Here is a 57,171-nt window from a genome sequence, read left to right as displayed (position 1 = left end):
CGGGATGATGTAGTTCGGGTTCAGCTCGTCCTCCGTGACCACGTCGGCGAGGGCCTTCGCGGCCGCGAGCATCATGTCCGTGTTCACCGTACGGGACTGGGCGTCCAGGAGCCCTCGGAAAACACCCGGGAAGACCAGCACGTTGTTGATCTGGTTCGGGAAGTCGGAGCGGCCGGTGGCCACCACGGCGGCCGTCTGACGGGCGATCGCCGGGTCGACCTCGGGGTCCGGGTTCGCGAGTGCGAACACGATCGCGCCGTCGGCCATGGCGGCCACGTCGTCGCCGTCGAGGACGTTCGGGGCGGAGACGCCGATGAAGACGTCGGCGCCGCGCACGGCCTCCTTGAGGGTTCCGGTGAGGTTCTCGGGGTTGGTGTTGTCGGCGATCCAGCGCAGCGGAGAGTCGGCGGGGGCGCCCACCAGGTCCTCGCGGGCGGTGTGCACGACCCCGCGGATGTCGGCGACGACGGCGTTCTTCACGCCGGCCGCGAGCAGCAGCTTGAGGATGGCCGTACCGGCCGCGCCGGCGCCGGACATGACGACCCTGATGTTCTCAATTGCCTTGCCGGTGCAGCGAAGTGCGTTCGTGAGGGCGGCGAGGACGACGATCGCGGTGCCGTGCTGGTCGTCGTGGAAGACGGGGATGTCCAGGGCCTCGCGGAGACGGGCCTCGATCTCGAAGCAGCGGGGGGCCGAGATGTCCTCCAGGTTGATGCCGGCGAACCCGGGGGCGATCGCCTTGACGATCTCGACGATCGCGTCGGTGTCCTGGGTGTCGAGGCACAGCGGCCAGGCGTCGATGCCGGCGAACCGCTTGAAGAGGGCCGCCTTGCCCTCCATGACCGGCAGGGCGGCCTTCGGGCCGATGTTGCCCAGGCCCAGGACCGCCGAGCCGTCCGTCACGACCGCAACGGAGTTGCGCTTGATGGTGAGGCGGCGCGCGTCCTCGGGGTTCTCCGCGATCGCCATGCACACGCGGGCCACGCCCGGGGTGTAGATCATGGAGAGGTCGTCACGGTTGCGGATGGGGTGCTTGGACTGCATCTCGATCTTGCCGCCGAGGTGCATGAGGAACGTACGGTCCGAGACCTTGCCGAGGGTGACGCCCTCGATGCCGCGCAGCTGCTGCACGATCTGGTCGGCGTGCGCGGTCGAGCTGGCGGCGATGGTGACGTCGATGCGGAGCTTCTCGTGGCCGGACGCCGTGACGTCGAGGCCGGTCACCGAGCCTCCGGAGGACTCCACGGCGGTGGTGAGCTGCGAGACGGCGGTTCCGCTCGCGGGCACCTCCAGCCGGATGGTCATCGAGTAGGAGACGCTGGGCGCCGTTGCCATGGCCGACTTCCTTCGTTGTGTCACCGTGTCGCTGGTTTTGCCGTCCGATCGTCGCACCTACCGCCGGGTAGGCGTTAGCCGGGCCTGATTGCGTACGTATTGTTCGCGCAAAAAAGAGGCCCACGTCACAGGGGACGTGGGCCTCTTCCTACGTTCATGACACCGACCCGCCATGCTCGCCTCGCGGCAAGTGGTCGCTCGTAGCGACGAAGGTTGGGCCCGGGGGCTTGGATCGGGCCGGTGTCACGACAAGGCTAACAAACAGATCCCGCGCGGCCATTCCCGTCCGCGGACTTCACAGGAAAACCCCGGCGGAACCAGCCGAACGGGCCTGCCACGGACCGTGGCAACCGGCCCCGCCGTCAGTCCCTGAGCAGGTCCGGCACCCCCGCCGCGTCCGGCACGTCCCGCTCCCCGGAGACCACCGTCAGCTGCTGCGTCGCCCGGGTGAGGGCCACGTAGAGCACGCGCAGCCCGGCCGGGGACTCGTCGGCGATCTCCGCGGGCGAGACGACGACCGTGGCGTCGTACTCCAGGCCCTTGGCCTCCAGGCTGCCGAGGGCCACCACCCGGTCGCCGAGCCCGGCCAGCCAGCGGGCGGCCTCGGCGCGCCGGTCCATGGCGACGACCACGCCGACCGTGCCGTCGACCAGGTCGAGCAGCCGCTCGGCCTCGGCCCGCACGGTCTTCTCGAGCGAGTCGCGAGCGACGCTGAAGCGGGGCTCGACGCCGGTGGAGCGGACCGCCGAGGGGGCCTTGGAGCCGGGCATGGCGAGGGCCAGGACCTTGGCCGCGAGTTCGGCGATCTCGGACGGGTTGCGGTAGTTCACCGTGAGCTCGAAGCGGCGGCGCGGGCGGGTGCCCAGGGCCTCGTCACGGGCCTCGGCCGCCTCGTCGGGGTCGGACCAGGAGGACTGGGCCGGGTCGCCGACGACCGTCCAGGTGGCGTGCCGGCCCCGGCGGCCGACCATCCGCCACTGCATCGGGGTGAGGTCCTGCGCCTCGTCGACGATGACGTGGGCGTACTCGACCCGTTCCTGGGCGAGCCGCTCGGCGCGCTCGCGCTGCGACTCCTCGCGCACCGGCATCAGCTCCTCCAGGCCGGTGAGCTGGTCCAGCGGGTCCAGGTCGCGCTTCTTCCGGGGGCGGGCCGGGGTGCCGAGGATGGCCTGGAGCTCGTCGAGCATGGCGATGTCGTGGACGGTGCGGCCGTCCCGCTTCAGGGAGCGGGCCACCCGGCGGACCTCGCCGGGGTTGAGGATGCGGCGGGCCCAGCGGCCCAGGCGTCTCTCGTCGGCCATGGCCGCGAGGACGGTCTGCGGGGTGAGCTCGGGCCACCAGGCGTCGAGGAACTCGACGAAGGGGTCCTCGGTGAGGATGTCCTCGTCGAAGGAGGAGCGCAGTTCGGCGGCGAGCTCCGGGTCGGTGTGCCGGCCGGCCGCGCCGGAGCGGGCCCACAGGGCGTCCAGGAGGAGCTTGCGGGCGCGGGGGCGGAGCAGGTTGACCGGGGCGGTGCCGCCCAGCGCGTTGTGCCGGATGCGGTCGAGTTCCTCGGCCTCCAGCTCCAGGCGGCGGTTGAAGGCGACGACCCTGAGCCGGGTCGGTGAACCGTTCAGCTCCAGGGCGCCGCGGGCGGCCTTGCGCAGCACCCGGAGCATCCGGGAGGAGCCCTTGGCGCGGGCGGTGGCCGGGGTGTCGTACAGGGTGGCCTCGGCGCCGTCGACCAGGGAGCCGATGGCGCGGATGGCGACCTGGCCCTCCTCACCGAGGGACGGGAGGACGCCCTCGGTGTAGGCGACGAGGAGCGGGGTCGGGGAGACGATCAGGATGCCGCCCGCGTACCGGCGCCGGTCCTGGTAGAGCAGGTAGGCGGCGCGGTGCAGGGCGACGGCGGTCTTGCCGGTCCCGGGGCCGCCCTCGACGTAGGTGACGGAGGCGGCGGGGGCGCGGATGACCAGGTCCTGCTCGGCCTGGATGGAGGCGACGATGTCCCGCATGGTGTGGCTGCGGGCCTGGCCGAGGGCGGCCATCAGCGCGCCGTCGCCGATGACGGGCAGCGTGTCGCCGTCGAGGAAGGCGGTCAGCTCGGGGCGCATCAGGTCGTCCTCGACCCCGAGGACCCGTCGGCCCTTGGAACGGATCACCCGGCGTCGTACGACACGCCCGGGATCGACCGGGGTGGACCGGTAGAAGGGCGCGGCGGCCGGGGCCCGCCAGTCGATGACCAGCGGGGCGTAGTCCTCGTCGAGGACGCCGATGCGGCCGATGTGCAGGGTCTCGGCGATGTCGGCGGTGTTGTCGTCGCGGACCGCGCCCTCGGCGGGTTCCACGGCGGTGTAGGCGCCGTCGGGGCCCTTCTTGCCGTCCTTGCCGAGGAGCAGGTCGATGCGTCCGAAGAGGAAGTCCTCGAACTCGTTGTTGAGCCGGTTCAGGTGGATGCCCGCCCGGAAGACCTGCGCGTCGCGTTCGGCGAGCGCGCCGGGGGTGCCTACCTGACCGCGTTTGGCCGCGTCCTCCATCAGGAACTCCGCCTCGTGGATCTTCTCCTCGAGACGGCGGTACACCCGGTCGAGGTGTACCTGTTCGACGCTGATCTCACGGTCTCGGACGGAATCCTGGACCGCGTCCCGGAGCGAGTCCTGGACGGAGTCCTGTGCGGAATCCCGATCCGAGCCGTGAGAGCCGACCGCGGATTGCTGAGCCTGAGCGGCCACCGGGCCCCCTTCTGACGTGCTGGGCAGCCGTCAACCGTACGCGAAGGGGGCCCGTCGAAGCTACGCGCTGACCGAGACGAGCTTCTTCCCGTCGAAGGTCATGACCTCGAAGTGGTCGATCTGGTTGGGGCTGAAGGCGGCCCCGCCGTGCACGTAGAGGGGATCCTTGGCCTTCGCCGACTTGGCGTCGGTGATGCCGTATCCCCAGGTCGGGACGGACCAGGAGGTCACCGTCTCGCGCTCGCCGTTCTTGCCCACGGCGATCAGCGAGCACTTCTTCGGGCCGGTGACGTTCTTGAGCTGGAGGACCGCGTGGGTGCCCCAGTCCTTCTTCTCCAGAGCGACGGTCGCGGTGACGTGGGTCGTCGGGTCCGTGGCCGTCTTCTTGTCGGTCATGGTCTGGAAGGCCGCCTGCGCGGGTCCCGTGGCCATGTCCGCGGTGCCGCTGTCCGAGGAGCCGCTCAGCGCCACGCCGGCCGCCGTGCCGCCGGCGATCAGCACGACCGAGGCGGCCAGTGCGAAGATGTTCCGCCTGCTGCGGACCTTGCGCTTCTCGGAGACCTCCACGACGAGTTTCTCGACCATCCGCGGGCTGGGCTTCGCGGACAGCGACTCACCGATGGACGGATTGCTTCCGGAGCCCGGCAGATCCGCCAGGGCCGCGAGCATGGGCTCCATTCCGGCCAGCTCGTCGAGCTGCTGGGCGCACCATTCGCACCCGGCCAGATGGGCCTCGAAAGCGGTTGCCTCGGCGTCGTCGAGAATCCCGAGCGCATACGCGCCGACAGTCTCGTGCTCATTGGGCACCGGAGATTCCTGCATAGCACCAGACATACCCGAACCACCTGTGCCGAACCCGCCGTGCCCCCCGTACACACTCATCACGCCGTCACCCCCCGCTCCTCCAGTGCCAGCTTCATCGACCTGAGGGCATAGAACACCCGCGAACGGACGGTGCCGCTGGGTATACCCAGCGTTTCGGCCGCCTCGTTGACGGTACGCCCCTTGAAGTACGTCTCGACGAGCACCTCCCGGTGGGCCGGGGTCAGGTCGTCGAGCGCGTCCGACAGCGTCATCAGCCACAGCGCCTTGTCGATCTCGTCCTCCGCGGGGATGACCTCCAGCGGCGACGGATCGACCTCCTGCGGCCGGGCCTGCCGGCTGCGGTGACCGTCGATGACGATGCGGCGAGCGACCGTCACCAGCCAGGGGCGTACAGATCCGGTCGCCCGATTGAGCTGGCCGGCGTTCTTCCAGGCACGGATGAGTGTCTCTTGCACGACGTCCTCGGCGCGTTGCCGGTCACCGGCGACCAGCCGAAGGACATACGCAAGGAGAGGTCCGGCGTGCTCCCGGTAGAGAGCACGCATCAGCTCCTCATCAGGCTCCGAGGGCTGGGACATGCGATGTCGGGCCCTCGATCCACGTTCATTGGCCACGGCCGCATCCTTGCGCACGCCCACCTCCGGTGTCCGGGGGTTCCCCCAGTCGGTCGCTCCCCCACCGGTACGGAAGTGACTCGCGGCGTGTTCAACAAGACCCCACATTTTTCCGCGAGGTGCCATGACGAGCGGGACATGACCCCACATTCCCACCGCGTGATCTTTACATTTCCGACACAACGTCCAAGGCGGCCGGGTTGCCCGTACTCACCCGTCACCAAACGGAGTGTTGTCGAAATCACTTTCGCGGAGCTTCGATGAAGGTCCGGCAGAAGCCGCGAATGGGACGGGAGTTGGCATGTGGAGTGACGGCGGTCACGCGCGCGGACAGGTGCTCGCGCACGGACCGGGGAACGGTTCACGTGCGGACTGAGGAGTGGTCCACACGCGGACGAGGAGTGGTTCACCCACGGACTGAGGAGTGGTTCACCCACGGACGAGGAGTGGTTCACCCATGGACTGAGGAGTGGTTCACCCGCGGACGAGGGGTGGTTCACGCGCGGAGGAGGAGTGGTCCACTCACGGACGAGGAGTGGTCCACTCACGGACGAGGAGTGGTTCACGCGCGGGCGAGGGCGGCGCGGCGCCGGTGCCGGGCCACCCGCTCGCGGTTCCCGCAGACCTCGCTGGAGCACCAGCGGCGCCGGCGTCCCCGGGAGGTGTCCAGGTACACCAGCGGGCAGTTGTCGCCCTCGCACTCCCTGACCGCCGCCCGCGCGACGGGGTCGGTGAGCAGCTCCACCGCGTCCCGGGCGACGGCGGCGAGCAGCGCCGCGCAGCCCGGCGGCCCGGCCAACTCCCGGACCAGGTACCCGTCCTCGCCGGGCACTGCGCGCGGAGCCGGGGGCGCGGCTGCGCGGGCGACGTCGTTGACGCGGGCGAGCGCGAGGCCGTACGACCGGACCCCAGGGGTGTTCGTGCCGCGCACCAACTGCCCGACACACCCCCGCAGTTCCCGGAAACCGACCAGCCAGCCGGCGTCGGCGTGGGCCAGCGGGGTGTCCGGCGGGACGAGTCCGGATCCGGTGATCCAGGCCCGTAGCGGTTCGACCCCGTCGAGCCGTTCGCCGGGATGCGTGGTCGCGAGCAGATCGAGACAGATCCGCCCGGCGTCGAAGCGCAGCTCGTACGCGGACGCGGTCGCGGCCGTACCCAGTGCCATGTGCCTGTCACCGCCTAGGACAGGGGAACCGTTCTGTTCACAGTGCCCGGTGCGACGGGCGGCCGGAAGTCCTCGGGCCGGTGTTCCGCCGTAGGCCCTCCGCAGGTGTCCCGCCGTCCCACCGTTCCGCGGAGTTCCCGGGCGGCCCCGCTCCGGGCGGGGACGCCGGTGCCCGGCGCGCGGGCCGTCCCCGTTCGGCCCGGATACCCCGGCAGACCTCGCCGTCCCCGGCCGCGGGCCCCGACTCTGTGTCCTGCGAACGCACAGCGAGCCGCCCCAGGGGGATCCGCGAGGGACGGCGGTTCAGAAGGGACACGTTCATGAGCATGCGCATCCGGGTCGTCGCGACGGCGACGGCCGTACTGCTGGGCGCCGGCGGCCTGGCCCTGGCACCGGCCGCGGGCGCCGCCGCGCCGTACCACGGCATCGACGGCGGCGGCGCGGTCACCGACGACTGGCAGGACGAGGAGAACCTCGGCGTCGACGACTACGCCACGAGCAACGCGACGGCCCTGTGGGAGACCGTCCTGTGGGCCGACGGTGCCCAGTACCAGGACGACGACGGCGACTCGCACCCGTTCGAGAAGAGCAAGATCGACGGCTCGTTCGGCCCGGAGACCGAATCGGCCACCCAGTGGTGGCAGGAGCACTTCGGCCTGTCGGACAACGACGGCGTGGTCACCGAGCAGAGCTGGACCTTCGCCCAGCAGCGGCTCACCGGCCCGGCCGCGGGCAGCGCCGTCACCTTCCACGGCACCGCGCACAACGCCACGTTCAAGCGGATCAGCGGGAAGTACCGGGTGCGGATCAAGGGCACGGGTTCCTGGAAGATCGCGTACTACGACCAGCGCGGCTGAGCGCACCGTGGGGGCGGGCGACGACGGTGTCGCCCGCCCTGCGGGGCAGCGCCCACAGCAGCCCGGCGGCCAGCACCACGGCGAGCACGGACGCGGCGACGGCGGCGATCCGCCATCGCCCTCGGCCTGTGGGGACCCCGAGCGGCCCGGCTGACTCCGGCGGCCGGGCCACCAGGGTCGCCACCGGCTCCGGCGCGCCCTGCGGCCACGCCTGCTCGGCCAGCTCCCACAGCGCCAGGACCCGCGCCTGGTCCCCGCCGGCCAGCCGGCACAGCACCTGCGCGGCGGCCCGCGGCGGCATCCGGTCGCCGCTCAGATAGCGCTGCCAGGACGACTTGCTGTACGCGGTGCGCCGGGCCAGTCCGGCGAGGCTGAGCCCGGTACGGCCCTTCAGGACCCGCAGTTGCTCGACCAGGTGCCGGGCCTCGCGCGGCAGCGTGGCCGGCAAGGGCTGCCAGCGTGTCATGTTCCGTCCCCGTCCCCGTCCCCGTTCCTGTCCCCCGTGTGCCGAGGTCCGGCGCCAGCGTGCCGCCCGCCGGCCCGGATCCGGCAGAGCGCACACCTGCGGAGCGGGGCACGGCCCGTCGCACGCGCGCGGCCGCACGGGACGGCCCGGCGCGCCCGGGAGGGGACGGACCGGAGTGACGGGCCACGGGCCGCCCGCTACGGCCCGCTGCCGCCGGGCGGTCCCCAGAACGTCGTACGCCGGTCAGCCCGTCCGCTCATCGCCCGTGGCGAAGAACCGCCGCACGTACTCCCCCGGCGGCAGCCCGCTCTCCCGCATGAGGGAGAACACCTCGGCCCCCTCGCCCGGCGTCCCGTCGATGCGGAACGACTCGGCGAAGCCGGTGTACTCGACCTCGTCGAGCACGTCGCAGTACGCGATCGCCTCGGCCTCCGCACGGCCGATCGCCTCGTCCGGCGAACGGGCGGTCCACAACGTGACCCGCTCCTCGTACACGCCGAGGACGCGATGCCGGAACACGCACCGCACTCCGTACCAGGCCGAGCCCGCTTCTCCGGACATCGCTGTCCCCCATCTGCCGGCAACGACCACACAGATCACGGTGATACCAGTCCGGGTGCCCGGTCGCGACAGGCGCCCCCGTCCAGGACGGTGGACCGGGACGCCTGTCGTGAGCGTCAGCTGACCGTCTTCGTGAGCGTCAGCCGACCGCCTGGGCGGGCGTCAGCTGACCGCCTTGGCGGCGTCCGTGATGAGGCCGGCGACGGTCCTGGGGTGACTGATCATCGCGACGTGCGAGGAATCCGGGACTTCGACGACCTTGCGCGCGTTCGCACGGCTGTACATCCAGCGCTCGCAGGCCGCCGGGATCGCCTTGTCCTGTCCGGCGACTAGCCCCCAGACCGGGATCGTCTTCCAGGCCGCGGCCGTGGTCGGGTAGGTGAAGGAATCGGCGTCGAACGGCCGCTGCGTGGCCTGCAGCACCCGGAAGTCGGCGGCGGAGATGTCGGCGGCGAAGGCGGCCTGGCCGTCCTTGCTCAGGTACAGGTCGGTTCCGGTGGTGCCGTCGGCCTTCGTGTACGGCACCGGCACGCTCACCGGCAGGACCTCGCTGCCGGGGAACTTGCCGATGAGGTCCGCCTGCGTCTCGCCCACGTCGGGCACGAACGCCGCGATGTAGACCAGCGCCTTGACGTTGCTCTTCCCGGCGGCGGCGTTCGTGATGACCGTTCCGCCCATGGAGTGCGCGACCAGCACGACCGGTCCGCTGATGGAGTCCAGCAGGCTCGCGATGTACGGGGCGTCGGTCGGAATGCCTCTCAGCGGGTTCGAGCCGCAGACCGTGGTGTAGCCCTTGGCCTGCAACTCCCCGATGGTGGCGTTCCAGCAGGACGAGTCGGCGTAGCCGCCGTGCACCAGCACGATCGTGGGCTTCGCCTTCGGCCTCTCCGCACCGGTACCGGCCGGGGCCGCCGCGGCGGCCGTTCCTTCCGAGCCGGCCGTCACCGCCGCCGCCCCGGCCATCGCCGCTCCGGCGGCCAATATCTTGCGGCGGGAAACCTCGGTACTCATGGAACTCCTCACACATCGGGGTCGACACCTCAACGGACATACCGTCAGGAGTTCAGCGTGGACGGCCGATTCGGCTGCCGACGGCTGAATTCGTTCGGTGTGGCACGCCTTGGACCCTACGAAGAGCACTTTTACGGCGGCACCCGTCATATGACGTAGATCCCGGCGCCGGCTGCCCTGCGGGTGCGGCGCCGTCCCCTCCATGCCCCATCGGCCGTGGCCCGTGGCCCGCGGCCGGCCGCGCCGGGACCCGCCGGCGGACAGCGGCCAGGGGGCCGTCGGCTCGGACGCCTGACGTCAGGCGTCAGGCATCAGGCGTCAGACGTCCGCGTACTTCGCGTCCGCCGCCGGGTCCAGCGCCAGCCGGTACCCGCGCTTGACGACGGTCTGGATCAGCTTCGGCGCGCCGAGGGCCGTACGCAGGCGGGCCATCGCCGTCTCCACCGCGTGTTCGTCGCGCCCCGCACCCGGCAGGGCCCGGAGCAGCTCGGCGCGGGCCACCACCCAGCCCGGCCGCCGCGACAGCACCCGCAGCAGGGACATCCCGGCCGGCGGCACCGGCTTCAGCTCGCCGTCGACGAGGACTGCGTGCCCCCGGATCTCGAGGCGGTGGCCGGCGATGGGCAACGCCCGGGCCCGCGAAGGCAGTTCCTGGCAGAGGAGCTGTACGAGGGGGCCGAGCCGGAAGCGCTCCGGCTGGACGGTGTCGACGCCGAGGGCCTGCAGCGGCAGGGCTGTCACCGGTCCGACGCAGGCGGGGACGACGTCGTGGCCGAGGGCGGCGAGCAGGTCGCCGAGGAGTCCGCGGTGCTCGGCGCGGGAGACGAGGGAGGCCGCGGCGGGCGCGCTGGTGAAGGTGATCGCGTCGACCGAGCGGGAGACGACGGCATCCAGGAGCCGGTCCACAGGGCCCAGGTCCTCCGGCGGCATCCACCGGTACACCGGCACCGGCACCACCTCCGCGCCGGCCGCCCGCAGCGACTCCACGAACCCCGGCAACGGCTCCCCGTGCAGCTGTACGGCGATCCGGCGGCCATCCACGCCCTCCTCCAGGAGCCGGTCGAGCACCTCGGCCATGGACTCGGAGGACGGCGACCACTCCTCGGTCAGCCCGGCGGCCCGGATCGCCCCCTTGACCTTGGGCCCGCGGGCGAGGAGCTGCACGTCCCGCAGCCTTTGCAGTAGTTCCTCTCCGAAACCCCAGCCGTCCGCGGCCTCGACCCACCCCCGGAACCCGATCGCGGTGGTCGCCACGACGATGTCCGGCGCCTGGTCGATGATCTCCTTCGTGGCGGCGAGCAGTTCGCCGTCGTCGGCGAGCGGCACGATGCGCAGGGCGGGGGCGTGCAGCACGACGGCGCCGCGCCGCTGCAGCAGCGCTCCGAGCTCGTCGGCGCGGCGCGCGGCCGTGACCCCCACGGTGAACCCCGCGAGAGGGCCGGGCCGGCCGGGGTCCGGCCGCTGCTGCTGTTCCTCGTCCATGGCTGCTCTCCTAGCTGACCCGCATGCCGAACGAGCCTGTCAACGGCGCGTGACAGGCTCGGTTCGGGTTCATGTCACCGGTGTTACGTCACACCTCGGCGTAGCTGAGCTGCGCCTTTGCCTCGGTGGCGGCCGTGGCCCGGTCCCGCACGGCCGGCCGGCGAAGGTATACGGCCCAGGTCACCGCGAAGCACAGGCCGTAGAAGACCAGGAAGGCGACGAAGGCGCCGGTGCCGGAGCCGTAGGAGAGGAACGACTGCCGGAAGGCGAGGTTGATGCCGACGCCGCCGAGCGCGCCGACCGCGCCGATGAGCCCCATGGAAGCACCCGAGAGCCGACGACCGTACGTGACCGCCTCCTCACCTTCCAGCCCCTCGGCGAGCGCCTTGGTGTGGAAGATGCCGGGGATCATCTTGAACGTCGAGCCGTTGCCGAGGCCGGCGAGCGCGAACAGGACGACGAACGCGACGACGAACAGGGGCAGCGACTTCTGCATGCCGGCGGCGACCAGGACGGCGGTGGCGGCGGCCATGCCGACGTAGTTGTACAGAGTGATCTTCGAGCCGCCGTACTTGTCGGCGAGCCAGCCGCCCACGGGACGGATCAGGGAGCCGAGGAGGGGACCCATGAAGGTGAGGTAGGTGGCCTGGAGCGGCGTACGGCCGAACTGGTTCGTGAGCACCTGCCCGAAGGCGAAGCTGTAGCCGATGAACGACCCGAACGTCCCGATGTAGAGGAAGGACATGATCCAGGTGTGGGGGTCCTTCGCGGCGTCCACGGCGGCGCCGGTGTCGTTCTTGACGTTCTCGATGTTGTCCATGAACAGGGCGGCGCAGACGGCGGCGACGACGATCAGCGGGATGTAGATCCCGAGCAGCACGCGCGGGCCGCCGTTCGCTCCGATGACCGCGAGGGCCACGAGCTGGATCGCGGCGACACCGACGTTGCCGCCGCCGGCGTTCAGTCCGAGGGCCCACCCCTTCTTCCTCAGCGGGAAGAAGGCGTTGATGTTGGTCATGGAGGAGGCGAAGTTGCCGCCGCCGATGCCCGCGAGGAGCCCGATCCACAGGAACGTGTCGAACGAGGTCCCCGGCTTCATCACCGCGAACGCGGCGACGGTCGGGACGAGGAGGAGGCCGGCCGAGATGATCGTCCAGTTACGGCCACCGAAGATCGCCACGGCGAAGGTGTACGGGACGCGGACGACGGCACCGACCAGCGTGACCATCGACGTCAGCAGGAACTTGTCCGCCGGGGTGAGCCCGTACTCCGGGCCCATGAAGAGCACCAGCACGGACCACAGAGTCCAGATCGAGAACCCGATGTGCTCGGAGAGCACGGAGAAGTACAGGTTGCGCCGCGCGACCTTCTCCCCGGTGTTCTTCCAGAAGGTCTCGTCCTCGGGATCCCACTCCTGGATCCAGCGACTACGTGAGGTAGGGGCCGGGGCTGTCATGACGCCTCCACGGTGCTCCGCGTGCTCGGTCTGCTACGAGTGACTAGGCCACGAAGGTAGGGAGGCGTCGTTTCCGCGCTGTGGCTGTGGGTGACCGGAAGGGAACGTTGCTCTCACCCCGGGGAGGGGGCGGGTGAGAGGTCCGGGGCGGGGGCCGGGTCAGCGGGGCGGATACGGAGGCTGCTGGGGCTGCTGGTGGTAGGGGCCGGGGGCGTACGGGCCGGCGGGCGGCTGGGGAGGGGTGTAGGGGCCGGGGGCGTAGGGCGCGGGTGGCTGCTGACCGTAACCGGGGGCGGGGGCCGGCGCGGCGGGGCCGACGGGGGGCTGGCCGCCGTAGGGGCCCTGGCCGCCGCCGTACGGGCCGTAGGGACCGGCCTGCTGCGGAGGCTGCGGGGGCTGGTACTGGGGCTGCTGCATCGGGCCCTGTTGCATGGGCACGGGCACGGGTGTGCCGGGCGGCAGATACCGCACCCGCCCGCCCTCACCCGTCACCGGCACGAACCCGGCGGCCCGGAGCCGCTGCGCGAACTTGGCGTTGCGCCCGCGTGTGACGAAGAACCCGAGCCCCATGACCGCCACGAGGAGAACCCATACGACCCCGGAGACGACGAAGGCGCCCGCACCGCCGCCGGCGCGCGCCGCGGCCAGCACCAGCCCGAGGGTGATGCCGCCGGCCCCGAGCAGCATGCGCTTATCGGCGTTCTTCCCGGTGAGGTCGAACTGGATCCGGGCCTTGAGGAGTTCGACCGCGTCGGGCACGAGGGGCGGCAGCGAGACACCGTCGGCGGCGTTCGGGTACTGCGCCCAGTTCTGCGCGGCGCGCGCCCGGCCCTGCGGGCTGTGATCCGGCACGATCATGAGTTCGAGCACGTTGCCGCGGGAGCCGGTGTGGCGGGCGTCGGCGTACTCGTACCCGAACTGCTGGGCGACGAAGGCAAGCCGGGCGAGCTTCTTCACGGAGCCCCAGGCGTTGGTGAGTTCGACGGGCTGCCCACTTGCCATCAACTGGAACATCTTCCGTACCTGCCGCGCGCTCATCGCATCCGCTCCCCGTCGACCGAGCCACTCTTTTCACTTCTGCAACCCAGGAAGTGTTCCATGCGGCGTGCACCGAGAGCATGGCCACCGGATGGATTGACCGGAGCTTGACTTGCCGTCAGGGCTCGCGGACCTCGAACCACAGCAGCTTCCCGGCACCACGGTCGAGCGGACCGCCGTCTCCGACCGACAGGCCGCCCCACGAGTCCGCGTACTCCTGCACGAGTCGCAGGCCGCGCCCCTGCTCGGATTCCGCCGGGACGTACGACACGCGGTCCCAGGGAGGCTCCCCGAAGGGGGCGGGGATACACGGGTGACTGTCCCAGACTCCGACCCGGAGCCGCCCGTCCGCGAGAGCGGTGAGCCGGAGGGAGGCGGGGCCATGTGTGTGCCGGTAGGCGTTGGTGACCAGCTCCGAGGCCAGCAACTCGACGGCATCGAGGGCCCCGCCCCTGCCGTGGCCACTGAGCACCGCTCGTACGGTCATACGTGCGACGCGTGCCGCGCGGGGATCACGGGGCAGGCGAAGGACGTACGTCCAGGTGTCGGGCAGGAATACGGTGTCCACGAGGACCTCCGACGAGAGACGGGACTCGGGTTCGCTCAACGACCGCGCCAGGCGGTGGCTCTGCCAGGGGAGGTGCGCTTCCGGCTTACGGGCGGGGAGTTGGGCGACGCGGAACCACCATAGAACGCCACGATGTAATAATTGACATCACCTAGAGGAAATGCTTGACGATTACCTCCTGTGGGTGACTCATGGGTAACGCAATGACGAGAGAGGGCTCAGTGCCGCCCAGCACCATCCCCACCTTGCGCCAGCAACGTCTCGGCGCCGAGTTGCGCAAGCTCAGGGAGCGCTCCGGGCTCACGTCCACCGCCGCCTCAGGGCTGCTCGGCCTCAAGCAGGCGCAGGTCAGCAACATCGAGTCAGGCCGCTACGCCGTGAGCGCCGACCGCGTACGCAGCATGGCCCGTACGTACAGTTGCGCCGACACCGCACTGGTCGAAGCCCTCGCCGCGATGACCGGCGGGCGCAAACGCGGCTGGTGGGACGAGTACCGGGATCATCTGCCCGCCGGGTTGATCGACCTGGCCGAACTGGAGCACCATGCGACCGAGTTGCGCGTAGCCCTGGTCATCCACGTCCCCGCGCTGCTGCAGACGACGGACCACGCCCGCGCGCTCTTCCGCGCGGTTCACCCGCCGCTCCAGCAGTACGAGATCGAACACCGCCTCACCCACCGCATCAAGCGCCAGGGCATCCTCCACGGAGACGATCCCACCCCATACAAGGCCGCCATTCACGAGGCAGCACTCAGAATGGGATTCGGTGGCCGAGACGTAGCCACCGCACAGCTCAAGCACCTGGTCGCCATGAGCGAACTGCCGCACATCACTGTCCGGGTCCTCCCTTTCGGCAAAGCGAGCTTCCACGGCACAGGCCAAGGCATCGACTACGTCGCGGGGGCGGTACCCCAACTCGACACGGTGCAGTTGGACACCCACCACGGCTGCGAATTCCTGGACGGCGAAGCACAGTTGCGCAAGTACCAATCGGTGGTCGACCACATGGAAGCGTGCGCACTCACCCCTCAAGCGTCCCGAGACCTTATCCACCGCATCGCCCAGGAACTCTGAGGAACCCCGCCATGCCCGAACTCATCTGGCAGAAGTCCACCCACAGCGGCGACGCTTCCAACTGCGTCGAGATAGCAACCGCCTCCTCGACCATCCACATCCGCGACTCGAAACACACCGCCGGCCCCCGCCTCACCGTCACGCCCTCCACCTGGGCCCACTTCGTATCCTGCCTGGCACGGCCTCGGCCCCAGTGACCGCATGGGAACGGACATCCACGGCTGGACAGAGTGCCGTACCTGGCGGGAGGGCCTGCCCTACGACGAGACGGCGTGGGCCCCGGCCATCAGCCTCCCGATGCTGGGGATGCCGAGGGACTACGACGGCTTCGCCTGCCTCTTCGGCGTACGCGACTTCGACGCCACATGGCACCCACGACTGGAGCAGAGGCTTTGCCCGAGCGAGCGGCATCAACACGCTGACGACGTCCCCGGCCGACCTGGCCGCCCTCTGCCCCGAGGGCACGGAATGGCCCACCGCCACCACGCTCTACCGAGCCGAACGAGCCCGCCGCCGCGACGTGGTCCCGGAGGACGGCCGGCCCGTGGGCGCCAGTGTGGACGGTGATGGAGACCTTTGCGGCGGTCCATGGGGAGGGGAACGTACGGTTGGTGGCGTGGGTCGATGAATGACTGTCGCCTGAACGCCGGGCACCGCACCGCTCAGCAGTCACGCCACCGGCTACGGCGATGTCACTTCCAGTGAAGCGACTTGGCAACCGCCTCGAACAGCTCGACCATGGCGTCGGCGAACATGTCCAGGGGAGTCGAGAAGGTGAGCAGGAGGATGGCTTCGGTGCCCGGGACACCGACGGCGTAGTCGACCACTGTCACCGGCAGTTGACTGCCGGAGGAGTCATCGGCCTCCGGCACCGTACGGGTGCGACGCATGGTCGCCGGGCCGGCGAAGGGAAGTTCGACGGCCGTGATCTGTTGAGAACGGCCTTGGGCGTCCAGGCGGAAACCCTGGTCCGGAGGGACGACGGTGACCAGGAGTGAGGAGGACAGGGGCACCGGCCCGATGGAGGTCGTGGAGATGTAGAGCTCCACACCACCATTCTCGTAGCCCTCTTCGGCACGGGCGAGAAGTGCTTTGCTGAATTCCCGTTTGAGCAGTACCGCATCATCCTGACCATCGAAGGCCCGTTCGGCCAGTGCTTTGATCGGCCCTTTCCAGCCGTCGGGCTCAAGCGGAATCCGGAACCAGCCGTCCGGAACAACGAGGCCGTAGTCGGTGGGCGGTACGAGCCCGCCATCGGTGGGCCCGTGAGCGACGGCGTCCGGCATTCTTCAGTCTTCCTTGACTTCAGCAAGTTCCAGCGACTCGGCCAGCGTCTGAGCCAGTTCCAGCAACGCTTCACCGAAGACGAGATTGGTCCACGACATGCGGAACACAAGGACGTTGTCGACCTGCGGCGGAATCACCGCGTAAGTGACCGTCTCCATCATCGTCTTCTTCTTGAAGAGCGAGCCGGTCTCGACGGAGAGAAGTTCCTGGACCCGTACCCCGTGGCCGGCAGGCAGATTGACCTCTGTCACGCTGCGCCGCTCAGGAGAAGTGGGCAGAACATCGTTCAGGAGGTCGGAGAGTCGGTCCAGGGACCGGTAGCCGTCCCCGTCGTAGTCATGGACCTCGTAGACGGCGGTCAGTGCTTTGGCCGCGTCGATCACATAGGCATAGGCGAAGGTGGGGTCACCCAGATCGGCCGTCTCCGCCACACGTGCCAGCGTCGACGCCAGTTCGCGGAGCTCGCCGCGCGGAGCCTCCGCGCCCAGGTGGTCCCTGGCGGCCCGCTTCGCCCACTCGCCGAACTCAGCGTTCTCACCCACCGGAAGCCTGATACAGCCCTCCGGCTCGGAGATCAGACACTGCCACACCACGTCATCGCTCACCCGGAAATCGTCCTCGCGGTCAGGAGCCCACTGTCCAAGCGGACTTCCACTTGTTGTACGCGTTGTTCCACTCCGTGAGGCCATGGAGCTTGTCATTCCCGTCGATGACTGTCGCCGCGACAGTGTAACCGAGCCACCTCTGTCCAGCAGATCGCACATAGTCGGTGAACTTCACACCGCCCATGCTTTCGAACTTGCCCAGAATCGGGACCTCTTTCAGTGCCTTGCTGGACTCGACCCACTCCGGGTTACCAAAAGGCCTGGCTCCCTGCCAAGCGTCCCTGCCGAAGAGTTTCCCCACGTCCTTGAAGTCCTTGAGGCCCTTCACGGCGTCCGCCGTGTCCCGGTAGATCACCTTGGGATTCAGGACGTGTTTGAACTCCCTGAGTTTCCCGAAGGCTCCCGGCAAGTCGCCCGCGAGTCTCCGCGACGCCTCCTCGGCGGCCTGGTTCGCAGCTTTGGCGGCCTTGCCCTTCAGCGTGTTGGCCGCCTTCGCCGATCTGCCGGACAACGAGTTGGCGGCGAGAAAGTCCGCCCGGGCGGAACGACTCGCGGTCTGCACCCCCCGTACACCGGCGGCGGCCGCCTTGCCCGCGCTCAGCGCGGCGCGTCCCAGCCCGAGCGTGAGCAGGGCCACGCCGTCCAGAACCAGGTCGGCGATGCTCGCGTCGCCCGAGAAGACGAGCACCAAGTGACAGGCGAGGGACACCACGGTCGCGAGCAGAGCAATCGCGTCCAGGACACCCGCCAGCGCCCAGCCGATCACCGGGATCCAGCCCACCAGCAGCGAGGCGAGGGCACAGGCTGTCGCCACCCAGCCGGCTATGTCCGCGATGCTCTTGAGCGCTCCCTTGATGTTCTCCCAGGTGGAGTCCTTCAGTTTGTCGTGGTTGATGAGTGCCTCAAGAGCCCGAGCCGCCTTCTCCCCGGCCCGGTTGCGGGCGTTCTTGGCGTCGTGCACCCGCTTGATGGCGTCCTGGACACGACCGTCGACCTCGTCCCGTTTCGTGGTCAGGTCGTGCTTCTGCTGCTCGTAGTCGCTCGCGGACTTGTCCAGGGCGTCGAGCGACTTGTCGAGACAGTCCCGCTCCGCACGGTCGCGCTCGGCGTCGTTACGCGCCTTGTCGGCGGCCTGCTGGGACGACGCCAGGACGGAGGCGTACTTCTCGTCCGGCCGGTCCGTCTGCTCACCCAGGAGGTCGGCAGCCGTCTCGAAGCGATCCAGGACCTTCTTCAGTCGTCCGGCAGTCCCCTCGGCCGTCTTGCGGAACTCGTTCGCGGCATCACTCTGCCAGCCGTCCACACCGCAGAGGGCTTCGATGTTGCCCGTCTGCCTCCTGATGGCATCGGCCACCGAGCGGAATCGCCGCCCCAGCTTCGCCACAGCCTCGGGATCCCCGGACACCGGGTCGGAATCCAGCTCGACCGGTGACCAGTCTTTCGGACGGGACATCGTCCCCCTCACCTCTGGGGCTTCTTCTCCTGCTTGCGGACTGCGTTGGCGAGGTCGGTGTCTATCTGCTCGTAGGCCTGGGCAGCGGCCTTCGTGATGGCCGCGAGCTTGGCCAACTCCCCTTCGAGCTTCCCCCGCTTGTAGTCCCAGTTGTCAGCGAAGTCGTCGAGCCGGTCCGTGAGCTCCTCGTGCCCGACGACCTCCCGGCTCCAGCCGTACTTGCTCTTGTCGTCGAGCCCTTGCAGCTCCTCGACGATCTTCTCGATACCCGTCGAAACACCCTTGAGCACGTCGAGATCGTCGATCCTGGTCCGATCGCCCACGACGCCTCCTACGGCCGGAAGGCTCCGGCCGACTCATCGCTCACCTGTTGACGGACTGGATCTCCTGCACGATGACATCCTGCGACCTGCCGAAGGCACCGTCGGGAAGGTCGTCACCGTTGCCGTCGCTTCCGGTCCAATGGATCTTCCAGGTCACCGTCGCCTTGAGCTGGTACGAGCCGTTGCCGGACGAGCGGAGGTATTTCACCCCACAGGGTGGCGTCTTGCCTGCGTCGCCGGCTGCGTACTCTTCGCCGACACTGCCGTTGTTGAACTCGCAGACGCCGGAGGCGGGGTAGGTGACCGCGTCGGAGGTACCTGGGTCGATCCGGAGGGAGACGGGTTCGGCGGTGGTCGTCGCCGACAGGCCGAGCACCGGGACGCTGGCAGTGACCGACACCGGCTTGAACGTCGCCTTGTCCAGCCAGGCCCAGGTGGCGAGGTTGACCTTGGTCGTACCGGCGGGCTTCAGGCTCACCTCGGTGGTGGGGACGCGGATCTCGTTGTACGCGAGCTCACCGAGGATCTTGGTGGAGATGGTGTTCGGGATGTTGGCGGGAGGGGCGTCGCCCGTGTCCACCCAGAAGTAGGGCTCGTCGCACTTGTCCCAGCCGGGCGGGAAGGACTTGTTGACGTACGAGTCCCACCAGTAGCCCTTGCCGGCCTTGTCCTTGTTGAAGTCCTTGTAGGGATGACCGTTGACGTAGCGGTCACGCTGTTCGGCATCCCACTCGTACCCCGTCGAGTCCGCCGCCCAGATCGGTTCCACGTAGGCCTGGAATGCGGCCGGGCTGTACTTGGGCGCGTACCAGCAGGCCGGCGGTGTCCAGGAGGTGGTGGCGGTGACAGGGCCCACGGAGGCGCCGGAGCCGTTCTTGGAACGGTCGTACACGACGGCGCCGACGGACGAGTTGATGGTGTCGCCGTCCGCTCCGCCGGAGGTGTTGGTGTCAGATCCAGACCCGCCGCCGACCGATCCGCCGCCTCCGGGACGGTCGGCCATGGCCGGCGCGGCCGACAGCACGCAGACGGACGCGGCCAGCACGATCGCTGCGATTCCTCGACGGAATCTGATCACGGCTGGCACTTGTCGGCCCCTCGAGTAGACGCAATCTTCACGAGTTCCCAGACTCCCTTTGCGTTCTTCTCAACCTGGACGCCGTACACGACGTAACTGTTCTTGGTGGCCTTCGTCTTCTTGACGACACCGGTCTTGATGACCTTGTTGTAGCCCTTGCTCTCGTCACCGCAGTAGGTCAGGGAAGCCTTGGTCTTGGACTCCACGGTGACCTGTCGGTCGTAGTAGCGGACGGTTCCCGTGACCGTCAGCCCTCCATCCACGAAGGACTGGACCCATTGCTGAGCAGCAGCGGCACCCTCGCCCTCGGTGTAGTACTCCAAAGCGGGAAGCCGCGGGTTCTGAGCGCCGATGGCCGCGTCCAGCGCTCGGACGAACTCGGCGTTGTCCTTGAGGATCGCGTCCTTCACGGGGTCGGAGTCCTCTTCAGGAGTGAAAGTGAGGGTGTCTCCGGCGGGCAGCGTGACCTTCGGACGGCCAGCAGCCTCCGAAGCCGAAGCACTCGGCGAAGCCGACGTCGAACTCCCCGTGTTCGCCCCCGCGATCTTGCTGTTCGAGTCGGACTTGTCTCCGTCACCTCCACCGCAACCGGCAAGCAGCAAGGCGGCCGTCACACCGGCAGTGGCTGTCGTGAGCAGGCGGGAACGGCGGGTCACGGTGGGCTCCTGGTGGGGCGGTTGGGGTCTGCGAAGCAGCGAATACGGTATCGGGGTCCATCCGGAATGCACCAGAGCGATTTGCTGCACGCCAGCCGCACGAACCGCACACGGCACACCATAGCCGGGCAACTCAACGCCCCCACCACGGCTTTGGTGCCGTCCCGTGACATCGCCGCGACCCTCGGTTGGCCTCCGCAAAGGGCTGCCGGCAGGGCAGGCCCCCGGAACACGGGATGACCCGCAGGTCCAGACAGGGGCACCGATCCGAGCCGCAGTCACAGAGCGGCCTTCACCCCGTACGGGCGACCCCTGTAACTTCACGTGTGCACAGGTTTGTTGATGAGGCGTACGCGACGGGGGTTGCGGGGACATGGCGGGGTATCGACCGGCGGACTGGCATCCACTCGATCTCGACCGGGACCCGACCCCCGGCGACCCGCAGCGCGTCCGCACCCTCGCCACCCAGCTGCACGCCTTCGCCGACGACGTCTCCGACGCGCTGCGTCTGGTCAAGGGCATGGCCGGCGAGGACACCCTCCTGCAGTGGGCCGGCAAGTCGGCCGAGGTGTTCAAGGAGCAGTTCAAGGACGTTCCGAAGAACCTGAAGAAGCTGAAGAAGTCCTACGAGCTGTGCGGGGACGCCCTCGCGGACTACTGGCCGAAGCTGGAGCGGGCGCAGGCCCTGGCGGACAAGGCCCTCGCCAAGGCGAAGGAGGCCCAGTCGGACCTGTCCTCCGCCAAGTCCCGGCTCTCCTCCGCCGATTCCTGGGTCACCCGGGCCACGAAGGAAGCCGACAAGTACAAGGACGACCCCACCGGCAGCAAATCGGACGCCGACAAGCCCGACGAGGGCAAGGTGCGGGCCGCCGCCCGGGATGTGCAGAGCGCCAAGTCCGCGCACACCCAGGCCCAGTCGGACGTCACCAGCGCGCAGAGTGCGCTGGACGCCGCGAAGAAGATGGCCGAGGACGCGCGGAAGATGCGCGACGACGCGGCCGGTGAGGCGAAGCGGAAGATCGACGAGGCCTCCGACGCCGGTATCCCGAACCGGCACTGGTGGCAGGACGTCGGGCACTGGTTCGAGGACAACTGGGACACCATCGTCACCGTCTGCAAGGTCGTCGTCGCCGTCGTCGGGATCATCGCGATGATCATCGGCGGACCCATCCTCGGCGCGATCGTCCTCGTCGCCGCCCTCGTCGTCCTCGCCGACACCCTCTACAAATACTCCAAGGGGCAAGCGTCCCTGTGGGACGTGGCGTTCGCCGCGCTCGACTGCATACCCGGCGGCAAGGGGATCACCAGCCTCGGCAAGCTCGCCAAGGGATTGAAGACCTTGGGCAAGGGCGGCCTGAAAGGCATGGCGCTGGCCCTGAAGGGGATGGGGCCAAGGCTCAAGGGCCTGGGCCGGGAGATGAAGGGTCTCTTCACCTGCGGCGACCCCATCGACATGGCCACCGGGCAGATGGTCATGTCGATCGCGGATCTGTCCCTGCCCGGTGTCCTGCCGGTCGTCGTGGAGCGCAGCCACCGCACCGGCGTTCAGGCCGGCGGCTGGTTCGGACCGAGTTGGACCTCGACGCTTGATCAACGGCTGATCTTCGACGACGACTCCATCCGGTTCGTCGCGTCCGACGGCACTGTCCTGTACTACGCGATCCCGGAGCCGGGCGAAACTACGGGGCCGGTACTCGGCCCCCACTGGCCGCTCACGCGGGGCGGTTTGCCCGACGCGGACTTCGTACTGCGGCAGCCGGAGACGGACACGACGTTGCGGTTCCGCCTCGTACCGGGCGCTCCAGCGAATGAACTCCCCCTGGTCGGTGTGCAGGACCGCCACGGCAACACACTCACCCTGCACCACGCCGAGGACGGCTCCCCGTCGGAACTGATCCATCACGGGGGGTACCGCGTCAGCATCAGCGCGGCGAACGGCAGGGTGACGGCCCTGGCCCTCCTCAGCGCGCCCGGCGAGCCCACACTCCTGCGATACGGATACGACGCGGACGGCCGTCTCACGGACGTTGTCGACTCCTCTTCCGTACCTCAGCGCTACAGCTACGACGAGCGGCTGCGCGTCACGGGCTGGCAGAGCAGAAAAGGCGACTGGTACCGCTACGAGTACGACGGCGAAGACCGCTGCGTCCGCACGGGCGGCGACGACGGCGTACTCGCCTACCGCTACAGCTACGACACCACCACCCGCACCACGATCGCCACGGATTCCCTGGGCCACTCGATCACCTACGTGTTCGACGAGAACCACCGTCCCCTGCGCGAGACCGACCCACTGGGGCACAGCACCCTGCGCGACTGGGACGATCTCGGCCGGCTTGTGGCACAGACTGACCCGCTCGGTCACACCACGCGCCACGGCTACGACGCTGCTGGAAACCTGACCCGGACGGTACGCCCGGACGGCGCCGTGGTGTCGTTGGAGTACGACGACTTCGGCCACGTCACCAAGGTGACGCAGCCCGACGGCAGCGTGTGGGAGTCGGTCTACGACGAGTGGGGCAACCGGGTGGCGGTCATCGACCCCCTGGGCGCCACGACGGCCTTCACCTTCGACGAACAAGGCGGCCTCACCGGCATCGTCGACGCACTCGGCGAGCGCCAGCAGACGCTCGTCAACGATGCCGCGGGTCTGGTCGTCGGCGTCACCGACGTCCTGGGGGCGACCGAGAGACTCGTTCGGGACGCCTTCGGCCGTATCGCCGAACTCACTGACAGTTTCGGCGCGGTGACGCGAGTGGGCTGGACCCTGGAAGGGCAGCTCGCCTGGCGCCACCTCCCGAACGGGAGCACCGAGCAGTGGACATACGACGCCGAGGGCAACCCGCTGGAGTACCGCTCCTCGAACGGCAGGTACACCAGGTACGAGAACACCCACTTCGACCTCTGCACCTTGCGGGAGGACGAGGACGGGAGCGTCGAACGCTTCGCGTACGACAGCGAGCTCAGACTCTGCAGCGTAACCAACGGCGCTGGGATGACCTGGAGTTACGAGTACGACGGAGTCGGCAGGCTGATCGCCGAGACGGACTTCAACGGCCGAACCCTCACCTACGGCTACGACGCGGCGGGGCGGCTCGTCCAACGGACCAACGGGGCGGGTGAGATCACGCGTCTGCGCCACGACGTCCTGGGAAACGTCGTCGCCATGGACGCCGACGGCGCCACCACCACGTACGAGTACGACCTGCGCGGCAGACTCGTCGGTGCCCGGAACACCGAGATCGAGCTGCGCCGGGAGCTCGACGCGGCGGGCCGTCTGCTCGCCGAGTCGTGGAACGGCCGGGAGGTCCGCTCCGAGTACGACGCCGCGGGCCGCCGGGTACTGCGCAGGACGCCGAGCGGCGCGGTCACCCGATGGGCCTACCGGCTCGGGAGGCGAGAGGTCATCCAGCGGATCGGGGAACACGATCTCACCTTCCGATACGACGTCGCGGGGCGCGAGATCGAGCGGGTGATGGGGGAGGCCGCCCGCTTGACACAGGACTGGGACGGCGAGGGGCTGCGTACCATCCAGCGAGTACTCACCGCAGCCGGTGACACCCGGCAGCGGATCTTCCAACACCGTTCCGACGGCGCGCTCACCGAGATCCACGACTCCCGCCATGGCTCGCGGACCTTCACCTTCGACCGCTCCGGAAGGGTGACAGCAGTACACGCCGGCGTCGGCCGGGATGAGACGTACCAATACGACGAGGTCGGTAACCTCACCGCCTTCGACACGTCCGCAGCCGTCCGGGACGAGGAGACGGGGCCCGGCGACCGCAGCTACTCGGGCACCCTCATCAAGCAAGCCGGCCGAACCCGCTACCACCATGACGATCAGGGGCGAGTCGTCCGCAGAGTCACCGGCCTCATATCCGGCGGCAGGCGCGAGTGGCGTTACGCGTGGAACGCCGAGGACCAGCTCACGGACGTACTGACACCGGACGGCCGTCGCTGGCACTACGTCTACGACCCCGTCGGCAGGCGAGTGGCGAAACAGATGCTCGACGCCGACGGGACCGTCCTCGACGAGACGCGGTTCTACTGGGACGAGGACGATCTCGCCGAGCAGGCCGCCGGGACTGTCAGTACGGTCTGGGACTGGGCCGGTGGCCCGGCGCCGGTGGGGCAGCGCGTGCGTGAGGCGCGTCCGCTCGGCCCTGGGATGTCCCAGGAGGAGATCGACGAGTGCTTCTACGCCATCGTCACGGATCTTCTGGGCACTCCGACGGACATGGTGGACACCGAGGGCGGTGTCGTATGGACGCAGTCGTTCACGCTATGGGGGGTCCCCGTCGTCTCGACGGCAGCCCCGCAGGTCGACTGCCCGCTGCGCTTTCCCGGGCAGTACGTCGACGCGGAGACGGGGCTCCACTACAACCACCACCGCTACTACGAGCCCGGCACCGCCCGTTACCTCAGCCCTGATCCGCTGGGGCGGACCCCGGCCCCGAACCCTCACGCCTATGTGAAGAACCCGCTCCAGTGGAAGGACCCGCTGGGGCTCAAGGCTCCGTGTCTCGTCGATCTCTACCATGGGACGCTCGGCCAGCACGCGGACAGCATCATGGCCAACGGGATCGACATGACAGCCTCGGCCCGCAAGATGGACTTCGGGAAGGGCGGCTTCTACGTCACGAACGATCCCCGGCAGGCCCTGGACTGGGCGAAGAAGCTGGCGGACGGCAGGGGCGGGGTGCCGGCCGTCATCCATTTCAAGGTGCCCAAGGCCCAGCTGGAGGGGTTGCGGAGCAAGATCTTCAGCGGGCCGGGGGACGACGTGGCCGAGTTCATCCGGCATAACCGCAACGGTGGCGCCATGCACAACTACGAGCTGGTTGAGGGGCCCATGCTGCGTAACCTCAAGGGATTCCTGAGGGAAGGGAAGCCCCCCGTCCTGAACGGGCACCAGATCGCAATCTTCGGTGACAGGGCCGCCGAGCTCTTCACTGGCTCCATTTTCCGACGAGTAGGACCTCCGACACCATGACAACGGAATTCTTGATGGATCTCGACGAGGGAATGGTCGAGTACTTCCGCGACATCGCGAACGAGATGATCTCCCGGTTCGGTATTTCTCGGGCGGAAGCGGTGGCCAGGATCAACGAGCGGTATCACGACGCGGAGATCTCTGCGTACCCCGATCTCATGTGCCACGAGTTCCCGGAGTTCTGGTCGTACGGCCTGTACTACTACCCGAACGAGTCCGGACGCCTGCCGACCGGTGACGAGGACGACGACGAGGGCTTCGACATGTCCGCCCTGCGCGTCCGCCCCGCGCCTCCGACGGACTCGCCCTACTGGACGCTCGGGGCCTGACCGCCCTGCCTCAAGACGCACACGAAAGGCAACCGATCGAGTGGCATGCGGCCCGACGGTCCGGACGGCCCGTAACCGACCCCGGACACCGCGGAAGGAACCATGGATCTCCAGTCCACTGTCACCGCGTTCCCGCGGGCCACGCCGGTCGACGGCCTCGACCGCGCCTGGACGTGGCGTCTGAACCCGGTGCTGAACTTCGCGGGGGCGCTGACCGGCGACGGCACCCGGCTTCTCCAGATGAACCAGGTGCGCCGGCACAACGAGGCGCTGGCGCGTGCGGTCCTGGCCTTCGCCCACGCGCACGAGCCGGAGCTGACCGGCGAGGGGCGCTTCCTGACCTGCGTCGGCGGCTTCGAGGCGCCCGGATACTCCTTCGACGCCGTCGCGGCCGTCGTACCCGGGGTGCACGGCCACCACCGGGTCCAGAACCCCGACCTCACTCCCCTGACCACCATCGTCTTCCCCGCCTACCGGTGCGAGTTCTCAGGGCGGGAGACGCTGGAGGAGGCGGAGGCCAGGTATCACAAGATGCTGGCGACCGCGGACATCGGCCGCGGGCCCATGCCGTTCCTGAAGATGCGCTTCGACAACCCCCGTACCGACGCAGGCAGCAACAGCCCGGGGCGTGCCCTGGCCCGGCCCGAGGTCCTGCTGGCCGAGATCCCGGAGCTGAGGAACGCTCCCGGCGGGTTCGTGGAGTACGAGAACCACGCCGGTGACGTACGGCGTGTGGAATGGGAGCAGAACGGCACGTGGGTGCTCTCGGACGCCTCCGGGAGGCGTGAGTTGAGGCTCGACGAGCTGCTGCCCCTGGTGGCGGAGAGCCTGCGCTGACCGTTCCCGGCGTGCGGACGGTGGTGTGGACATGGGGTACGACCCGACCTGGTCCCCGGAGACCGGCGGTGTGCTGCGCCGGGCGGGCTGGTGGCCCGACCGTGCGGTGCCGACGGACACCTGGGAGTGGATCCTGCGGGAACGCGGTTCCTTCGTGCCCCACGAGGCGGCGAGGCGGTTCCTGCGCGCTTTCGGAGGCTTGGTGACGTACGGCTGGCCGACCGACCCGGTCGTGACCCACCCAGCCATCAGGTTCGATCCTCTCCGGGCCGAGTGAGAGGACGGGACGTACAGGTGGATGAGCCGACAGGCCAGGACTTCCCTGTACCCGGTGGGCAGGGCCGGCGAAGGGAGTGGCCCACACGTTCAGACGGACGCGCTTCCGAGCCGGAGTCACAGAGCGGCCTTCACCTCATACAGGTGGGGCCTGTAACTTGACGTGTGCACAGGTTTGTTGATGAGGCGTACGCGACGGGGGTTGCGGGGACATGGCGGGGTACCGCCCGGCGGACTGGCATCCACTCGACCTCGACAGGGACCCGACCCCCGGTGACCCGAAGCGCGTCCGCACTCTCGCCACGCAGCTGCACGGCTTCGCCGACGACGTCTCCGACGCGCTGCGTCTGGTCAAGGGTATGGCCGGCGAGGACACCCTCCCGCAGTGGGCGGGTAAGTCCGCGGAGGTGTTCAAGGAGCAGTTCGAGGACGTCCCGAAGAACCCGTCGACGAGGGCGATCTGACCAAGCTGAAGAGGGCGGGCATGATCAACAACACCAACAAGCAGCGGGTCCTTCCGCCCAAGTGCGACGGGTGAAGGCGCGGGGATGAGGAGGGAAGGGGACATGGCATCCGGATGGGATTGGGCGGGCGGCGAAGGCCTGCTCGGTCTCGACGATCCCGCGGAATGGGACGCCGCGTTCGCACGTGGAGAGGACCGCCTCGGGACGGCGGTGATCGGACTGGCACTCAACTGCCCGTTGGCAGAGGCTTCCCCCCGGATCGTGCGGGCGATGCGGATGCCGGATCCGATCCAGCGGGGGTTCGCGTTCACTGCGGCGGGCGACACGGCCCGGATCAACGGCGCACTCACGCCGGAGTTGTACGAAGCACTGCGCGCGGAGGGGCCGCATGGCTTCGCCACCCACGCCATCAGGGACACGCTGACCTTCGTACCGTTCCGGGATCTGCCGCCGTGGTTCAAACGCCGGTGGGTGTATGTCACCGTATGCAACAAGCTGGAGTACTGGTGGCATCGCATCCAGGACGCGATCGGCGATGCCTGGCGGGCCCTGCGGCGCCACCGCGGCTGAGCCGACCGGCAGCGGAGCAGTGCAGGGCCCTGGGAACGTGCGCCGACTGCTCGGAGAGTTGCGGGCCCCGGAGGGAGTCGAGCCGGTCGCCGCGCTGGTCCGGGAACGGAAGTCGACCGACGGTCCTTACTTCACCTTCTGTGTCAAGGCCCTCCAGTCTCTGGGTGAGATCGGCACCTCCGAAGCCGTCGGCTTCCTGCGCGGCATCGCCACCGGAGATCCCGCAGTCTGGCCCGACCCACTGCGCTGGCATGCCGCGGAGGAACTGGGCATCGAGGACGAGCTGGGCTTCGACGAAGACCGGATGCTGGGCGGATCGTGAGCGAAGAGCATGCGCCGGGTGGCGAGGGCGACGCACCGGTCCCCGACCTCGACGAGATCGAGGAGATGTGCGCCGTGGCCACGCCCGGGCCCTGGTTCGTCAGAGACCTGGACGACAGCCATGCCATGAACCTGCGCGCGGTCAGCACGGTGGCGGACACCGGACGCCAAGAACGGTGGCCCGGCTTCGACCACGGGGAGCTGATCGCGGCGACGCTGGTGCAGGAGCCACGTTATGTGGACTGCGCCGACGAACGCTGGGACGAGAACGCGGCCTTCATCGCGATGGCGCGGGAGGCGGTGCCCCGGCTCGTGAAGGAGGTGAGGCGTCTTCGGCGACTCCTCGCGGCTGCTGTGCCCGGAGACGGACCTGCAACGGAGGCCAGCACCTTCGCGTACCGCTTCCGCAGCCCGCTCGGCGGGTTCGCCGCCGATCTGACGGCGGGGTGCGTGGCCCCGGGCGCGGAGGACGGCCTCTCCCGAGCGCCGTGCACACGGGGCCAAGCGCTTCGCGAGAGGCCGGCTCCCGCTGCTGCCCGAGGACGACGCGGGGCGAGAGGATCTGGAGAAGTCCCTGAACGAGTTCGGTAACTTCGTGGCACAGCTACGTCGAGGGGAACGCCAGTGAGCAGCAGCAGTGCCCCCGGCCCCTGGGTGGTTCTTGTTCCGGAGGAGTCCGTCGACGTCCGGCGGCAGTTGTCGGAGCTGGCAGAAGACGGTGGGCGAGTCCACCACTTCGACGCCCGCGATCTGATGACCGCGCAGGGTGTCTTCCGCGCCTTCGCGGAAACCCTGCGCTTTCCCGGTTACTTCGGGTGGAACTGGGATGCCCTGGTCGACTGCCTGGGCGACCCGTGCGGCGAGGTCACGGGAGGGGGAGCGGGGATCGCGGGCGTGGTGCACGGCGCGGATCTCCTGGTGGAGGAGGAACACTTCCCGTTGTTCGTATCGGTTCTCTGCCAGGGCGCCGACCGCGCGAACTCGGCGGTGGACCTCGACGGCGACCCCCTGGACCGGCCCGCCGTCGCCGAACGCTTCGTCCTCGGATTCCGTGACTTCGACCGCGAGAGGATCGCGGCCCGTGTCGAGCAACCCGACCTGATCCTCACCCTGGGGGACGGATTCGTGGGAGCCGCGCTCGATCCCGAGGAATGGCACTGAGGGAGCCCTGAGTCTCCGGCTGCTCAGCGCGCCCGCCGGCGAGCCCGCCCCCGGCGTGCCCCGCTCGGCCACAGCCGTGCCCGGCGCCCCGCCGCAACGTCCTCCACCCACCCGAACGCCACCACCGCCACCGCGATCAGCGGCCAGACCACCACGAACATCCAGAAGCCGTAGGTGGAGTCGAGCAGCCCGGACGCGCGGTCCGAGTTCATGAACGGCAGGTTGTAGGCCTCGTCGATGATGGGGACCGTGGCCATGATCAGCAGGTTGTGCCAGAGGTAGATGGTGACCGCGCGGTTGTTGGAGAGGGTGATCCATCGGTCCCAGCGGCGGAGGCCGCGCGGTAGCTGCCGCCAGGACGGGGCGTACTGCAACAACACCACCACCGCCCCGAACGACCAGCATGCCTGGGCGAGCGGGATGTCGTTGAGGTCCCAGCCGTCGGGGCCCTGGTGACCCGACGCCCACCACAGGCCCGCCGCCATCACGAGGCAGGACAGCGAGACCGCCGCGTAGCGCGGGACGCGGGCCAGTGTGCCCTCCTGGTGGGCGAAGCCCAGGATCCAGCAGCCGCCGTACACCGCGAAGTCCGTCACCGCGTTGCCCGTTTCGCCGGGGATGGAGACCAGGCCCGTGCCGATCGCCGCCGTCAGTGCCAGGGGGGCCAGGACCGTCGGCAGCGGGGCCCTGCGGAACGCCCGCAGCAGCAACGGCGACAGCAGGACGAACCACAGGTACGCGCGCAGGTACCAGAGCGGGCCCGCCGCCTGTTCCGCCCAGGTGTCGTCCAGCAGGCCCGACGCCGAGCCGAGGTGTTCGGGGTACGGCGGAGCGCCGACCGGGAGGAAGTAGAAGGCGAGTCGGGACCAGCCCCTCCAACCGCCGCCCACGTCCGGGTCCTTGAAGGGGTTCCAGCCCGCCGTGAACATCATCGTCAGCAGGACGGTGCTGAACAGCCAGAGGGGTGGCAGGAGGCGGCGGAGCCGGGAGCGGATCACGCTGCCCGGCGGGCGGTTCAGGCTGCGGGCCATCAGGGAGCCGGCCAGCGCGAACATCACGCCCATGGAGGGGAAGAGGACGGTCAGCCAGGGCCAGCCGAAGAGGTGGTAGACCACCACGCGGAGCAGGGCCAGGGAGCGGAGGAGGTCGAGGTAGCGGTCCCGGCCGCCGCCGGTTCCGGTTGCCCTGCCCGTGCCCACCGGGGGTGCCTGCGTCATGCCGCCGGCCTCTCCCCCGCGGTGCCCGGTGCCGCCCGCACCACTCCCGTCCGCCGCAGCTTCTGCCAGCGCAGGCGGCCACCGGTCAGCGCCGTGATCCAGGACTGGAGGAGCACGACGTACATGAGCTGGCGGTAGAGGATCTGCTGGAGCGGGAGCGAGACGAGGTGGGTCATGCGTTCGCGGTCCAGGCGGAAGGCGTAGGCCGCGCAGACCGCCTGGACCGCCAGGATCCCCAGCCATGCGCCGATCGTCCTCCGCGTCGGGCCGAAGACGATGCCGTAGAGGAGGAACGCGTCGATCAGGGGGGCCAGGAGCGGGGCCACGACCATGAACAAGGAGACCAGCGGGAGGCCTACGCGGCCGAAGCGGCCGGACGGGCCGCGGTCCAGCAGGGCGCCCCGGTGTTTCCAGATCGCCTGCATCGTGCCGTACGACCACCGGTACCGCTGGGACCAGAGCTGGGAGACCGACTCCGGGGCCTCCGTCCAGGCCCGGGCCCGTTCCGCGTAGACCACCCGCCAGCCCGCCCGGTGGATCGCCATCGTGATGTCGGTGTCCTCGGCGAGTGTGTCGTCGCTCATGCCGCCGACCTGTTCCAGGGCGGTACGGCGGAACGCGCCGACCGCGCCGGGGATGGTCGGCATGCAGCACAGCACGTCGTACATCCGGCGGTCCAGGTTGAAGCCCATCACGTACTCGATGTGCTGCCAGGCGCCGATCAGCGAATCCCGGTTGCCGACCTTGGCGTTGCCGGCGACCGCGCCGACCGCGGGATCGCCGAAGGGCTGGACCAGTTCCCGTACCGTGGCCGGTTCGAAGACCGTGTCGCCGTCCATCATCACGACGATGTCGTGACGGGCGTTGCGCAGGCCCCGGTTGAGGGCGGCGGGCTTGCCCGCGTTCTCCTGGCGGATCACCCGGACGCCCGGCAGGTGCAGGTTCTCCACGATCCGTGCCGTGCCGTCCGTCGAACCGTCGTCGACGACGAGGACCTCGACGGGGTGTTCGCTCGCGGTCAGTGAACGGACCGTGTTCTCGATGCACTTGGCCTCGTTGTAGGCGGGGACCAGGACGGAGACCGGTTCGGTCACCGGGCGGCGGCCCCAGCGGAAGCCCTTGCGGCGGACCCTGCGGGCGTGCAGGGCGGAGAGCCAGAGCATCAGGGCGAAGCGGGCCAGCACCGACGCGCCGACCACCGCCAGGCCGACCACCAGCACGCCCGTGATGCCGTCCGCCGCCTGGACCAGGAAGATCCAGGCCCTGCCCTGCCAGAGGTCGGTGCCGGTGACCGGGGTGTGGGCGCTCGGGGCGTGCAGGGCCTCGGTGAGGTTGTCGACGGTGTAGCCCTGCTTCTGCAGGAGGGGCAGGAACCTGTCCAGGGCCTCGACCGTCTGGTGGCGGTCGCCGCCCGAGTCGTGCATCAGGACGATCGCGCCCTTGCCGTCGCGCGGGGTGGTGTTGCGGATGATCCGGTCGGCGCCCGGCTTGCGCCAGTCCTCGCTGTCGATGTCGTTGACGACCGTGATGTAGCCGCGGGTGCCGATGTACCGGGTCACCGGCCAGGACCGGTTGTCCATCGCGTCGGCGAAGGAGGAGTACGGCGGCCGGAAGAGGGAGGTACGGATGCCGGCCGCGCCGGTGATCGCCAGCTGGGTCTGGGACAGCTCCCAGTCCGTGCGCCGCTTCGACTGGTACGACAGGTCGGGGTGGCTGAAGGTGTGCACGCCGACCTCGTTGCCCTCGGCCACGATGCGCCGGACCAGCTGCGGGTAGCGGGAGGTCATGGTGCCGGTGACGAAGAAGACGGCGTGCGCGTGGTGCTTCTTCAGGACGTCCAGGACCTTCGGGGTCCAGGTCGGGTCGGGGCCGTCGTCGAAGGTGAGGACCAGGTGGTGGTCGGGGATGCGCAGGGACGTCGTACGGCCGTTGCGGGTGTCGATGACCGGGCCGCCGTCCAGGATCTTCGCCGGGACCCTGTCGGTGGCGGCTTCGGGGCGGATGCGGTGGTCGGCGAGGATCTCGCTGTGGACGTAGCCGCGCAGCATCAGCATCGCCATCAGGGCGGCGAGGACGAGGACGGGCAGCGTCAGCCGCATGGGGAGGCGGCGCCGCCGGGAGGCGGCGGTGGCGGTCGGGCGGCGGCGCCGGGAAGCGTCGGCGGTCGGGCGGCGGCGGGAAGCGTCGGCGGTCGGGCCTCGGCGGACGGTCGGGCGGCGCCGGGTGCGGGGCGCCATCACAGGACGGGGGCGGGAGTGGAGGTGCCGCGGGTGCGGGTCTGCCCGTGCGCGCCCTGCGCGACCGGGCCGCCGGTCGGGGCGGCCGACTCGCTGGGCGAAGCCGGGGGCGGCGAGGAGGCGGGAGATGCGGGCGGTTCCGAGGAGGGCGGCACCGTGGACGGCGAGGCGGACGTGGACGACGAGCCCGGCTTGGGCGAGGAGCCCGTCACCCCCGCGGACGACGTCGTCCGCGCGGACGCCGACGCGCTCGGCCCGGCGGACCCCTTTCCGTTCCCCGGCGTCCGGGAGGAGGCGCCTGACGACGGGGTCGTGCCGCCGCGCACGGCCGGGCCGGCCACCGAGGCGCCGTCGTCCGAGGTCGGGGGCGAGTGCGCGGGCCGCGGCGAGTCGTCGACCTTGCCGGCCGGCCTGTCGGCGTTCTGCCCCGGCACCGGCAGCCAGGGCGCGTCGGAACTCCCGGACAGCAGGGTGACGACGATCACCACCGCGTAGACCGCGCAGGCGAGGCCGAGGGAAATCCCGACCCTGCGGAACCGGCGGCTGCGGCGCCCCGACTCGTCGACGAAGACGGGGACGGGGACGAGGCCGTCGGGAGCGCCCGAGCCTTCGGAGGCACCCGCACCCCGTGAGACGCCGGAGGCCTCCGCCGCCGCGGACCCCGTCGGCGCTGTGGGCCCCGTCGGCCCCATCGGGCCCACCGGCCCCGTCGGCCGTATTCGTACGACACCGACGTCGTTCTGGACGGTCACCTCGTCCGGGTCGTGGACGAGGTCCGTGTCCGGGCCACGCAGGAACACCGGGATCGGCGGCTCGACCACGCTCCACGGGTCCCGTAACGCGGCGGTCCGCAGCACCTCGGTAGCCCCGCCGGCCCCACCCGTTCCCGCCGACGCGCCACCGCCACCGCCACCGTCACCACCACCGGCGCCGGGTGTCCCCGCCTCCACCCCGTCGTCCCCCGCCACCGGCACATCCCGGGCGTCCAGGGCCACCTGCGGCATTTCGGGTTGGGTTTCTTCTCGCCAATTCTTCACGCGCGTACATCCCCCCACGGGAGTGTTCCGGGCGCACTGACGAACCCGAGCACACGTCAACGGAACGGGCCCCCACCCGCTCCGAGCGCCCCCTTGCAACTCTCCGCGCTCGGGTCCATGAAGCTAGCGCACGGGGGAGATCCGTGTTCCCGATGTGTCATTTGCGGTCGTCCATCACCTCTTGATCACTGGCTGGAATCCATCCATCGGGCGGACGCTGGAGCCATCGTTCCGTCCGCCCGATCTCGGCGGCCGCCCGCCGCAACGCGTCGACTCCCGGATGGACCAGCCCCTTTCGCCACACGAGCGACACAGGCGACAACGGGACCGGATCGACCAGCGGCCGCGACACGCTCCCAGGTATGGCCGGAAAACCCACTACCGCGAGGATGGGATACCGATCCTTGGCCATGACTCGCCGGAACTCCTCCTCCCCGACGGCCAGCGGCAGCGGCGGCGCGACCGCGGTGCCTCGCCCCTCGAAGAGGCGAAAGGCCAGGTCAGTCCATTCCAGGGTGCGCTCGTTCCCGGCGCCGGCGTACACCGTCTCGCCCGCGAGCGCGGCCAGCGGCACCACGTCCAGGGCCGCGAGCCGGTGCTCGGAGGGGAGAATTACGGCCATGGGTTCGAACCGCACGGGCTGGTGTTCGAGTCCGGAGCGCAGCGCCGGATCCAGTCCCGCGAACCGCCCGAAGGACACGTCGAGCCGCCCCGCGAGGAGTTCGGCCGCCGCCCCGGTGAGCCCGCTCTCGTAGCGGGCCATCAGCTCGCAGTCGGGGGCGAGTTCACGGGCCCGGTACAGGACGCGGCGGGCGGTCTCCAGGCCCGGGGAGTTGAGGTCCACCAGCAGTGGCCGGGCCTGCCCGAACGCGGCGAGCAGGGCGTCCTGGGCGGCCAGCACCCGACGGGCGTACGGCAGCAGCCGGGCACCGTCGGCGGTGAGGCTGACCTGCCGCGTGCTGCGCAGGAACAGCTCGGCGCCCAGCTCCCGCTCCAGCCGCCGTACGTCACGGCTGAGCGCCTGCTGGGCGACGTACAGCCGGCCGGCGGCGCGGGTGAAGTGCAACTCCTCGGCGACGGTCACGAAGACGCGCAGCAGCCGGGGTTCGATGTGGGCGGGCGAGGCGGGTGCTGACATCTCGCGAACTTACAACACAGGTGCGTGAATCGGCGCCGAGCAGGTGTTGGACCCCTTGATCGGTCCGGCGCGACGGTGGTGTCCATGCCGAAACCGACTCAGCCGAGCCCCCGCGAGATCGTCCACACCGTCACCGCCGACTCCCTGGTCACCGTCGACTTCAGCCCCCGATTCGACGGCCGCTCCCGCTCTCGTCCCCGCCGTCGCCCACCCGGCCCCTACCGCCGCCTCTTCGCCCTCCCCGGCACCCGGGCCTTCACCGCCGGGAACCTGCTGGCCCGGCTGCCCATGGGCATGTTCAGCGTCAGCGCGGTCGTGATGATCGCCGGGTCGCGCGGCTCGTACGCCCTCGCCGGTGCCGTCACCGCGACCGGTCTCGCCGCCACCGGTCTCGCCGGGCCCTGGATCGCCCGGCTCGTGGACCGGTACGGGCAGGCCCGGGTCGCCGTACCGGCGACCGTCACCGCCGTGCTCGGCAGCCTCGCCCTGCTGCTCTGCGTCCGCTACGGCGCCCCGGACTGGACGCTGTTCGCCGCCTACGCGGCCACCGCCACCACCCCCAACCTCGGCGGCATGTCCCGCGCCCGCTGGGCCCACCTGCTGCGCGACGACCCGGGCGCCCTGCACACCGCGAACTCCTTCGAACAGGCCGCCGACGAGCTGTGCTTCATGCTCGGGCCGGTCCTCGCCTCCTTCCTGACCGGCACGTTCTTCCCGGAGGCCGGCACGCTGGTGGGCGCGGTGCTGCTGCTCACCGGCGCGCTGCTGTTCGCCGCCCAGCGGGCCACCGAGCCACCGCCCCGGACCGGGCCGGCCGGCCCGCGCACACCGCTGCGCATCGGCCCGCTGCTGGTCTGCTTCGTCGCGACCGGCGCGGTGTTCGGTTCGATGGAGGTCGTCACGATCGCCTACGCCGACGCCCAGGGCCACCGTTCGGCGGCCGGTGCCGTACTGGCCCTCCAGGCGGCCGGATCGTGCGCGGCGGGCCTGCTGTACGGGGCGCTCCGGCCGGCCGGACCGGCCGAACGCAGGCTCCCCGTCTGCCTGTTGTCGATGGCGGCGCTGATGTCCCTGCCGCTGCTCGCCGCACGCGCGGTCGACAGCCTGTGGGCTCTCGCCCCCGCCCTGCTCGTGGCCGGCATGGCGACCGCCCCGACCATGGTGACCGCGATGACCCTGGTCCAGGACCGTACCCCCGAGGGCCGCCTGAACGAGGGGATGAGCCTGGTCGTCACCGCACTGCTGACCGGCATCGCCTGCGGCTCCGCGCTCGGCGGCTGGGCGGCGGACCACGTCTCGCCGACGGCCGCCTTCGTCACCCCGGCCGCCGCGGCCGTCGCGGCCCTGGCCGTCCACGCAGCCAGTCGAATCGCTTCGCCCAATTCCCGCCGCGCCCATTGACGCCCTCCCAGCCCGCACCTACCGTCCTCCGTCGAAGCGCTTCGACGTCCTTCATCGAACCGATTCGACGCGGGACGAGCACCATCCATCCGACTCCCCCGGAGGCATTGGATGTTGACGGCACGAAGGCGGACCACGACCGCGGCGGCGATCCTCGCCGGATCGCTGCTCCTCACCTCCTGCGGCGGCTCGGGCGGCAGCACGTCCGACGGGAAGACGCTCAGGCTCTGGCACTACGAGGGTCCCACCAGCGCGATGGGCATCGCCTGGAACGAGGCGATCAAGGAGTTCGAGGCGACCCATCCGGGCGTGAAGGTGAAGTACGAGGAGAAGAGCTTCGAGCAGATCCAGAAGACCGCGCAGATGGTCCTGAACTCCTCCGACGCCCCCGACATCATGGAGTACAACAAGGGCAACGCGACGGCCGGCCTGCTCTCCAAGCAGGGTCTGCTCACCGATCTGACCGCCGAGGCGGCCAAGCGCGGCTGGGACAAGAAGCTCAGCGCGGGCGTGCGCACCACCAGCCGGTACGACGCCGACGGCGTGATGGGCTCGGGCAAGTGGTACGGAGTGCCCAACTATGCCGAGTACACCATGGTCTATTACAACAAGGACCTGTTCGAGAAGTACGGGATCGCCGAGCCGAAGACGTTCGACGACCTGACGGCGGCGATGGACACGTTCGTCACGAAGGGCATCACTCCGCTCGCCGACTCGGGCTCGGAGTACATGGCCCAGCAGTACCTCTACCAGCTGGCGCTCTCGAAGGCCGACCGCTCGTGGGTCGACGCCTACGAGCTGTACAAGGGCAAGGTCGACTTCCACGACCGGGCCTGGACGTACGCGGCGACCACCTTCGCCGACTGGGTGAAGAAGGGCTACCTCGCGAAGACGTCGTCGGGTACGACCGCCGAACAGGCCGGGGTCTCCTTCATCCAGGGGAAGTCGCCGATCCTGTTCTCCGGGAGCTGGTGGTACGGCCGCTTCCAGTCGGAGGCCAAGTTCGGCTGGGGCAGCTTCCTGTGGCCCGGCTCGGACCTCACCCTCGGCTCCGGCGGCAACCTCTGGGTCGTACCGAAGAACTCCCAGAACAAGGACCTGGCCTACGACTTCATCGACATCACCATGTCGAAGAAGATCCAGAATCTGCTCGGCAACAAGGGCGGAGTCCCGGTCGCGGCGGACGCCAGCGCCGTCACCGACCCCAAGTCCAAGCAGCTCATCGCGAATTTCAACACCGTCAGCAAGCGCGACGGCCTCGCCTTCTACCCCGACTGGCCGGTCGCCGGCTTCTACGACACCCTCGTCTCCGAGACCCAGAAGCTGATCACCGGCAGCGAGAAACCGGACGCCTACCTGAGCAACCTCCAGACGGCGTACGACAAGGGCACCAAGTGAGGGTGGTGCGCCGGGACTCGTACGCCCCCTTCCTCCTCCCCGGCGCCCTCGCCTTCCTGGCGGTCGTGATCGTCCCGTTCCTGATGAACACGGGCGTGAGCTTCACCGACTGGCAGGGCGTGGGCAGCCCGCACTGGTCCGGGCTCGCCAACTACCGTGAGCTGCTGCACGACTCCGAGTTCTGGGCGTCCTTCCGGCACAGCCTCTTCATGGTCGTGGCGATGGCCGCGGTCCCGACCGCGCTCGGACTCCTCCTGGCCGCCGCCCTGTTCGACTACGTCGGCAAGCACTTCGGCACCCGGATCGCGGCGGTGCTCCGCGCCTGCTTCTACCTCCCGCAGGTGCTGCCGGTCGCGGTCGCCGGCATCGTCTGGAGCTGGATCCTGGCCCCCGCCGACGGCTCCCTCAACGCCCTGCTCAAGGCCGTCGGGCTCGGCTCCTGGCAGCAGGACTGGCTCGGCGACCCCGACCTCGCCCTCTACACCGTGATGGGTGTGCTGGTCTGGGTGCAGATCGGCTTCCCGCTGGTCGTCTTCATGGCCGGACTCGGCCGCGTCGACCCCCAGCTGTACGAGGCGGCCGAGCTGGACGGCGCCGGCTGGTGGCGCCGCTTCCGGCACGTCACCCTCCCGCAGATCCGCCCCGAGGTGTACGTCGTCCTGACCTGGTGCACGATCGCCGCGCTCAAGGTCTTCGGCGCGGTGTACGTCCTGACCAAGGGCGGCCCTGGCGGCGCCACCGACGTGCCCTCCTACTTCTCCTTCACCACGTTCTTCGAGAAGACCCAGGTCGGCTACGGCTCGGCGATCTCCACCGTCCTCACCGTGATCATCCTGGCCCTGGCCGTGCTCGGCCTGAAGCTGCAGGGCCGCGCGGAGGACGGGGACGCCGCATGACCGCCCTGCGCCGCTACCCGGTCCTCCTCGCCCTCTGCCTCGCCGCCCTCTTCATGGTCGTCCCGTTCGTGATCGTGGCGGTCAACGCGGTCAAGTCCCCCGCGGAGTACGCGCAGAACGGCCCGCTGAGCCTCCCCCACGGCCTCTACCTCGACGGCCTGAAGGACTTCTGGCAGCGCGTCGACTACACCCGGAAGCTGGTCAACTCCGTCCTCATCAGCGGCTCGGTCGCCCTGCTCGCCACCGGCCTCTCCGTCCTCAACGCCTACGCGATCGGCATCGGCCGGATCAGGGGCCGCACCTGGGTGCTGGCCTTCTTCGTCCTCGCCAACCTGCTGCCGCAGGAGGCGCTGGTCTACCCGCTCTACTACCTGAGCAAGCAGGCGGGCCTCTACGACACCCGGCTCAGCGTGATCATCGTGTTCACGGTGATCCAGTCGGCGTTCGGGACGTATCTGCTCTCCGCCGTCCTCGGGCAGTTCCCGCGCGAGATCGTCGAGGCGGCCCGGATCGACGGCGCGAACAAGTGGCAGATCCTCATCCGGATCGTCGTACCCGTCAGCCGCCCGACCCTGGGCGTGCTCCTGGTCTTCTTCTTCATCTGGACCTGGAACGAGTTCCTGCTGCCGCTCGTCATGCTGATCTCCAACGACAACCAGACGGTGTCCGTCGCCCTCGGCGTCCTCCAGGGCCAGCGCCTGATGGACGCCACCATGACCAACGCGGCCGCCCTGCTCGGCGTGCTCCCGGCCATCGTCTTCTTCCTCGTCTTCCAGCGGACGCTCACCCGTGGGATCGCCGTGGGGGCGGTCAAATAGGAGGTACGTGCGTGAAGTTCACCGACGGCTACTGGCTGCTGCGCGAGGGCGTCACCGCGGCCCACCCGGTCGAGGTCTTCGACGTCACCGCCACGGACGGCGCCCTGGAGATCCACGCGCCGACCCAGCCCATCCGCCACCGCGGCGACCTGCTGAGGGGACCGGTCCTGACGATCAGCGCGCACACCCCGATGCCCGACGTCATCGGCGTCACCTTCACCCACTTCGAGGGCGAGCGGCCACGCGGCCCGCAGTTCGAGCTCGGCAAGGCCGACTTCGCCTCCCAGGTGTCGTACGACGACGAGTACGCGACCCTGACCTCCGGCTCGCTGACGCTGCGGCTGAGCCGTACGGCCCCCTGGCGGCTGGACTTCCGCGCCGGCGGCCACACCCTCACCTCCAGCGGCCCCAAGGGCATGGGCATCATGCGGGACACCGCCACGGGCGCCCACTACCTGCGCGAGCAGCTGAACCTGGGGGTCGGCACCTCGGTCTACGGCCTCGGCGAGCGCTTCGGCCCGCTGGTCAAGAACGGCCAGGTCGTCGACATCTGGAACGCCGACGGCGGCACCGCCACCGAACAGGCCTACAAGAACGTTCCCTTCTACCTCACGGACGCGGGCTACGGCGTCTTCGTCGACCACCCGGGAAAGGTGTCGTTCGAGGTCGGCTCGGAGGCGGTGTCCCGGGTCCAGTTCAGCGTCGAGTCGCAGCAGTTGACGTACTACGTCATCCACGGCCCGACCCCGAAGGACATCCTGCGCACGTACACGGCCCTGACCGGCCGCCCGGCACTGCCGCCCGCCTGGTCCTTCGGGTTGTGGCTGTCGACGTCCTTCACGACGTCGTACGACGAGAAGACGGTGACGTCCTTCATCGAGGGTATGCGGGAGCGCGAACTCCCCCTGTCCGTCTTCCACTTCGACTGCTTCTGGATGCGGGAGTTCAACTGGTGCGACTTCCGGTGGGACCCGCGGGTCTTCCCGGATCCGGAAGGGATGCTGGGGCGGCTGCACGAGCGCGGGCTTCGGGTGTGCGTGTGGATCAACCCGTACATCGCGCAGCGCTCGCCGCTGTTCGCCGAGGGGAAGGAGCTGGGACACCTGCTGCGGCGACCGGACGGGAGCGTGTGGCAGTGGGACCTGTGGCAGCCGGGGATGGCGCTGGTGGACTTCACGTCCCCGGCGGCGCGTGACTGGTACGCGGGCAAGCTGGAGGCCCTGCTCGCCCAGGGCGTCGACTGCTTCAAGACCGACTTCGGGGAACGCGTCCCGGTGGACGTGGCCTGGTCCGACGGCTCGGACCCCGAGCGGATGCACAACTACTACACCCACCTCTACAACCGGACCGTCTTCGAGGTGCTCCGCAAGCACCGCGGGGAGGGGGAGGCGGTCGTCTTCGCGCGGTCGGCGACGGCCGGCAGCCAGAAGTTCCCGGTGCACTGGGGCGGCGACTGCGAGGCGACCTACGAGTCGATGGCCGAGTCGCTGCGCGGCGGGCTCTCGCTGGGCCTGTCCGGCTTCGGCTTCTGGAGCCACGACATCGGCGGCTTCGAGGGCACCCCGACACCGGCGCTGTTCAAGCGGTGGCTGGCCTTCGGGCTGCTGTCCTCGCACAGCAGGCTGCACGGCTCGTCGTCGTACCGGGTGCCGTGGCTGTTCGACGAGGAGTCGGTGGACGTGCTGCGGCACTTCACGCGGCTGAAGCTGAGCCTGATGCCCTACCTGTACGAGGCCGCGCGCACCGCCTCGGCGGAGGGGGTGCCGGTGATGCGGGCGATGGTGCTGGAGTTCCCGGACGATCCGGGGTGTGCGCATCTTGAGCGGCAGTACATGGTGGGGGCGGATCTGCTGGTGGCGCCGGTCTTCGACGACGAGGGGTATGTGACATATTACTGTCCGCGAGGCACCTGGACCCACCTCCTGACCGGCCGCACGGTCACCGGCCCCGGCTGGGTCCGCGAGCACCACGACTTCCTCAGCGTCCCGCTCCTGGTCCGTCCCGGCGCGGTGATCCCGGTCGGCGCGGTGACCGACCGCCCCGACTACGACCACGCCGACGGGGTGACCCTTAGGGCCTTCGGCCTCGGCCGCGGTGCCCGGGTCACGGTCCCGGTCGGCGACACCACCTTCACCGTCGTACGCGAAGGCGACACCCTGCGGGCCTCCTGCAGCGCCCCGGCGGCGCCCTGGAACCTGGCTGCCGGGGAGCGGACGGCGCATGCCCCGGCCGGCACCGGGTTCCTCTCCCTGGAGCTGGGCTGATGGTGAAGATCACCGACGTGGCCCGGCACGCCGGGGTCTCCCCCAGCACCGTGTCCTACGCGCTCAGCGGCAAGCGCCCGATCTCGGACGAGACCCGGCGCCGTGTCGAGGCGTCCATCCGCGAACTGGGCTACCGCCCGCACGCCGGCGCCCGCCACCTCGCCAGCAGCCGCGCCAACGTCCTCGCCCTGGTCATCCCGCTGCGCACGGGCATCCATGTCCCGGTGGTCATGCAGTTCGCGGTGTCGGTGGTGACCACGGCCCGCCGGTACGACCACGACGTGCTGCTCCTGACCCAGGAGGAGGGCGAGGAGGGCCTGCACCGGGTCGCCGACACGGCTCTGGTCGACGCCCTGATCGTGATGGACGTCCAGCTCCACGACCCCCGGCTGCCACTCCTGCGCACTCTGGAACGGCCGTCGGTACTGATCGGCTTTCCCTTTGACGCGGCCGGCCTGACCTGCGTCGACCTGGACTTCAAGGCGGCCGGCGAGCTGTGCGTGGAGCGGCTGGCGGGGCTGGGTCACCGGGTTGTCGCCCTGGTCGGCTCGCCTCCCGAGGTGTACGTCCGGGAGACGGCGTTCGCCCAGCGGGTCGTCCAGGGCTTCACGGCCGCCGCCCACCGCAACGGCATGGCGTCCTCCGTCCACCCGTGCGAGGCGACGCCGTCGGCGGCCCGCCGTGTCGCCGAGCAACTGCTCCGCGAGCAGCCTGCGTTGACGGGGGTCGTCGTCCACAACGAGGCGATCCTGGAGCCGCTGATCGACGCCTTCGAGCAACTCGGCCTCCGCGTCCCCACCGACCTGTCCATCACCGCGATCTGCCCGGACGAACTGGCGGCGGGCCTGCGCGTCCCCGTGACCTCGGTGGCTCTCCCGGCTGCGGAACTCGGCGAACGCGCCGCGGAGTTGCTGATGCGGAAGCTGGACGGGGACCCGGAGGTGCCGGATGCGACACTGCTGACACCCCGGCTGACGGAACGGGCGAGCACGGCACCGCGCGAGGCGCCCTGACGGCCCGGGATCCGCCGACTAGCCCTGGTCGACCATGAACTTGACGGCGTCCACCACGTACTCGCCGTAGTGGAGGGCCGATCCGATGGCCTCCAGCCGTGCGTACTGATCCGGAGACAACGAGTTGTACGGCGTGTTCACGATGGCTCTCAGCAGGACCCGCAGCGCCAGGTCCGGAGTGCAGCGGTGCGCGCAGTCGACGAGCGCCGCGCGGACCTCGGCGGGCAGGAACTCCACCCGCTCGATCTCGGCGACGACGGCGTCCCGGTGGGCGAGACCGTCCTCCGTGTCGGCCCCGGTGAGGGGACGTACGTCCGTCTTCGCGGACAGCCTGGCGTCGCACAGGCCGACGACCCTGCGCGTCCACTCGGATCCAGTGGTCCCGGTCCCCTCGAAGCTCGGCATGTACTGCGCGCCGGCCGTCCACAGCACCTCGATGGTCTCCGACGGAAGGTGTTCGGCAAGCAGTTGGGCGTCGCGGCGAACCGCCAACACCTCGTCGTCGACGTCCACGCCGAGGTGTTTCGCGACGACGTCGGCGGCTGTCGGCCCGTCGTAGGTCCAGTCCTGGTGGAAGAAGCTCATCACCCACGAGACACCGAAATCGAAGTCACTGAAACGCGTCGAAAGGGTCATCGCTCCGCCTGCGGATCGGCCAGGTCGGCGACGTGCTCTCGGCCGTAGCCGAACCGGTCGCCGAGTGCCGTCCAGTGGGCGTACTGCTCGTCGGTGACCGGCACGTCGTAGGCCCTGACGCATCTGAGCAGCAGACGGAAGCCGAGATCGGGATCGACCTGCTCGACGACACGCTCGAGCGCGGGAACCACCGTGCCGGAGCGTTCGAACCAGGGGCTCGTGGTGGCGCCGTACCAGGGGCTGTCGTGCACCGCGCGGGTCAGCGCGGGGGCGGTCTCCCGCAGTTCCCGCAGGACCGCGTCCCGCTCCGCCGAGTCGCCCGGCGAGGGTGCGCCGACGGCGAACCCGGGGTCGATCTCCCGCAGGCGTTCGACACAGACCGCCGCGATCCGATGGAGCCACTGGCGCGGTCCGGCGCCCTCGGTCTGCAGGGTGTGGCCATAGGCCGTCGCCACTTGCCAGAGCGCGGTGAGAGCATCGTCGGACATCGGCGACCGGGACAGTCGCACCGTGTCCTCCAGCAGCGCGTACGCCGAGGAACCCGGCACCAGACCCGCGTAGTCGAAGACCGCGCCGCGAATGCCCTCGTCGACCGTGTGGGAGTGCTGCCACAGATCGCCGTAGAATCCTCCGGCGAGGAGCGAGAACCCGAAGTCACAGTCGAAGCGCCGCCGCAGCGAGACGTCGTCGAAGCGGGGCCAGTGCACATCGAGCCCGTCGTGCACCAGGCACCCCGGGTAGCCGAACGCCTCACCGATCGTCCGGTACCGGTCGTACCGCTCCATGGTGACGTCGACCGGGGTCTCCTTCACCACGCGCAGGAACAGCCGGAAACCGAGGTCGGCGTCCGCTTCGGCGGCCACGCGTTCCAGCGCGGCCCCGACGTCCGGGCCCGTCAGCCGGTGCGACACGGCTCTCGCCTCGGCGCACACGGCTTTTCTCATCGCCGGTTCGTCCACCGTGACCAGGGGCGGTGTGCCGTCGAAGAACGTGTCGTCCGAAGAGAGACCGGCGGCTTCCCTGGTGATCCGGTCCTCGGCCGCCTCCACGATCCGGCGGAGCAGGCCGAGGACGTCCGGCCCCGGGTCCTGGCCTGCCGCCGCGGCACGCCATACCGTCCTCAGGGTCTCGGCCGGAAGGCCCGAGTCCAGCAGCAGACGGGCATCGTCCCGCAGGGCGCGGGCGTCGTCGGCGTCCCCGTCCGGCACCACCGGCGTGAGGGCCGTCCCGAGCCGCGCGATCAGCAGGCTGATCCCGAAGTCCTCCTCGAATCTCCAGAAACGTGCTTCCCGTGGTTCTTCCATGAGTTCCTCGCGGGGTGTCGGAGCGGCGGGGCGGAGGAAGACGACGCTCCTTCGCCCGCCCGCATGACAGATGATGCCGGTGGGCTCAGCGCCGCTTGGCATGAATCCCGCCCCGGTCTCGCACAGTGCCGTCCGGCATTTCCGGGACTCCGCGGGCGCGCGACGGTCGGGGACTGGCGTGGTGCGTGTGTCGCCCCAGTTCCTGTCCCCGACCCCAGGGGTGCTCGGTCAGTCGCCGGTCGTCAGATGGCGGACCTCGGACACCACGAACTCGCCGTAGTGCAGCGCCGAACCGAGTTCCTCCAGTCTCGCGTACCGCTCCGGAGTCAGTGGCAGATCGAATCCTCTGACGCTCTGTGGGATCGCTCTCAGCAGGAGCCGGAGAGCGAGGTCGGGAGTGCATCGCCGGGCGCACTCCGCCAGCGCCTGCCTGACCCTGTCCGGCAGGAACCGCGCCTGGTCGATCTCGGCGAGTACCGCGTCCGCCAGCTGCGTGCCATCCTCCGCGTCGGCACCGGTGAGCGGGCTGACGTTCTGCCTGCCGGCCAGCCAGTCATCACACAGGCCGATGATCGTCTTCATCCACTCGGCGCCCGTGGTGAAGCCGCGGCGAGGGTCGGAGAACCCTCCTGCGGGATACGTCCCGGCCTGCCACAGCGTCTCGATCATGTCCGAGCCGAGGTGCTCCAGCAGGAGCCGGGCATCGCGGCGGAGAGACAGGACCTCTTCGGGATCCAATTCCGGTACGAGGTGGTACCGGACCGCTTCGGCGCCGGTGTCGCCATTGTGCGTCCAGTCATAGTGGAACATGGACATGAGCCATGAAACACCAAAATCGGACTCAGTGAAGCGCTGCACTGGTTCTCATCTCCCTTACGGCAACGGGAAAGCCGTGTACACGTAATAGCCGCGCTTGTGGCCCGGCGCCCGCTTGAGCATGATCCTGTACCGGTTGCTCGCCTTGCTGATCGTCCTCCCGTCCGTCTCGGCCACCCAGCCGAGCGAGTTCTTCGCTCCGAAGGTGCCTTCCCACACCTTCTCCTGCTTTTTCTTGTCGCGAAGCCACTTGGTGATCTCGCCGGCCTTGTCGGCGATCGCGTAATCCACGACCTGCTGTGCCGTCTGCAAATCGGCGAACACGCCGTTCGGCTTACCCTTCGAAGCGGCCAGCGCGAACGCCTCCGCCTCCGTCGGGTCCACGTGATCGTCGAGGACGTGCGCGAGCCCAGGGAACTGCCCATCGTCGACGATGAGATCGTTGCAGTTGTGGACCAGAACCGGGTCACCGCCCGCCAGCGCGTAGAAGGTGTGCAGGCCGGACACCGTCAGGTCGTACACCGTCCGAGGTGTCGTCTCGTGCCGGTCGAGCAACGCGGCCACGGTGCGGACGGTTCCGTCCGGGCTCCGCAGACCGTCTCCGTCCCGCAGGTCGGAGGCCAGGGTCCAGCCCCGGCCGGTGACGAAGAACCGGTGTCCGGGTGTGCTGGTGAGGCGCCCACCGTCCGCCAGAGTGACGTCGACCAGGTCGACGGCGGTGTGGTGGAAGGTACGCGTGACCGGCTCGCCCTGCGCGCGACCGGTCCTCGGGTCGGCGGCCAGCACCAGGTCACCCCTGCGCACGTCACGCAGTGCCTTGCGGCTGCCGTCGGCCAGGACGACCTCGGTGGTGCCGGGGAAGCTGTTGACCTTGCATGCCGTCCGCGCCTCCTCGTACACATCGACGGACCGCTCGATGTCGGCCAGCGTCTGGGCGTCGACGTCCAGTGCCTTCAAGGCCTTCAATGCATCGCGGACCCCTTCTCCGGTACGCATGGCCGCGTCCACGGCGCGGATCGCCTCGGTGATCTTCGCGATCGGGCCGCCGATCGGGAGCCAGGTGGCGGCCCAGGCGCAGTCGCCGTAGCTGCCGCCGCCGTCACCGTTGATCTTGTGGTAGCAGCCGGTGAAGTCACCGATGATCGAGTCGTAGATGCCCTTCCAGACGTCCTTGGTCACGTCCCACGCGGAGACCTTGACCGTCTTGGTCAGGCCCTTGAAGGTCTGCGTCTTGAGGAAGACCGTGTCCTCGGCGGGGCAGCCGGCCTCCGTGGCGGGCACGTCCGGGTTGTCGCACAGGTAGTAGCTGACCACCGCGTCGAAGTGCACCTTGTACACCAGCGTGTTGCAGTCCAGGCCGTGGCACTCGTTGGGGAGTTGCTCCGGGTCTCCGTTCTGCTTGATGTCGTCGATGACGGAGAACACGCCGCCGATCCCGGTTCCGGTGCCGGCGCCGGTTTGCACCTGCTTGTTCGCGTCGGCGGCTGCCGCCTGGTCGGCCGCCTGCTGGGCCGAGTCGGCGTACTTCTGGGCGTCCTTGGCCGCCTCCTCGGCCGCGGTGGCCTCGGCGTCGGCACGGTCGGCCGCGGCGCGGGCGTCCTTCGCGGACTGCTCGGCCTCGGCGGCGGCCGTACGGGCCGCGTCCGCGTCCAGGGCCGCCTGGTCGGCGGAGGCCCGGGCGTCCTTGGCATAGCCCTCCGCGTTGCCCGCCGCCGTGTCGGCGGCCGCCGCGTCGGCGGTGGCCTGCTGGTCGTACTCGATGGTGCGCGCCAGTGACTTCTGCGCGTCCGCCGCGTACTGCGCCGCCTCGGACGCGTAACCCAGCGCCTCCTTCGAGGACTTGCGAGCGTCCGCAGCGTGACCGGCCGCCTCGGCGGCGATCGTGTACGCGGCCTTCGCGTCGCCGGTGGCCGCGTCGGCGAGGCTCTGCGCCTGTGCGGCGTTCTTCTGCGCGTTGGCGGCGTGCGCCTCGGCGACGGCCTGCTGCTGCTGGGCGATCGTCTTCGACGACTGGCCCGTCAGGACGGCGAGTCCCGCCGCGGAGTCGGTGTCCACGTAGGGCGAGCCGAGCTGGATCGCGTCGTTGGCGGGTGCGGCGACCTGCTGCGCGGAGGCTCCGGCGTCCTCGGCCGCCTGCGCGGTCGTGTACGCGTGACCGACCGCGTCGGCCGCGGCCGCGACCGCCTGGGCGGCCTCGGCCTGGGCGGCGTCGGCCTGCTTCTTCGAGTCGGCCGCGTGCTGCTCCGCCTCGTCGGCCAGCTTGACCGCGGTACGGGCCGCGTCGGCCGAGGCCTGGGAGGCCTTGATGGCGTCCGCCGCCGCGCTGGTCGCGGTGCGCACCGCCGCGTCCGCCTTGAGCTTGGCGGCCTGGGCGTCGTCCGCGTCGGAACGGGCCCGCTTGGCCGCCGCCTCGGCACGGGTGGCCGCGGCGTCGGCGTCGGCACGGGCCGAGGTCGCCGCCGTCTCCGCGTCGTCGGCCGCCTGGTCCGCCTGGTCCGCCGCCGCCCGGGAGTCCTGCGCGTCGGCGTCCGAGTCGTGGGCGTCGGCGTAGGCGTCCTTGGCGTCGGCCTTGGCGCGGGCCGCGTTCGACACCCCGTTTTCGTGAGGAGGGCAGACGGGGGCCCGGCGCGAAGAGGTGACGTGTGTGCCGCGGCGGCGGTCGAACCCGCCTGCCCCTCCCCATGGCGACGACGTTCCCCCGGTCGCTGATGGACGCGCGCGGAAGCGGAGTGGTCAGCTCGGCTCAGTGCGCGCACCAGACTTTAGTAAATCTGTGCGATATCCGTGCAGGGTTTTCGACCGGCAGTGATCGATCTTCGCATGGCCGCTCTGCGGACTCGCGGACACGACGAGGGCCCGGTGGTCTGCGACCACCGGGCCCTCGCAACATGGAGACTGTGGAGATGGCGGGAATCGAACCCGCGTCCAACGGTGCGGAACCAGGGCTTCTCCGTGTGCAGTTCGCTGTGATTTTCTCAGCCCCGGCGATCACGCGAACAAGTCGCCGACGGGCTCAGTCACTGTTAGATTTCCCTCTTCACCCCGTGACCGGGATCAAGGTTTAGTCCCCTAGCTGATGCCAGGATCCGGGTCGGGAACAGCCCCGGGCTGACACTCCCTGTATAGGAGGCTCGCTGTCGCTACCTGAGATCAGGCAGCGAGGGCGAAGGCCTGCTGGGAGGAATCGCGCTTGGAAGTGGCGATTATTTTTTTCGGCCTGTGGTTTACGAGATCATGGCCGCTTTCTCGACACGCTTCCCCTGCCTCGACATCCGCTGTCGAAACCGATCATCCCCATGTTGATTTTTCAATCTTCACACCGGCTTCCCCCGGTGTTGGTGCCATCGTACGTGACCAACGCACGCCGATGCCACTACATTCCCGCGGGCCTAGGCCTCCCGCTGGCGCCGCTTCGCCGCCGCGATGGCGCGCCCCGCCTCCCGGCGGTCCTGCTGCTCGCGCAGGGTCTGCCGCTTGTCGTACTCCTTCTTGCCGCGGGCGAGCGCGATCTCCGCCTTGGCCCGGCCGTCCTTGAAGTACAGGGCGAGGGGCACGATCGTGTGACCGGTCTCCTGGGCCTTGACCTCCAGCTTGTCGATCTCCTCCCGGTGCAGCAGCAGCTTTCGCTTGCGGCGCACCGAGTGGTTGGTCCAGGTGCCCTGGCTGTACTCCGGGATGTGGGCGTTGTGCAGCCACGCCTCGTTCCCGTCGATCTGCACGAAGCCGTCGACCAGCGAGGCCCGGCCCTGCCGCAGCGACTTCACCTCGGTGCCGGACAGCACCAGGCCGGCCTCGTAGGTGTCGATGATCGCGTAGTCGTGCCGCGCCTTCTTGTTCTGCGCGACGATCTTGCGCTTGCCGCCCTTCTCGCCGTCCCTGGCTTTGGCGGCCGTCCCCTGCTGCTTCTGCTGGGACTCTTTCGGTACGTACATTCCCTTGGCCATAGTGCTCTCCATTTTCGCACTACGGAGGGGGTGCGAGGGAAGCGGTTAAGCGGGTGCTACGAGGGGTCGCCCAGTCCGCTCAGCACGGTCTCCGCCCGCTCCAGCGCCCCGGAGGACACCTCCAGGTCGGGCGTGATGCCCCGGCCGTCCACGGCATGGCCCGAGGGGGTGCGGTAGTGGCCGACGGTGAGCTCGGCGACCGAGCCGTCGGGGAGGCGGGTGGGCATCTGGATGGAGCCCTTGCCGAAGGTGCGGGAGCCCAGGACGACCGCGCGGCCGCGGTCCTGGAGGGCGCCGGTGAGCATCTCGGCCGCGCTCATCGTGCCGCCGTCGACGAGCGCGACCAGGGGTCTCGCGGTGTCGCCGCCGGGCTCGGCGTGCAGGGAGCGCTCGGCGCCGTCCACGTCGTAGGTGGCGACCAGGCCGCCGTCGAGGAACGCGGAGGCGGCGGTGACGGCCTCGCTGACCAGGCCGCCGGAGTTGCCACGCAGGTCGAGGACGATCCCGCCGTCGGACGGGGTCTGCCGGACGGCGGTGCGCACCAGCTCCCCGGAGCCCCTGGTGAAGGCGGAGACCTTGATGACGGTGATGCCGGCGGCCGGCTTGCGCACGGTCACCGAGTCCGTCGAGAGCAGCGCCCGGCGCAGGGTCTCGCTCCACGCGCGCGTGCCGCGTTCGAGACCGAGGGTGACGGTCGTACCGGCGCGGGCGTCGGTGGCGTCGCCGCGCAGTAACGAGACGACGTCGGTGACGGGCCGCCCGTCGACGTCCTCGCCGTCGATGCTGCGCAGCCGGTCGCCCTTCCTGATCCCCGCGGCGGCCGCGGGCGACCCGGCCTGCACCTTGGCCACGTCGATCCGCCCGTCCGCCGTCCGCCGGGTCCACAGTCCCACGCCCGTGTACTGGCCGTCGAGCGCGTCCTCGAACTCCTGGTACTCGCCCTCGGAGTAGACCGCGGCCCACCGGTCCCCGCTGCGGCTCACGGCCCGTTCCGCGGCCTCCATGGGGGACTTGCCGTCGGCCATCGCCTCGGCGGCGGCCTTCGCCACGTCCTCGTGCCCGGCGGCCGGACGTGCGGCCCCGGTGGGCGTCTTCCGGTCGGACGACTGCCCGGGGTCCGGGAACGCCCCGGTGGCCGCCCCGGTCACCAACAGCCCTGCGAACACCAACGTCAGAGCCGCCCCTCGGCGAACCCGGCGGGGCTGACAGAACAGCTCTCGGCCTGACATGCCGGTGAGTCTAGGACAAGCCAAGAGGGCCGGACGGGCTGTTGCCCGTACGGCCCTCTTGGCGTGCGTCACACCTTGAGGTACTTGCGCAGCGCGAAGAACGCGGCAAGCGCGGGCATCAGGAGGCTCGTTGCGAGGATGAGGGGGAGCTTGGTCAACACGGCGTCCCAGCCGATGAAGTTGATCAAGTTCAGCTTGTGGGACAGGTCCAGGCCGTGGTCGATGATGAAGTACCGGGCGATCACCAGGAATCCACAGGCGACCGTGCCGCCGATCAGGCCGGCGACGGCGGCCTCCGCGATGAACGGGGCCTGGATGTAGAAGCCGGAGGCGCCGACCAGGCGCATGATGCCGGTCTCGCGCCTACGGCTGAACGCGGAGACGCGCACCGTGTTGACGATCAGCATCAGGGCGACCACCAGCATCAGGGCCATGACCATGCGGGCCGCCCAGTTCATGCCGTTGAGCAGGCCGAAGAGGTTGTCGAGGATGCCCTTCTGGTCCTGGACCGACTGGACCCCGTCACGGCCGTCGAAGGCGGTCGCGACGACCTGGTACTTCTCCGGGTCCTTGAGCTTGATCCGGTACGACTCCTGCATCTGGTCCGGCGTGAGGGAGTCGGCGAGCGGCGAGTCGCCGAACTGCTCCTTGTAGTGCTTGTACGCCTCGTCCTGGGACTCGTAGGTGACCTTCTCGACCACCGACATCTTGCCGAGGTCGGCCTGGATCTGCTTCTTCTGGTCCTCGGTCACCGCGCCCTTGGCGCAGTTGGGGTCCGACTCCGCGTCGCTCTTGTTGCAGAGGAAGATCGAGACGTTGACCTTGTCGTACCAGTAGCCCTTCATGGTGTTGACCTGGTCGCTCATCAGGAGCGAGCCACCGAAGAGCGCCAGGGACAGGGCGACCGAGACGACGACGGCGAAGGTCATCGTCAGATTGCGGCGGAGACCGACTCCGATCTCCGACATTACGAACGAGGCGCGCATGGCGTCGGGTTATGCCTTTCCGTGGACGTCTGCGGGATCGATGGCGGTCAGTGCTGGTAGCCGTAGACGCCGCGGGCCTGGTCGCGGACGAGGCGGCCCTTCTCCAGCTCGATGACGCGCTTGCGCATCTGGTCCACGATGTTCTGGTCGTGGGTGGCCATGATCACGGTGGTGCCGGTCCGGTTGATGCGGTCCAGCAGCTTCATGATGCCGACCGAGGTCTGCGGGTCGAGGTTGCCCGTGGGCTCGTCCGCGATCAGCAGCTTGGGCCGGTTCACGAAGGCGCGCGCGATGGCCACGCGCTGCTGCTCGCCGCCGGACAGCTCGCCGGGCCTGCGGTCCTCCTTGCCGCCGAGCCCGACGAGGTCGAGCACCTGGGGCACGGACTTGCGGATCTCGCCCTTGGACTTGCCGATGACCTCCTGGGCGAAGGCCACGTTCTCGGCGACCGTCTTGTTGGGCAGCAGGCGGAAGTCCTGGAAGACCGTCCCGAGCTGGCGGCGCATCTGCGGCACCTTCCAGTTGGACAGCCGGGCGAGGTCCTTGCCGAGGACGTGCACCTGGCCGTGGCTGCACCGCTCCTCGCGGAGGATCAGCCGCAGGAAGGTGGACTTTCCGGAGCCGGAGGACCCCACGAGGAAGACGAACTCGCCCTTCTCCACTTCCAGGGACACTTCCCTGAGTGCGGGGCGGGTCTGCTTGGGGTAGACCTTGGAGACATTGTCGAATCGGATCACGGATGCACCACGGGTCGCCGGGGGTAGATGAGCGTGACCATACGCGAGTCGGGTGAGGAAGCGCAGGCGCCGGTCACGGTTGGGTGAGGCTTGTGCGGTTTTGTTCCGGGGCAGTCTTCCCGGAGCGCCCAGGAGTGCCGGGGCGAGGTCTGCGGACGGCCGCGCTCTTTCCGGGGGAACCTGGCACAGTGGGAGGGGAACGTTCTCGTTCCGCGGAACGTTGTGTGGGTAATGGCCGGTGCTAGGAGGGCGAGCGCATGACGTACGACCGGTTGGTGTGCGCGAACTGCGCGGCGCCCGTGAGCGAAGGCCGGTGCCCCGTGTGCCGCGCCAATCGCGAGCGTCTTCAGCAGGAGAGTTTCCTCGGCGGTCTGAACCCGATGGCACTCATCGGGCTGCTGGCGGTGCTGATCGCCGCGGTGGCGCTGCTGGCGGCGCACCAGACCGCGTAACGAAGCTCACACGCGAAGCTCACCCAAGAGCGACCGAAGGGCCCTGAGCCGCTGCTCAGGGCCCTTCGTCCGTTGCGATACGCATACGCTCCGTGAGCGGACGGCTACCGTCAGACGGCAGCGCCGCCGCGGCCGCCCACGAGGCGCGGCAGGACGCGGAAGCCGATACCGCCGGCGATCATCGTGGCAGCGCCGACGAGGAGGAAGGCCGTCTGCCCGGCACCGGTCTCGGCGAGCTGCTTGCCGCCACCCTGGGCCTCGGTGTTCGAGGACCCGGTGTCGGTGAGCGCGGAGGTGCCGGCCTCCTGCGCGGAGGTGCCGGAGTTGCCGTCGGTGCCGGTACCGCCGGTGGACGAGCCGCCGGAGGTCGAACCGCCGGAGGTCGAGCCGCCGGTGGACGAACCGCCGGAGGTCGAGCCGCCGGTGGACGAACCGCCCGTGGTCGAACCGCCCGTGGTCGAACCGCCCGTGGTCGAACCGCCCGTGGTCGAACCGCCGGTGGTCGAACCGCCGGTGTCGCTGCCACCGGTGGTCGAACCGCCAGTGTCGGAGCCACCGGTGGTCGAACCGCCAGTGTCGGTGCCACCCGTGTCCGTGCCACCGGTGTCGGTGCCACCCGTGTCGGTACCACCCGTGTCGGTACCACCCGTGTCGGTACCACCGGTGTCCGTGCCACCGGTGTCCGTGCCACCGGTGTCGGTACCACCCGTGTCGGTGCCGCCGGAGCCGCTGGTGCCCCCGTCGTCACAGGTCGGGTCCACGACGATGTCGCAGGGCGCGCCGCCCGTGCCGCCGTCGTCGTTGCCGGTGTCGACGGTCGCGCCGACACCGCTGTCGGTCACGCTCACGCCGATGTCCAGGGCGGAAGCGGCACCGGCGGCCGTGAGAGAGGCGCCGGCTGCGATCACTGCGCCGGCGGCTATCCGCGCGACGCGGAGACGCGTCTTCTTCGTCATATGGTTGCTACCCCCAGTAGCTGATCGTCAGTGCGGCGGCGCTCGGGGCCGGTGCTCGACGGAGACAGCTACGAATATTCAAGGCCCCCGGTTCACATGCGCCCCAGAGATACGCATGCCACACTTCACCCTTCCGATTTTCCAAGTGCACGTCAAGGCCGTTGCGTGCGCGATGTCCAGTTGCGCACCCAATGCCGGGAGTTGAAGCGTGTGAGTGTGACGTAAACCCCAGACATACGAGAACTGCCGCCCGGTGGGCGGCAGTTCCAGATCGGTCGACTCACCGTGGGCAAGTCGACAAAGTTACTTCTCCTGCTGCTTGCGCCAGCGAATTCCGGCCTCCAGGAAGCCGTCGATCTCGCCGTTGAACACGGCCTCGGGGTTGCCGACTTCGTACTCGGTCCGCAGGTCCTTGACCATCTGGTACGGGTGCAGCACGTACGACCGCATCTGGTTGCCCCAGGAGTTGCCGCCGTCGCCCTTGAGGGCGTCCATCTTGGCCTGCTCCTCCTGGCGGCGCCGCTCCAGGAGCTTGGCCTGGAGGACGTTCATCGCGGTGGCCTTGTTCTGGATCTGCGACCGCTCGTTCTGGCAGGAGACCACGATTCCGGTCGGGAGGTGCGTGATGCGCACGGCGGAGTCGGTGGTGTTGACGCCCTGGCCGCCGGGACCGGAGGACCGGTACACGTCGATCCTGAGCTCGCTCTCGTCGATCTCGACGTGGTCGGACTGCTCGACCACGGGGAGCACCTCGACACCGGCGAAGGAGGTCTGCCGGCGGCCCTGGTTGTCGTACGGCGAGATGCGCACGAGGCGGTGCGTGCCCTGCTCCACGGAGAGGGTCCCGTAGGCGTACGGCACCTGCACGGCGAAGGTGGTCGACTTGATGCCGGCCTCTTCGGCGTACGAGGTCTCGATGAGCTCGGTCTTGTAGCCGTGCTGCTCGGCCCAGCGCAGGTACATGCGCTGCAGCTTCTCGGCGAAGTCGGCGGCGTCGACGCCACCGGCCTCGGCGCGGATGTTCACCAGTGCTTCCCGGGAGTCGTACTCCCCGCTGAGCAGGGTGCGGACCTCCATCTCGTCCAGCGCCTTCTTGACGGCGGCGAGCTCGGACTCGGCCTCGGCGCGGGTGTCCGGGTCGTCCTCCTCGTCGGCCATCTCGAAGAGCACCGCGAGATCGTCGATCCGGCCGCGCAGCGCCTCCGCCTTCCTGACCTCGGCCTGGAGGTGGCTCAGCTTGCTGGTGATCTTCTGCGCCTCGTCCGGGTTGTCCCACAGGGACGGCGCGGCCGCCTGCTCCTCGAGCACGGCGATGTCTGCCCTCAGCTTGTCGAGGTCCAGAACGGCCTCGATCGACTCCATGGTCGAGGAGAGGGACTTGAGCTCTTCGGATACATCGACGACTGCCACGCCTCCAGCGTAACGGCTCCGCCAACCGAGGATGGCCGACGGGCATCCCCACCCACTCAGGCCGGGACCGCCTCCGAGCCCCTGCCGGGGTCCGGGGCAGAGCCCCACACGACGGCAGCCCCACGCCCTACCGAACCGGACGGGCGACCGCTCCCCCCTTCGGGGTCCGGGGCAGAGCCCCGCGACGGTGAGCCCACGGCTTACCGGGCCGAGCGGGCGGCCGCTCCTCCTCGGGGTCCGGGGCAGAGCCCCGTGGCGGTCGCCTTTTTTGCCTACCGAGTCGGGTGGGCGGGTGGGAGAAAATCGGCGGAGCCACCGGCAGGTCACGGCGCTGACGAGCTGTGCGTCTCCTGCGGCGGAGCCGAGTCGTCGCCCGACGTCGCCAGCCACGCCCCGACACCCACCGCCGCCGCCACCGCGACCCCCGCCACCGCGAACGTCACCCTCCGTCGCCGCGCCGCCACCCGGTGCCGTGCCGACCCCGGCCGCGGCGCCCCCGACGCCCTGGGCGCCCGCGCCGTGCCCCGGGCGCCGCCCGCCAGCTCGTCGGGGCCCGGTACCCGCATCGACGTGTGCGTGTCCCGGTTGGAGTCCGGTTTCGCCCCCGGCACCAGGGAGACGGCCCCGCGGCGCCGTACCCGCTGTTCCTCCGCGTCCGGTGCCGCGGCGGCCGACGGCTCCTCGGCCTCCTCCGGCGCCTCCGTGTCCGGCTCGTCGACGTCCAGCGGCGGCATCCCGGCCAGCGTCGGCAGCTGCTCCCGCAGCCGCGCGGCCAGCTCGGAGGCCCGCAGCCGGGACGCCGGCGCCTTCGCCAGGCACTGCACGAGCAGCTGCCAGAGCTCCTCGGGGATGCCGGGGAGCGGGACGACGGTCTCCGTGACGTGGCGGCGGAGCACCGCACCGGGATGGCCGCCGCCGAACGGGGTGAAGCCCGCGAGGAGCTCGTACAGGACCGTAGCGAGCGCGTAGATGTCCACCGACGCGCGGGGCGGCAGTCCCTCGACGATCTCCGGGGCCAGGTAGTCCGGCGTGCCGATGATCTTCGTGGCGCGGGTCCGCTTCGGGGAGTCGATGAGCTTCGCGACGCCGAAGTCGGTCAGCAGGGCGGGGTGGGCGCCGCCGGGGCCCAGCGGGCCCTGCATGTCGAGGAGGACGTTCTCCGGCTTCACGTCCCGGTGGACGACCCCCGCCGCGTGCGCCGCCGCCAGGCCGTCCGCGACGTCCGCGACGATGGCGACGGCCGCCTCGGGCGCGAGCCGCCGCTCCCGGTCCAGGCGGGTGCGCAGGTCCGTGCCGCGGACCAGGTCCATGACGAGGGCGAGGTCGTTGCCGTCGACGACGAGGTCACGGACGGACACCACGTGCGGGTGGTCGAGGCCCAGCAGTGCCGTGCGCTCCTGCACGAAGCGGCCCACCAGCTCCTCGTCGGACGCGAGATCCTCGCGCAGCAGCTTGATGGCGACGGGCCCTTCCGGCCCCTCGCCCAGCCACACCGTGCCGGCGCTGCCCCGCCCCAGGATCTGGTTGGCGGTGTACCGGCTGCCGATCTTCCGTGCCAAGACTGCTCCTACAGACGCGTGTTGCCGACAAAAGTACGCGTCCGACGAGCCAACCTTCACCACAGAGGCGGAAATCACCCGCCAGGTGTCGACAAATCCACAGAGTCGCAGTCGGTCCCGGCGGTCAGTTGCCGGAGCCGTTGCCCAGACCGCCGATGAAGCTGCTGACCGATTTCGTCCAGTCCTTCAGCTGGCTCCAGTAGCC

At 69.8% G+C, this 57,171-nt stretch carries 51 protein-coding genes, 1 other RNA gene and 2 pseudogenes (2 of these 54 running past the window's edge); 19 read left to right on the top strand and 35 right to left on the bottom strand.

Going from position 1 to position 57,171, the window contains the following annotated elements; translation table 11 throughout:
- The 5 genes from ACFY0K_RS10850 to ACFY0K_RS10830 all read right to left on the bottom strand — a co-directional run.
- Positions 1–1,335 carry the 5' portion of an NAD-dependent malic enzyme gene (locus ACFY0K_RS10850; protein WP_390639554.1) on the bottom strand. 69 nt of this gene lie to the left of the window's left edge, so only the first 1,335 of its 1,404 coding nucleotides appear in the window; it begins with the start codon at positions 1,333–1,335; its stop codon lies off the left edge, out of view.
- A gap of 362 nt (positions 1,336–1,697) precedes the next feature.
- The gene (locus tag ACFY0K_RS10845) at positions 1,698–4,049 is read right to left on the bottom strand and encodes a HelD family protein (protein ID WP_390639553.1); all 2,352 of its coding nucleotides are present in this window, start codon (positions 4,047–4,049) and stop codon (positions 1,698–1,700) included.
- Between the two features lie 60 nt (positions 4,050–4,109).
- Positions 4,110–4,931 carry an anti-sigma factor family protein gene (locus ACFY0K_RS10840; protein ID WP_382722320.1) on the bottom strand — a complete coding sequence of 274 codons (822 nt, stop codon included), beginning with the start codon at positions 4,929–4,931 and terminating at the stop codon, positions 4,110–4,112.
- A complete protein-coding gene (locus tag ACFY0K_RS10835; protein WP_010039908.1) occupies positions 4,931–5,452 on the bottom strand; it encodes a sigma-70 family RNA polymerase sigma factor in 522 nt (173 codons plus the stop codon). Before ACFY0K_RS10835 ends, ACFY0K_RS10840 begins: the two co-directional genes overlap by 1 nt.
- Before the next feature lie 598 nt (positions 5,453–6,050).
- On the bottom strand, positions 6,051–6,653 hold the full coding sequence (locus tag ACFY0K_RS10830; protein WP_390639552.1) for a CGNR zinc finger domain-containing protein: 603 nt from the start codon (positions 6,651–6,653) through the stop codon (positions 6,051–6,053).
- Positions 6,654–6,973: 320 nt separating this feature from the next.
- On the opposite strand from ACFY0K_RS10830, the gene ACFY0K_RS10825 reads away from it, so the two are divergent.
- Positions 6,974–7,510 carry a peptidoglycan-binding domain-containing protein gene (locus ACFY0K_RS10825; RefSeq protein WP_351958216.1) on the top strand — a complete coding sequence of 179 codons (537 nt, stop codon included), beginning with the start codon at positions 6,974–6,976 and terminating at the stop codon, positions 7,508–7,510.
- On the opposite strand, the gene ACFY0K_RS10820 is transcribed toward ACFY0K_RS10825, so the two are convergent.
- From ACFY0K_RS10820 to ACFY0K_RS10790, 7 genes are all read right to left on the bottom strand, one after another.
- The gene (locus tag ACFY0K_RS10820) at positions 7,461–7,976 is read right to left on the bottom strand and encodes a helix-turn-helix domain-containing protein (RefSeq protein WP_390639551.1); all 516 of its coding nucleotides are present in this window, start codon (positions 7,974–7,976) and stop codon (positions 7,461–7,463) included. The two genes, ACFY0K_RS10825 and ACFY0K_RS10820, sit on opposite strands and share 50 nt — an antisense overlap.
- Positions 7,977–8,219: 243 nt before the next feature.
- Positions 8,220–8,537 (bottom strand): hypothetical protein, encoded by a 318-nt coding sequence (locus ACFY0K_RS10815; RefSeq protein ID WP_390639549.1) that lies wholly within the window; start codon positions 8,535–8,537, stop codon positions 8,220–8,222.
- Positions 8,538–8,699: 162 nt separating this feature from the next.
- Positions 8,700–9,548, bottom strand: coding sequence for an alpha/beta hydrolase (locus tag ACFY0K_RS10810; RefSeq protein ID WP_390639548.1), 849 nt, complete (start codon positions 9,546–9,548; stop codon positions 8,700–8,702).
- 318 nt (positions 9,549–9,866) lie between these two features.
- Positions 9,867–11,030: a uroporphyrinogen-III synthase gene (locus ACFY0K_RS10805; RefSeq protein WP_390639547.1), complete on the bottom strand. Its 1,164-nt coding sequence runs from the start codon at positions 11,028–11,030 to the stop codon at positions 9,867–9,869.
- Between the two features lie 88 nt (positions 11,031–11,118).
- Positions 11,119–12,486 carry a nitrate/nitrite transporter gene (locus ACFY0K_RS10800; protein WP_390639546.1) on the bottom strand — a complete coding sequence of 456 codons (1,368 nt, stop codon included), beginning with the start codon at positions 12,484–12,486 and terminating at the stop codon, positions 11,119–11,121.
- Positions 12,487–12,645: 159 nt separating this feature from the next.
- On the bottom strand, positions 12,646–13,524 hold the full coding sequence (locus ACFY0K_RS10795; protein WP_390639545.1) for a hypothetical protein: 879 nt from the start codon (positions 13,522–13,524) through the stop codon (positions 12,646–12,648).
- A gap of 118 nt (positions 13,525–13,642) precedes the next feature.
- Positions 13,643–14,092 carry an ATP-binding protein gene (locus ACFY0K_RS10790; RefSeq protein WP_390639544.1) on the bottom strand — a complete coding sequence of 150 codons (450 nt, stop codon included), beginning with the start codon at positions 14,090–14,092 and terminating at the stop codon, positions 13,643–13,645.
- A gap of 221 nt (positions 14,093–14,313) precedes the next feature.
- Here ACFY0K_RS10790 and ACFY0K_RS10785 point away from each other — a divergent pair, with 221 nt between their 5' ends.
- Both ACFY0K_RS10785 and ACFY0K_RS10780 read left to right on the top strand, forming a co-directional pair.
- Positions 14,314–15,165, top strand: coding sequence for a helix-turn-helix domain-containing protein (locus ACFY0K_RS10785; protein ID WP_390639543.1), 852 nt, complete (start codon positions 14,314–14,316; stop codon positions 15,163–15,165).
- A gap of 11 nt (positions 15,166–15,176) precedes the next feature.
- Positions 15,177–15,362, top strand: coding sequence for a DUF397 domain-containing protein (locus tag ACFY0K_RS10780; RefSeq protein ID WP_390639542.1), 186 nt, complete (start codon positions 15,177–15,179; stop codon positions 15,360–15,362).
- A 495-nt stretch (positions 15,363–15,857) separates the two neighbouring features.
- Here ACFY0K_RS10780 and ACFY0K_RS10775 read toward each other — a convergent pair whose 3' ends face one another.
- From ACFY0K_RS10775 to ACFY0K_RS10750, 6 genes are read right to left on the bottom strand one after another with little or no spacing between them, the layout of a single operon-like run.
- Positions 15,858–16,451, bottom strand: a complete 594-nt coding sequence (locus ACFY0K_RS10775) for a hypothetical protein (RefSeq protein ID WP_390639541.1) — start codon at positions 16,449–16,451, stop codon at positions 15,858–15,860.
- A gap of 3 nt (positions 16,452–16,454) precedes the next feature.
- Positions 16,455–17,057, bottom strand: a complete 603-nt coding sequence (locus ACFY0K_RS10770) for a hypothetical protein (RefSeq protein ID WP_390639540.1) — start codon at positions 17,055–17,057, stop codon at positions 16,455–16,457.
- Between the two features lie 19 nt (positions 17,058–17,076).
- Complete coding sequence (locus tag ACFY0K_RS10765; RefSeq protein WP_390639539.1) at positions 17,077–18,522, bottom strand: putative T7SS-secreted protein; 1,446 nt, start codon at positions 18,520–18,522, stop codon at positions 17,077–17,079.
- Positions 18,519–18,833 (bottom strand): hypothetical protein, encoded by a 315-nt coding sequence (locus ACFY0K_RS10760; RefSeq protein WP_390639538.1) that lies wholly within the window; start codon positions 18,831–18,833, stop codon positions 18,519–18,521. The genes ACFY0K_RS10765 and ACFY0K_RS10760 overlap by 4 nt, the downstream gene beginning before the upstream one ends.
- A gap of 40 nt (positions 18,834–18,873) precedes the next feature.
- Entirely contained in the window at positions 18,874–19,920 is a 1,047-nt protein-coding gene (locus ACFY0K_RS10755) for a hypothetical protein (protein WP_390639537.1), read from the bottom strand.
- Complete coding sequence (locus ACFY0K_RS10750; protein WP_390639536.1) at positions 19,908–20,567, bottom strand: hypothetical protein; 660 nt, start codon at positions 20,565–20,567, stop codon at positions 19,908–19,910. Before ACFY0K_RS10750 ends, ACFY0K_RS10755 begins: the two co-directional genes overlap by 13 nt.
- A 373-nt stretch (positions 20,568–20,940) precedes the next feature.
- Here ACFY0K_RS10750 and ACFY0K_RS10745 point away from each other — a divergent pair, with 373 nt between their 5' ends.
- The 9 genes and pseudogenes from ACFY0K_RS10745 (at position 20,941) to ACFY0K_RS10705 (ending at position 29,518) form a co-directional block, all read left to right on the top strand.
- Positions 20,941–25,560 (top strand): RHS repeat-associated core domain-containing protein, encoded by a 4,620-nt coding sequence (locus ACFY0K_RS10745; RefSeq protein WP_390639535.1) that lies wholly within the window; start codon positions 20,941–20,943, stop codon positions 25,558–25,560.
- Positions 25,557–25,889 (top strand): hypothetical protein, encoded by a 333-nt coding sequence (locus ACFY0K_RS10740; protein ID WP_390639534.1) that lies wholly within the window; start codon positions 25,557–25,559, stop codon positions 25,887–25,889. Before ACFY0K_RS10745 ends, ACFY0K_RS10740 begins: the two co-directional genes overlap by 4 nt.
- 102 nt (positions 25,890–25,991) lie before the next feature.
- A complete protein-coding gene (locus tag ACFY0K_RS10735) occupies positions 25,992–26,726 on the top strand; it encodes a hypothetical protein (RefSeq protein ID WP_390639533.1) in 735 nt (244 codons plus the stop codon).
- 31 nt (positions 26,727–26,757) lie between these two features.
- Positions 26,758–27,003 carry an SUKH-3 domain-containing protein gene (locus tag ACFY0K_RS10730; RefSeq protein ID WP_390639532.1) on the top strand — a complete coding sequence of 82 codons (246 nt, stop codon included), beginning with the start codon at positions 26,758–26,760 and terminating at the stop codon, positions 27,001–27,003.
- A gap of 211 nt (positions 27,004–27,214) precedes the next feature.
- A pseudogene (locus tag ACFY0K_RS10725) lies at positions 27,215–27,445 on the top strand (hypothetical protein); the annotation flags it as partial.
- 123 nt (positions 27,446–27,568) lie between these two features.
- A complete protein-coding gene (locus tag ACFY0K_RS10720) occupies positions 27,569–28,036 on the top strand; it encodes a hypothetical protein (protein WP_390639531.1) in 468 nt (155 codons plus the stop codon).
- A 37-nt stretch (positions 28,037–28,073) separates the two neighbouring features.
- Positions 28,074–28,358, top strand: a complete 285-nt coding sequence (locus tag ACFY0K_RS10715; protein ID WP_390639530.1) for a HEAT repeat domain-containing protein — start codon at positions 28,074–28,076, stop codon at positions 28,356–28,358.
- A complete protein-coding gene (locus tag ACFY0K_RS10710) occupies positions 28,355–28,948 on the top strand; it encodes a hypothetical protein (protein ID WP_351958240.1) in 594 nt (197 codons plus the stop codon). The genes ACFY0K_RS10715 and ACFY0K_RS10710 overlap by 4 nt, the downstream gene beginning before the upstream one ends.
- Before the next feature lie 33 nt (positions 28,949–28,981).
- Complete coding sequence (locus ACFY0K_RS10705; protein ID WP_390639529.1) at positions 28,982–29,518, top strand: barstar family protein; 537 nt, start codon at positions 28,982–28,984, stop codon at positions 29,516–29,518.
- Between the two features lie 23 nt (positions 29,519–29,541).
- Here ACFY0K_RS10705 and ACFY0K_RS10700 read toward each other — a convergent pair whose 3' ends face one another.
- The 4 genes from ACFY0K_RS10700 to ACFY0K_RS10685 all read right to left on the bottom strand — a co-directional run bounded on the left by ACFY0K_RS10700 (position 29,542) and on the right by ACFY0K_RS10685 (position 35,147).
- On the bottom strand, positions 29,542–30,735 hold the full coding sequence (locus ACFY0K_RS10700) for an acyltransferase (protein WP_390639528.1): 1,194 nt from the start codon (positions 30,733–30,735) through the stop codon (positions 29,542–29,544).
- On the bottom strand, positions 30,732–32,834 hold the full coding sequence (locus ACFY0K_RS10695; RefSeq protein WP_390639987.1) for a glycosyltransferase: 2,103 nt from the start codon (positions 32,832–32,834) through the stop codon (positions 30,732–30,734). Before ACFY0K_RS10695 ends, ACFY0K_RS10700 begins: the two co-directional genes overlap by 4 nt.
- 137 nt (positions 32,835–32,971) lie before the next feature.
- A complete protein-coding gene (locus tag ACFY0K_RS10690) occupies positions 32,972–33,976 on the bottom strand; it encodes a hypothetical protein (RefSeq protein ID WP_390639527.1) in 1,005 nt (334 codons plus the stop codon).
- A gap of 190 nt (positions 33,977–34,166) precedes the next feature.
- The gene (locus ACFY0K_RS10685; RefSeq protein ID WP_390639526.1) at positions 34,167–35,147 is read right to left on the bottom strand and encodes a LysR family transcriptional regulator; all 981 of its coding nucleotides are present in this window, start codon (positions 35,145–35,147) and stop codon (positions 34,167–34,169) included.
- 84 nt (positions 35,148–35,231) lie between these two features.
- On the opposite strand from ACFY0K_RS10685, the gene ACFY0K_RS10680 reads away from it, so the two are divergent.
- From ACFY0K_RS10680 to ACFY0K_RS10655, 6 genes are all read left to right on the top strand, one after another.
- Positions 35,232–36,548, top strand: coding sequence for an MFS transporter (locus ACFY0K_RS10680; protein WP_390639525.1), 1,317 nt, complete (start codon positions 35,232–35,234; stop codon positions 36,546–36,548).
- Between the two features lie 111 nt (positions 36,549–36,659).
- On the top strand, positions 36,660–37,946 hold the full coding sequence (locus ACFY0K_RS10675) for an ABC transporter substrate-binding protein (protein WP_390639524.1): 1,287 nt from the start codon (positions 36,660–36,662) through the stop codon (positions 37,944–37,946).
- Positions 37,943–38,842: a carbohydrate ABC transporter permease gene (locus tag ACFY0K_RS10670; RefSeq protein ID WP_390639523.1), complete on the top strand. Its 900-nt coding sequence runs from the start codon at positions 37,943–37,945 to the stop codon at positions 38,840–38,842. Before ACFY0K_RS10675 ends, ACFY0K_RS10670 begins: the two co-directional genes overlap by 4 nt.
- Positions 38,839–39,660: a carbohydrate ABC transporter permease gene (locus tag ACFY0K_RS10665; RefSeq protein WP_390639522.1), complete on the top strand. Its 822-nt coding sequence runs from the start codon at positions 38,839–38,841 to the stop codon at positions 39,658–39,660. Before ACFY0K_RS10670 ends, ACFY0K_RS10665 begins: the two co-directional genes overlap by 4 nt.
- An 11-nt stretch (positions 39,661–39,671) precedes the next feature.
- A complete protein-coding gene (gene yicI / locus ACFY0K_RS10660) occupies positions 39,672–41,924 on the top strand; it encodes an alpha-xylosidase (protein ID WP_390639521.1) in 2,253 nt (750 codons plus the stop codon).
- Complete coding sequence (locus tag ACFY0K_RS10655; RefSeq protein ID WP_390639520.1) at positions 41,924–42,937, top strand: LacI family DNA-binding transcriptional regulator; 1,014 nt, start codon at positions 41,924–41,926, stop codon at positions 42,935–42,937. The genes yicI and ACFY0K_RS10655 overlap by 1 nt, the downstream gene beginning before the upstream one ends.
- Positions 42,938–42,955: 18 nt before the next feature.
- Here the strand turns inward: ACFY0K_RS10655 and ACFY0K_RS10650 are convergent, their stop codons facing one another.
- The 9 genes and pseudogenes from ACFY0K_RS10650 to ftsE all read right to left on the bottom strand — a co-directional run bounded on the left by ACFY0K_RS10650 (position 42,956) and on the right by ftsE (position 52,589).
- Positions 42,956–43,573 (bottom strand): hypothetical protein, encoded by a 618-nt coding sequence (locus tag ACFY0K_RS10650; protein WP_390639519.1) that lies wholly within the window; start codon positions 43,571–43,573, stop codon positions 42,956–42,958.
- Positions 43,570–44,877: a hypothetical protein gene (locus tag ACFY0K_RS10645; protein ID WP_390639518.1), complete on the bottom strand. Its 1,308-nt coding sequence runs from the start codon at positions 44,875–44,877 to the stop codon at positions 43,570–43,572. Before ACFY0K_RS10645 ends, ACFY0K_RS10650 begins: the two co-directional genes overlap by 4 nt.
- A 228-nt stretch (positions 44,878–45,105) precedes the next feature.
- Entirely contained in the window at positions 45,106–45,687 is a 582-nt protein-coding gene (locus ACFY0K_RS10640) for a hypothetical protein (protein ID WP_390639517.1), read from the bottom strand.
- Positions 45,688–45,750: 63 nt separating this feature from the next.
- Positions 45,751–48,282: pseudogene (locus ACFY0K_RS10635) on the bottom strand (RNase A-like domain-containing protein); the annotation flags it as partial.
- A 306-nt stretch (positions 48,283–48,588) separates the two neighbouring features.
- Positions 48,589–48,989: a transfer-messenger RNA gene (ssrA, locus tag ACFY0K_RS10630) on the bottom strand.
- A 93-nt stretch (positions 48,990–49,082) separates the two neighbouring features.
- Positions 49,083–49,625, bottom strand: coding sequence for an SsrA-binding protein SmpB (smpB, locus tag ACFY0K_RS10625; RefSeq protein WP_132890680.1), 543 nt, complete (start codon positions 49,623–49,625; stop codon positions 49,083–49,085).
- A 68-nt stretch (positions 49,626–49,693) separates the two neighbouring features.
- Positions 49,694–50,866: a S41 family peptidase gene (locus ACFY0K_RS10620; protein WP_390639516.1), complete on the bottom strand. Its 1,173-nt coding sequence runs from the start codon at positions 50,864–50,866 to the stop codon at positions 49,694–49,696.
- A 68-nt stretch (positions 50,867–50,934) separates the two neighbouring features.
- The gene (gene ftsX, locus ACFY0K_RS10615; protein ID WP_351486726.1) at positions 50,935–51,852 is read right to left on the bottom strand and encodes a permease-like cell division protein FtsX; all 918 of its coding nucleotides are present in this window, start codon (positions 51,850–51,852) and stop codon (positions 50,935–50,937) included.
- A gap of 47 nt (positions 51,853–51,899) precedes the next feature.
- The gene (gene ftsE / locus ACFY0K_RS10610) at positions 51,900–52,589 is read right to left on the bottom strand and encodes a cell division ATP-binding protein FtsE (RefSeq protein WP_294011361.1); all 690 of its coding nucleotides are present in this window, start codon (positions 52,587–52,589) and stop codon (positions 51,900–51,902) included.
- Positions 52,590–52,846: 257 nt separating this feature from the next.
- Between ftsE and ACFY0K_RS10605 the strand changes: the two genes are divergently transcribed.
- Positions 52,847–53,041, top strand: a complete 195-nt coding sequence (locus ACFY0K_RS10605) for a hypothetical protein (RefSeq protein ID WP_089106595.1) — start codon at positions 52,847–52,849, stop codon at positions 53,039–53,041.
- Positions 53,042–53,151: 110 nt separating this feature from the next.
- On the opposite strand, the gene ACFY0K_RS10600 is transcribed toward ACFY0K_RS10605, so the two are convergent.
- From ACFY0K_RS10600 to ACFY0K_RS10585, 4 genes are all read right to left on the bottom strand, one after another.
- A complete protein-coding gene (locus ACFY0K_RS10600) occupies positions 53,152–53,997 on the bottom strand; it encodes a hypothetical protein (RefSeq protein ID WP_390639515.1) in 846 nt (281 codons plus the stop codon).
- 303 nt (positions 53,998–54,300) lie between these two features.
- A complete protein-coding gene (prfB, locus tag ACFY0K_RS10595) occupies positions 54,301–55,407 on the bottom strand; it encodes a peptide chain release factor 2 (RefSeq protein ID WP_390639514.1) in 1,107 nt (368 codons plus the stop codon).
- Between the two features lie 323 nt (positions 55,408–55,730).
- On the bottom strand, positions 55,731–56,966 hold the full coding sequence (locus ACFY0K_RS10590; RefSeq protein WP_351958258.1) for a serine/threonine-protein kinase: 1,236 nt from the start codon (positions 56,964–56,966) through the stop codon (positions 55,731–55,733).
- A 124-nt stretch (positions 56,967–57,090) separates the two neighbouring features.
- Positions 57,091–57,171, bottom strand: partial view of a serine/threonine-protein kinase gene (locus ACFY0K_RS10585; RefSeq protein ID WP_390639513.1) — the final stretch only. 1,629 nt of this gene lie beyond the right edge of the window; only the last 81 of its 1,710 coding nucleotides appear in the window; the start codon falls outside the window, past its right edge — the gene reads right to left on this strand; it ends in the stop codon at positions 57,091–57,093.

This window comes from Streptomyces sp. NPDC001507, from assembly GCF_042894765.1.
Taxonomy (GTDB): domain Bacteria; phylum Actinomycetota; class Actinomycetes; order Streptomycetales; family Streptomycetaceae; genus Streptomyces.
Note: the sequence above shows the minus strand (reverse complement) of the source record. Positions and strands in the feature narration are given on the sequence as shown.

Coding starts and splice junctions, on each gene's coding strand:
- ACFY0K_RS10680 (WP_390639525.1), top strand. CDS start 35,232: ATGCCGAAACCGACTCAGCCGAGCCCCCGCGAGATCGTCCACACCGTC.
- ACFY0K_RS10795 (WP_390639545.1), bottom strand. CDS start 13,524: ATGAGCGCGCGGCAGGTACGGAAGATGTTCCAGTTGATGGCAAGTGGG.
- ACFY0K_RS10730 (WP_390639532.1), top strand. CDS start 26,758: ATGGGGTACGACCCGACCTGGTCCCCGGAGACCGGCGGTGTGCTGCGC.
- ACFY0K_RS10605 (WP_089106595.1), top strand. CDS start 52,847: ATGACGTACGACCGGTTGGTGTGCGCGAACTGCGCGGCGCCCGTGAGC.
- ACFY0K_RS10800 (WP_390639546.1), bottom strand. CDS start 12,486: ATGACAGCCCCGGCCCCTACCTCACGTAGTCGCTGGATCCAGGAGTGG.
- ACFY0K_RS10690 (WP_390639527.1), bottom strand. CDS start 33,976: ATGCCGCAGGTGGCCCTGGACGCCCGGGATGTGCCGGTGGCGGGGGAC.
- ACFY0K_RS10620 (WP_390639516.1), bottom strand. CDS start 50,866: ATGTCAGGCCGAGAGCTGTTCTGTCAGCCCCGCCGGGTTCGCCGAGGG.
- ACFY0K_RS10735 (WP_390639533.1), top strand. CDS start 25,992: ATGGATCTCCAGTCCACTGTCACCGCGTTCCCGCGGGCCACGCCGGTC.
- ACFY0K_RS10685 (WP_390639526.1), bottom strand. CDS start 35,147: ATGTCAGCACCCGCCTCGCCCGCCCACATCGAACCCCGGCTGCTGCGC.
- ACFY0K_RS10720 (WP_390639531.1), top strand. CDS start 27,569: ATGGCATCCGGATGGGATTGGGCGGGCGGCGAAGGCCTGCTCGGTCTC.
- ACFY0K_RS10810 (WP_390639548.1), bottom strand. CDS start 9,548: ATGAGTACCGAGGTTTCCCGCCGCAAGATATTGGCCGCCGGAGCGGCG.
- ACFY0K_RS10655 (WP_390639520.1), top strand. CDS start 41,924: ATGGTGAAGATCACCGACGTGGCCCGGCACGCCGGGGTCTCCCCCAGC.
- ftsX (WP_351486726.1), bottom strand. CDS start 51,852: ATGCGCGCCTCGTTCGTAATGTCGGAGATCGGAGTCGGTCTCCGCCGC.
- ACFY0K_RS10745 (WP_390639535.1), top strand. CDS start 20,941: ATGGCGGGGTATCGACCGGCGGACTGGCATCCACTCGATCTCGACCGG.
- ACFY0K_RS10695 (WP_390639987.1), bottom strand. CDS start 32,834: ATGCGGCTGACGCTGCCCGTCCTCGTCCTCGCCGCCCTGATGGCGATG.
- ACFY0K_RS10665 (WP_390639522.1), top strand. CDS start 38,839: ATGACCGCCCTGCGCCGCTACCCGGTCCTCCTCGCCCTCTGCCTCGCC.
- ACFY0K_RS10825 (WP_351958216.1), top strand. CDS start 6,974: ATGAGCATGCGCATCCGGGTCGTCGCGACGGCGACGGCCGTACTGCTG.
- ACFY0K_RS10815 (WP_390639549.1), bottom strand. CDS start 8,537: ATGTCCGGAGAAGCGGGCTCGGCCTGGTACGGAGTGCGGTGCGTGTTC.
- ACFY0K_RS10675 (WP_390639524.1), top strand. CDS start 36,660: ATGTTGACGGCACGAAGGCGGACCACGACCGCGGCGGCGATCCTCGCC.
- ACFY0K_RS10650 (WP_390639519.1), bottom strand. CDS start 43,573: ATGACCCTTTCGACGCGTTTCAGTGACTTCGATTTCGGTGTCTCGTGG.
- ACFY0K_RS10835 (WP_010039908.1), bottom strand. CDS start 5,452: ATGTCCCAGCCCTCGGAGCCTGATGAGGAGCTGATGCGTGCTCTCTAC.
- ACFY0K_RS10840 (WP_382722320.1), bottom strand. CDS start 4,931: ATGAGTGTGTACGGGGGGCACGGCGGGTTCGGCACAGGTGGTTCGGGT.
- ACFY0K_RS10700 (WP_390639528.1), bottom strand. CDS start 30,735: ATGACGCAGGCACCCCCGGTGGGCACGGGCAGGGCAACCGGAACCGGC.
- ACFY0K_RS10740 (WP_390639534.1), top strand. CDS start 25,557: ATGACAACGGAATTCTTGATGGATCTCGACGAGGGAATGGTCGAGTAC.
- ACFY0K_RS10780 (WP_390639542.1), top strand. CDS start 15,177: ATGCCCGAACTCATCTGGCAGAAGTCCACCCACAGCGGCGACGCTTCC.
- smpB (WP_132890680.1), bottom strand. CDS start 49,625: ATGTACGTACCGAAAGAGTCCCAGCAGAAGCAGCAGGGGACGGCCGCC.
- ACFY0K_RS10640 (WP_390639517.1), bottom strand. CDS start 45,687: ATGTTCCACTATGACTGGACGCACAATGGCGACACCGGCGCCGAAGCG.
- ACFY0K_RS10830 (WP_390639552.1), bottom strand. CDS start 6,653: ATGGCACTGGGTACGGCCGCGACCGCGTCCGCGTACGAGCTGCGCTTC.
- ACFY0K_RS10805 (WP_390639547.1), bottom strand. CDS start 11,030: ATGGACGAGGAACAGCAGCAGCGGCCGGACCCCGGCCGGCCCGGCCCT.
- ACFY0K_RS10775 (WP_390639541.1), bottom strand. CDS start 16,451: ATGCCGGACGCCGTCGCTCACGGGCCCACCGATGGCGGGCTCGTACCG.
- ACFY0K_RS10600 (WP_390639515.1), bottom strand. CDS start 53,997: ATGACGAAGAAGACGCGTCTCCGCGTCGCGCGGATAGCCGCCGGCGCA.
- ACFY0K_RS10820 (WP_390639551.1), bottom strand. CDS start 7,976: ATGACACGCTGGCAGCCCTTGCCGGCCACGCTGCCGCGCGAGGCCCGG.
- ACFY0K_RS10645 (WP_390639518.1), bottom strand. CDS start 44,877: ATGGAAGAACCACGGGAAGCACGTTTCTGGAGATTCGAGGAGGACTTC.